This is a genomic window from Escherichia sp. E1130, from assembly GCF_005781065.1.
Lineage (GTDB): Bacteria > Pseudomonadota > Gammaproteobacteria > Enterobacterales > Enterobacteriaceae > Escherichia.
On sequence record NZ_VATL01000016.1, the window covers coordinates 226385 to 284055 of the forward strand.

The 57671-nt window shown below is 51.6% G+C and carries 56 protein-coding genes (2 of these 56 running past the window's edge); 35 read left to right on the forward strand and 21 right to left on the reverse strand.

What is annotated here, in order from left to right; all coding sequences use genetic code 11:
* The 4 genes from flgI to flgL all read left to right on the forward strand — a co-directional run.
* A protein-coding gene (gene flgI, locus FEK66_RS16565) for a flagellar basal body P-ring protein FlgI (RefSeq protein WP_130205525.1) crosses the window boundary here: on the forward strand, positions 1-975 show its 3' portion. Its footprint begins 123 nt before the window's first position; 975 of the gene's 1098 nt are visible here — the last part of the coding sequence; its start codon lies beyond the left edge, outside the window; its stop codon occupies positions 973-975.
* A complete protein-coding gene (flgJ, locus tag FEK66_RS16570; RefSeq protein WP_135493734.1) occupies positions 975-1916 on the forward strand; it encodes a flagellar assembly peptidoglycan hydrolase FlgJ in 942 nt (313 codons plus the stop codon). The genes flgI and flgJ overlap by 1 nt, the downstream gene beginning before the upstream one ends.
* Before the next feature lie 65 nt (positions 1917-1981).
* Positions 1982-3625, forward strand: coding sequence for a flagellar hook-associated protein FlgK (gene flgK / locus FEK66_RS16575; RefSeq protein ID WP_135493736.1), 1644 nt, complete (start codon positions 1982-1984; stop codon positions 3623-3625).
* Between the two features lie 11 nt (positions 3626-3636).
* Complete coding sequence (gene flgL, locus FEK66_RS16580) at positions 3637-4590, forward strand: flagellar hook-associated protein FlgL (RefSeq protein WP_130215892.1); 954 nt, start codon at positions 3637-3639, stop codon at positions 4588-4590.
* 98 nt (positions 4591-4688) lie between these two features.
* On the opposite strand, the gene FEK66_RS16585 is transcribed toward flgL, so the two are convergent.
* From FEK66_RS16585 to rne, 3 genes are all read right to left on the reverse strand, one after another.
* Positions 4689-5180: a GNAT family N-acetyltransferase gene (locus tag FEK66_RS16585; RefSeq protein ID WP_130205533.1), complete on the reverse strand. Its 492-nt coding sequence runs from the start codon at positions 5178-5180 to the stop codon at positions 4689-4691.
* Positions 5177-5470, reverse strand: coding sequence for a DUF1778 domain-containing protein (locus FEK66_RS16590; RefSeq protein WP_130205535.1), 294 nt, complete (start codon positions 5468-5470; stop codon positions 5177-5179). Before FEK66_RS16590 ends, FEK66_RS16585 begins: the two co-directional genes overlap by 4 nt.
* A 133-nt stretch (positions 5471-5603) precedes the next feature.
* Positions 5604-8789, reverse strand: a complete 3186-nt coding sequence (rne, locus tag FEK66_RS16595) for a ribonuclease E (RefSeq protein WP_135493738.1) — start codon at positions 8787-8789, stop codon at positions 5604-5606.
* A 572-nt stretch (positions 8790-9361) separates the two neighbouring features.
* Here rne and rluC point away from each other — a divergent pair.
* Complete coding sequence (gene rluC, locus FEK66_RS16600; RefSeq protein ID WP_024191859.1) at positions 9362-10321, forward strand: 23S rRNA pseudouridine(955/2504/2580) synthase RluC; 960 nt, start codon at positions 9362-9364, stop codon at positions 10319-10321.
* Positions 10322-10432: 111 nt separating this feature from the next.
* Here rluC and yceF read toward each other — a convergent pair whose 3' ends face one another.
* The gene (gene yceF, locus FEK66_RS16605; protein WP_064528833.1) at positions 10433-11017 is read right to left on the reverse strand and encodes a 7-methyl-GTP pyrophosphatase; all 585 of its coding nucleotides are present in this window, start codon (positions 11015-11017) and stop codon (positions 10433-10435) included.
* Between the two features lie 198 nt (positions 11018-11215).
* Between yceF and yceD the strand changes: the two genes are divergently transcribed.
* The 22 genes from yceD to FEK66_RS16715 all read left to right on the forward strand — a co-directional run bounded on the left by yceD (position 11216) and on the right by FEK66_RS16715 (position 30475).
* On the forward strand, positions 11216-11737 hold the full coding sequence (yceD, locus tag FEK66_RS16610; protein WP_001174481.1) for a 23S rRNA accumulation protein YceD: 522 nt from the start codon (positions 11216-11218) through the stop codon (positions 11735-11737).
* 51 nt (positions 11738-11788) lie between these two features.
* Positions 11789-11962 carry a 50S ribosomal protein L32 gene (gene rpmF, locus FEK66_RS16615; protein WP_000290727.1) on the forward strand — a complete coding sequence of 58 codons (174 nt, stop codon included), beginning with the start codon at positions 11789-11791 and terminating at the stop codon, positions 11960-11962.
* Positions 11963-12042: 80 nt separating this feature from the next.
* Positions 12043-13113, forward strand: coding sequence for a phosphate acyltransferase PlsX (gene plsX, locus FEK66_RS16620; protein WP_074399521.1), 1071 nt, complete (start codon positions 12043-12045; stop codon positions 13111-13113).
* Between the two features lie 67 nt (positions 13114-13180).
* Positions 13181-14134, forward strand: a complete 954-nt coding sequence (gene fabH / locus FEK66_RS16625) for a beta-ketoacyl-ACP synthase III (protein WP_130205541.1) — start codon at positions 13181-13183, stop codon at positions 14132-14134.
* A 15-nt stretch (positions 14135-14149) separates the two neighbouring features.
* Complete coding sequence (gene fabD, locus FEK66_RS16630; protein WP_130215900.1) at positions 14150-15079, forward strand: ACP S-malonyltransferase; 930 nt, start codon at positions 14150-14152, stop codon at positions 15077-15079.
* 12 nt (positions 15080-15091) lie between these two features.
* A complete protein-coding gene (fabG, locus tag FEK66_RS16635) occupies positions 15092-15826 on the forward strand; it encodes a 3-oxoacyl-ACP reductase FabG (RefSeq protein ID WP_001008542.1) in 735 nt (244 codons plus the stop codon).
* Positions 15827-16036: 210 nt separating this feature from the next.
* Positions 16037-16273: an acyl carrier protein gene (gene acpP, locus FEK66_RS16640; RefSeq protein ID WP_000103754.1), complete on the forward strand. Its 237-nt coding sequence runs from the start codon at positions 16037-16039 to the stop codon at positions 16271-16273.
* An 89-nt stretch (positions 16274-16362) separates the two neighbouring features.
* Positions 16363-17604: a beta-ketoacyl-ACP synthase II gene (gene fabF / locus FEK66_RS16645; protein WP_130205545.1), complete on the forward strand. Its 1242-nt coding sequence runs from the start codon at positions 16363-16365 to the stop codon at positions 17602-17604.
* 119 nt (positions 17605-17723) lie between these two features.
* On the forward strand, positions 17724-18533 hold the full coding sequence (gene pabC / locus FEK66_RS16650) for an aminodeoxychorismate lyase (RefSeq protein ID WP_130205547.1): 810 nt from the start codon (positions 17724-17726) through the stop codon (positions 18531-18533).
* 2 nt (positions 18534-18535) lie between these two features.
* Positions 18536-19558 (forward strand): cell division protein YceG, encoded by a 1023-nt coding sequence (yceG, locus tag FEK66_RS16655; protein WP_130205549.1) that lies wholly within the window; start codon positions 18536-18538, stop codon positions 19556-19558.
* Positions 19548-20189: a dTMP kinase gene (tmk, locus tag FEK66_RS16660; protein ID WP_135493740.1), complete on the forward strand. Its 642-nt coding sequence runs from the start codon at positions 19548-19550 to the stop codon at positions 20187-20189. The genes yceG and tmk overlap by 11 nt, the downstream gene beginning before the upstream one ends.
* A complete protein-coding gene (holB, locus tag FEK66_RS16665; protein ID WP_135493742.1) occupies positions 20186-21190 on the forward strand; it encodes a DNA polymerase III subunit delta' in 1005 nt (334 codons plus the stop codon). The genes tmk and holB overlap by 4 nt, the downstream gene beginning before the upstream one ends.
* Before the next feature lie 10 nt (positions 21191-21200).
* Positions 21201-21998: a metal-dependent hydrolase gene (locus FEK66_RS16670; protein ID WP_130205555.1), complete on the forward strand. Its 798-nt coding sequence runs from the start codon at positions 21201-21203 to the stop codon at positions 21996-21998.
* A 294-nt stretch (positions 21999-22292) separates the two neighbouring features.
* The gene (gene ptsG / locus FEK66_RS16675; protein ID WP_000475698.1) at positions 22293-23726 is read left to right on the forward strand and encodes a PTS glucose transporter subunit IIBC; all 1434 of its coding nucleotides are present in this window, start codon (positions 22293-22295) and stop codon (positions 23724-23726) included.
* 497 nt (positions 23727-24223) lie between these two features.
* Entirely contained in the window at positions 24224-24583 is a 360-nt protein-coding gene (hinT, locus tag FEK66_RS16680; protein ID WP_054445830.1) for a purine nucleoside phosphoramidase, read from the forward strand.
* 2 nt (positions 24584-24585) lie between these two features.
* Positions 24586-24963: a YcfL family protein gene (locus FEK66_RS16685; protein ID WP_130205557.1), complete on the forward strand. Its 378-nt coding sequence runs from the start codon at positions 24586-24588 to the stop codon at positions 24961-24963.
* Between the two features lie 13 nt (positions 24964-24976).
* On the forward strand, positions 24977-25618 hold the full coding sequence (lpoB, locus tag FEK66_RS16690) for a penicillin-binding protein activator LpoB (RefSeq protein WP_135493744.1): 642 nt from the start codon (positions 24977-24979) through the stop codon (positions 25616-25618).
* Positions 25599-26423, forward strand: a complete 825-nt coding sequence (gene thiK / locus FEK66_RS16695) for a thiamine kinase (RefSeq protein ID WP_135409840.1) — start codon at positions 25599-25601, stop codon at positions 26421-26423. The genes lpoB and thiK overlap by 20 nt, the downstream gene beginning before the upstream one ends.
* A gap of 10 nt (positions 26424-26433) precedes the next feature.
* Positions 26434-27459, forward strand: coding sequence for a beta-N-acetylhexosaminidase (nagZ, locus tag FEK66_RS16700; RefSeq protein WP_130205563.1), 1026 nt, complete (start codon positions 26434-26436; stop codon positions 27457-27459).
* A gap of 22 nt (positions 27460-27481) precedes the next feature.
* Positions 27482-28024 (forward strand): alpha/beta hydrolase YcfP, encoded by a 543-nt coding sequence (gene ycfP / locus FEK66_RS16705; protein WP_075331716.1) that lies wholly within the window; start codon positions 27482-27484, stop codon positions 28022-28024.
* A 397-nt stretch (positions 28025-28421) separates the two neighbouring features.
* The gene (ndh, locus tag FEK66_RS16710; RefSeq protein WP_064528597.1) at positions 28422-29726 is read left to right on the forward strand and encodes an NADH-quinone dehydrogenase; all 1305 of its coding nucleotides are present in this window, start codon (positions 28422-28424) and stop codon (positions 29724-29726) included.
* A gap of 209 nt (positions 29727-29935) precedes the next feature.
* A complete protein-coding gene (locus FEK66_RS16715) occupies positions 29936-30475 on the forward strand; it encodes a glycine zipper 2TM domain-containing protein (protein ID WP_064528599.1) in 540 nt (179 codons plus the stop codon).
* 61 nt (positions 30476-30536) lie between these two features.
* Here FEK66_RS16715 and comR read toward each other — a convergent pair whose 3' ends face one another.
* Entirely contained in the window at positions 30537-31169 is a 633-nt protein-coding gene (comR, locus tag FEK66_RS16720; protein WP_130205569.1) for a TetR family copper-responsive transcriptional repressor ComR, read from the reverse strand.
* A gap of 240 nt (positions 31170-31409) precedes the next feature.
* Between comR and bhsA the strand changes: the two genes are divergently transcribed.
* Positions 31410-31667, forward strand: a complete 258-nt coding sequence (gene bhsA, locus FEK66_RS16725) for a multiple stress resistance protein BhsA (RefSeq protein WP_000800147.1) — start codon at positions 31410-31412, stop codon at positions 31665-31667.
* Positions 31668-31748: 81 nt separating this feature from the next.
* On the opposite strand, the gene ldtC is transcribed toward bhsA, so the two are convergent.
* From ldtC to FEK66_RS16740, 3 genes are all read right to left on the reverse strand, one after another.
* A complete protein-coding gene (gene ldtC, locus FEK66_RS16730) occupies positions 31749-32711 on the reverse strand; it encodes a L,D-transpeptidase LdtC (RefSeq protein ID WP_165383267.1) in 963 nt (320 codons plus the stop codon).
* Positions 32712-32855: 144 nt separating this feature from the next.
* Positions 32856-36302 (reverse strand): transcription-repair coupling factor, encoded by a 3447-nt coding sequence (mfd, locus tag FEK66_RS16735; protein WP_131162240.1) that lies wholly within the window; start codon positions 36300-36302, stop codon positions 32856-32858.
* A gap of 127 nt (positions 36303-36429) precedes the next feature.
* Positions 36430-37500, reverse strand: coding sequence for an acyltransferase family protein (locus tag FEK66_RS16740; protein ID WP_135493746.1), 1071 nt, complete (start codon positions 37498-37500; stop codon positions 36430-36432).
* A 261-nt stretch (positions 37501-37761) separates the two neighbouring features.
* Between FEK66_RS16740 and lolC the strand changes: the two genes are divergently transcribed.
* From lolC to cobB, 5 genes are read left to right on the forward strand one after another with little or no spacing between them, the layout of a single operon-like run.
* Positions 37762-38961 carry a lipoprotein-releasing ABC transporter permease subunit LolC gene (lolC, locus tag FEK66_RS16745; protein WP_097123823.1) on the forward strand — a complete coding sequence of 400 codons (1200 nt, stop codon included), beginning with the start codon at positions 37762-37764 and terminating at the stop codon, positions 38959-38961.
* On the forward strand, positions 38954-39655 hold the full coding sequence (gene lolD, locus FEK66_RS16750) for a lipoprotein-releasing ABC transporter ATP-binding protein LolD (RefSeq protein WP_001033692.1): 702 nt from the start codon (positions 38954-38956) through the stop codon (positions 39653-39655). Before lolC ends, lolD begins: the two co-directional genes overlap by 8 nt.
* Positions 39655-40899, forward strand: coding sequence for a lipoprotein-releasing ABC transporter permease subunit LolE (lolE, locus tag FEK66_RS16755; RefSeq protein WP_042003467.1), 1245 nt, complete (start codon positions 39655-39657; stop codon positions 40897-40899). The genes lolD and lolE overlap by 1 nt, the downstream gene beginning before the upstream one ends.
* 28 nt (positions 40900-40927) lie before the next feature.
* Positions 40928-41839: an N-acetylglucosamine kinase gene (gene nagK, locus FEK66_RS16760; RefSeq protein ID WP_135493748.1), complete on the forward strand. Its 912-nt coding sequence runs from the start codon at positions 40928-40930 to the stop codon at positions 41837-41839.
* A gap of 15 nt (positions 41840-41854) precedes the next feature.
* Positions 41855-42676, forward strand: a complete 822-nt coding sequence (gene cobB / locus FEK66_RS16765) for a Sir2 family NAD+-dependent deacetylase (protein WP_096938882.1) — start codon at positions 41855-41857, stop codon at positions 42674-42676.
* Positions 42677-42917: 241 nt separating this feature from the next.
* On the opposite strand, the gene potD is transcribed toward cobB, so the two are convergent.
* From potD to potA, 4 genes are read right to left on the reverse strand one after another with little or no spacing between them, the layout of a single operon-like run.
* Positions 42918-43964 (reverse strand): spermidine/putrescine ABC transporter substrate-binding protein PotD, encoded by a 1047-nt coding sequence (gene potD / locus FEK66_RS16770; RefSeq protein WP_130205579.1) that lies wholly within the window; start codon positions 43962-43964, stop codon positions 42918-42920.
* Positions 43961-44755, reverse strand: coding sequence for a spermidine/putrescine ABC transporter permease PotC (gene potC / locus FEK66_RS16775; protein WP_000580316.1), 795 nt, complete (start codon positions 44753-44755; stop codon positions 43961-43963). The genes potD and potC overlap by 4 nt, the downstream gene beginning before the upstream one ends.
* The gene (gene potB, locus FEK66_RS16780) at positions 44752-45609 is read right to left on the reverse strand and encodes a spermidine/putrescine ABC transporter permease PotB (RefSeq protein ID WP_060773672.1); all 858 of its coding nucleotides are present in this window, start codon (positions 45607-45609) and stop codon (positions 44752-44754) included. Before potB ends, potC begins: the two co-directional genes overlap by 4 nt.
* Positions 45593-46729: a spermidine/putrescine ABC transporter ATP-binding protein PotA gene (potA, locus tag FEK66_RS16785; protein WP_130205581.1), complete on the reverse strand. Its 1137-nt coding sequence runs from the start codon at positions 46727-46729 to the stop codon at positions 45593-45595. Before potA ends, potB begins: the two co-directional genes overlap by 17 nt.
* Positions 46730-46978: 249 nt before the next feature.
* Between potA and pepT the strand changes: the two genes are divergently transcribed.
* Positions 46979-48205 carry a peptidase T gene (gene pepT / locus FEK66_RS16790; RefSeq protein WP_130205583.1) on the forward strand — a complete coding sequence of 409 codons (1227 nt, stop codon included), beginning with the start codon at positions 46979-46981 and terminating at the stop codon, positions 48203-48205.
* A 48-nt stretch (positions 48206-48253) separates the two neighbouring features.
* Here the strand turns inward: pepT and roxA are convergent, their stop codons facing one another.
* From roxA to rluE, 8 genes are all read right to left on the reverse strand, one after another.
* On the reverse strand, positions 48254-49375 hold the full coding sequence (gene roxA, locus FEK66_RS16795) for a [50S ribosomal protein L16]-arginine 3-hydroxylase (protein WP_130205585.1): 1122 nt from the start codon (positions 49373-49375) through the stop codon (positions 48254-48256).
* Positions 49376-49450: 75 nt separating this feature from the next.
* Positions 49451-50911 carry a two-component system sensor histidine kinase PhoQ gene (gene phoQ, locus FEK66_RS16800; protein ID WP_130259682.1) on the reverse strand — a complete coding sequence of 487 codons (1461 nt, stop codon included), beginning with the start codon at positions 50909-50911 and terminating at the stop codon, positions 49451-49453.
* On the reverse strand, positions 50911-51582 hold the full coding sequence (gene phoP / locus FEK66_RS16805; RefSeq protein WP_130205589.1) for a two-component system response regulator PhoP: 672 nt from the start codon (positions 51580-51582) through the stop codon (positions 50911-50913). Before phoP ends, phoQ begins: the two co-directional genes overlap by 1 nt.
* A 162-nt stretch (positions 51583-51744) precedes the next feature.
* Complete coding sequence (gene purB / locus FEK66_RS16810) at positions 51745-53115, reverse strand: adenylosuccinate lyase (RefSeq protein WP_135493750.1); 1371 nt, start codon at positions 53113-53115, stop codon at positions 51745-51747.
* Positions 53116-53118: 3 nt separating this feature from the next.
* Entirely contained in the window at positions 53119-53760 is a 642-nt protein-coding gene (gene hflD / locus FEK66_RS16815; protein WP_001297479.1) for a high frequency lysogenization protein HflD, read from the reverse strand.
* Positions 53761-53795: 35 nt separating this feature from the next.
* The gene (gene mnmA / locus FEK66_RS16820) at positions 53796-54902 is read right to left on the reverse strand and encodes a tRNA 2-thiouridine(34) synthase MnmA (protein WP_130222859.1); all 1107 of its coding nucleotides are present in this window, start codon (positions 54900-54902) and stop codon (positions 53796-53798) included.
* A gap of 53 nt (positions 54903-54955) precedes the next feature.
* The gene (gene nudJ, locus FEK66_RS16825) at positions 54956-55417 is read right to left on the reverse strand and encodes a phosphatase NudJ (protein WP_022296361.1); all 462 of its coding nucleotides are present in this window, start codon (positions 55415-55417) and stop codon (positions 54956-54958) included.
* 9 nt (positions 55418-55426) lie between these two features.
* Positions 55427-56080, reverse strand: coding sequence for a 23S rRNA pseudouridine(2457) synthase RluE (rluE, locus tag FEK66_RS16830; RefSeq protein ID WP_135493752.1), 654 nt, complete (start codon positions 56078-56080; stop codon positions 55427-55429).
* 171 nt (positions 56081-56251) lie between these two features.
* On the opposite strand from rluE, the gene icd reads away from it, so the two are divergent.
* Complete coding sequence (gene icd / locus FEK66_RS16835; RefSeq protein ID WP_000444487.1) at positions 56252-57502, forward strand: NADP-dependent isocitrate dehydrogenase; 1251 nt, start codon at positions 56252-56254, stop codon at positions 57500-57502.
* Between the two features lie 113 nt (positions 57503-57615).
* Here the strand turns inward: icd and FEK66_RS16840 are convergent, their stop codons facing one another.
* Positions 57616-57671: the 3' portion of a site-specific integrase gene (locus tag FEK66_RS16840; RefSeq protein ID WP_000741339.1), read on the reverse strand. 1087 nt of this gene lie beyond the right edge of the window; the window shows 56 of its 1143 coding nt (coding positions 1088-1143); the start codon falls outside the window, past its right edge; it ends in the stop codon at positions 57616-57618.

Here is a 57671-nt window from a genome sequence, read left to right on the forward strand (position 1 = left end):
GTTGTTGGCCTTGACGGTACGGGCGATCAGACGACCCAGACACCGTTTACCACTCAAACGCTTAATAACATGCTCTCACAGTTGGGAATTACCGTTCCGACTGGCACCAATATGCAGCTAAAAAACGTCGCTGCGGTAATGGTGACGGCGTCACTTCCGCCGTTCGGACGCCAGGGGCAAACCATCGATGTGGTGGTTTCTTCCATGGGCAATGCCAAAAGCTTGCGTGGCGGTACGTTGTTGATGACACCGCTTAAGGGCGTCGACAGCCAGGTTTATGCGCTGGCGCAGGGCAATATTCTGGTCGGTGGCGCGGGGGCATCAGCGGGAGGTAGCAGCGTTCAGGTTAACCAACTGAATGGCGGGCGGATCACCAACGGTGCGATTATTGAGCGCGAATTGCCCAGCCAATTCGGCACTGGCAATACCCTCAATTTGCAGCTAAATGACGAAGACTTCGCGATGGCGCAGCAGATCGCCGATACCATCAACCGCACCCGAGGATTCGGCAGTGCCACGGCGTTAGATGCCCGAACTATTCAGGTTCGCGTGCCGAGCGGTAATAGTTCCCAGGTGCGTTTCCTTGCCGATATCCAGAATATGCAGGTCAATGTCACCCCGCAGGACGCCAAAGTAGTGATTAACTCGCGCACCGGTTCGGTGGTGATGAATCGTGAAGTGACCCTCGACAGCTGCGCGGTGGCGCAGGGCAATCTCTCGGTTACGGTAAATCGTCAGGCCAATGTCAGCCAACCAGATACGCCGTTTGGTGGCGGGCAGACCGTGGTAACGCCACAAACACAGATCGACTTACGCCAGAGCGGCGGTTCGCTGCAAAGCGTGCGTTCCAGCGCCAGCCTCAATAACGTGGTGCGCGCGCTCAACGCCTTGGGAGCCACCCCGATGGATTTAATGTCCATACTGCAATCTATGCAAAGCGCGGGATGTCTGCGGGCAAAACTGGAAATCATCTGATGATTAGCGACAGCAAACTGCTGGCGAGCGCCGCCTGGGATGCACAATCACTTAACGATCTGAAAGCGAAAGCGGGCGAAGATCCAGCAGCAAATATTCGCCCGGTAGCTCGCCAGGTGGAAGGGATGTTTGTGCAGATGATGCTAAAAAGCATGCGTGAAGCCTTACCGAAAGATGGCCTGTTCAGCAGCGAGAATACCCGGCTCTACACCAGCATGTATGACCAGCAGATAGCCCAACAGATGACAGCAGGCAAAGGTCTGGGACTTGCGGAGATGATGGTAAAACAGATGACGCCAGAGCAGCCATTGCCAGCAGAAGAAATGCCTGCCGGACCGATGAAATTCCCACTTGAAACAGTGATGAGTTTTCAAAATAAAGCGCTCAAGCAGATGGTGCAAAAAGCTTTACCGCACAATTTTGATGCTTTGCTGCCTGGTGACAGCAAAGCGTTCCTTGCACAGCTCTCGCAGCCAGCTCAATTGGCAAGTCAGCAAAGCGGTGTGCCACATCACCTGATCCTCGCCCAGGCTGCGCTGGAATCCGGCTGGGGACAACGACAAATTCGTCGCGAAAATGGCGAGCCGAGTTACAACGTGTTTGGCGTAAAAGCGTCAGGTAACTGGAAAGGGCCAGTTACTGAAATCACTACCACCGAATATGAAAACGGCGAAGCGAAGAAAGTAAAGGCGAAGTTTCGTGTTTACAGTTCTTATTTCGAAGCATTGTCAGATTACGTTGGGCTGTTAACCCGTAATCCACGCTACGCCGCCGTGACTCGCGCTGCCAGCGCCGAGCAGGGGGCGCTGGCATTACAGGATGCAGGTTATGCCACCGATCCTGAGTATGCCCGCAAACTCACCAATATGATTCAGCAATTGAAATCGGTAAGCGACAAGGTGAGCAAAACCTACAGTATGAGTATCGATAATCTGTTCTGAATAATTCAAGTCCGGCGGGTGTCTGCCGATAATGCTCTGTAATTGAAGGCTTACAAGGAACCTCCATGTCCAGCTTGATTAATAACGCCATGAGCGGACTTAACGCTGCCCAGGCGGCGTTAAATACGGCGAGTAATAATATTTCCAGCTATAACGTTGCCGGATATACCCGACAAACCACCATTATGGCGCAGGCTAACAGTACGTTAGGTGCGGGCGGTTGGGGAGGCAATGGCGTTTATGTTTCTGGCGTGCAACGTGAATACGATGCGTTTATTACCAATCAGTTACGTGCGGCCCAGACCCAGAGTAGCGGCCTGACTTCCCGTTATGAGCAAATGTCGAAAATCGACAATATGCTCTCTGGCAGCACCACGTCGCTGGCAACGCAAATGCAGGACTTCTTTACCAGTTTGCAAACGCTGGTCAGTAACGCAGAAGATCCTGCTGCACGGCAGGCGCTGATTGGCAAGGCAGAAGGTCTGGTAAATCAGTTTAAAACCACTGACCAGTATCTGCGCGACCAGGACAAACAGGTCAATATCGCTATAGGTGCCAGCGTTGACCAGATCAATAATTATGCCAAACAAATCGCCAGCCTGAACGATCAGATCTCCCGTTTAACAGGTGTGGGAGCAGGGGCTTCACCCAACGATCTCCTTGATCAACGCGATCAACTGGTGAGTGAATTAAACCAGATCGTTGGTGTTGAGGTCAGTGTTCAGGATGGCGGTACTTACAATATCACCATGGCCAATGGGTATTCGCTGGTTCAAGGCAGTTCGGCACGTCAGCTTGCAGCTGTCCCGTCCAGTGCCGATCCTTCTCGTACGACAGTCGCTTATGTTGATGGGACGGCGGAAAATATCGAGATCCCGGAGAAATTGCTGAATACGGGGTCGCTGGGCGGCATTCTGACATTTCGTTCTCAGGATCTTGATCAGACGCGCAATACGCTCGGGCAACTGGCGCTGGCATTTGCCGAGGCTTTCAATGCCCAACATAACAAGGGGTATGATGCCAATGGTAAAGAAGGGGGGGATTTCTTTGCTATTGGTAAGCCCGCTGTTCTGGAAAATAGCAAAAACAAAGGTAGCTCCGCGATCGGTGCTACGGTGACCGATAGTTCCGCTGTGCTGGCGACAGATTACAAAATCACGTTCCAAGATAATCAGTGGCAGGTCACCCGTCTGGCAAGCAATACCACTTTTACGGTGGTGCCGGATGCCGACGGTAAAGTCTCATTTGATGGTCTGGAACTGACCTTCACCGGAACGCCAAAACCAAACGACAGCTTCACGTTGAAACCGGTAAGCGATGCCATCGTCAATATGGATGTACTAATCACTGACGAAGCGAAAATCGCCATGGCCAGCGACGAAACTGCCGGTGAAAGCGACAACCGCAATGGTCAGGCGCTGCTGGATTTGCAAACTAATGGCAAAACGGTCGGCGGGGGGAAATCCTTTAACGATGCCTATGCCTCGTTGGTTAGCGATATCGGGAATAAAACCGCTACGTTGAAAACCAGCAGCACTACTCAAAGTAATGTGGTGACGCAACTTTCTAATCAGCAGCAGTCTATCTCTGGCGTCAATCTCGACGAAGAGTACGGCAATCTGCAACGTTTTCAGCAGTATTATCTGGCCAATGCCCAGGTTCTGCAGACGGCGAATGCCATTTTTGATGCGCTGATTAACATTCGCTAAGGGGAGATAAGATGCGTTTCAGTACCCAGATGATGTACCAGCAAAATATGCGCGGTATCACCAATTCTCAGGCGGAATGGATGAAGTACGGCGAACAGATGTCGACGGGTAAGCGAGTCGTTAACCCTTCTGACGATCCCATTGCAGCATCACAAGCCGTGGTTCTCTCCCAGGCGCAGGCGCAAAACAGCCAGTACACACTGGCGCGGACTTTCGCGACCCAAAAGGTGTCGCTGGAAGAAAGCGTGCTTGGCCAGGTGACGACGGCAATCCAGAATGCCCAGGAAAAAATTGTTTATGCCAGCAACGGCACGTTAAGTGATGATGACCGGGCATCGTTGGCAACGGATATTCAGGGGATTCGCGACCAGTTGTTAAACCTGGCGAATACCACGGATGGGAACGGGCGTTACATTTTTGCCGGTTATAAAACAGAATCCGCGCCGTTTAGTGAGGCTGACGGTGATTATGTCGGCGGAACAGAGAGTATTAAGCAGCAGGTCGATGCCTCTCGCTCAATGGTGATAGGGCATACAGGTGACAAAATTTTCAACAGTATCACCAGCAACGCGGTAGCGGAACCTGACGGTAGCGATTCTGAAACTAACCTGTTTGCTATGCTGGATAGCGCCATCGCGGCGCTAAAAACGCCAGTTGCAGATAGCGAAGCGGATAAAGAAACCGCCGCAGCGGCATTGGATAAAACCAACCGTGGCCTGAAAAACTCACTGAATAATGTCCTGACCGTACGCGCGGAACTCGGCACGCAACTGAATGAACTGGAGTCGCTGGATTCATTAGGTAGCGATCGCGCTTTAGGGCAAACGCAGCAGATGAGCGATCTGGTTGATGTGGACTGGAATGCGACTATTTCATCTTACATCATGCAGCAAACGGCGTTGCAGGCGTCGTACAAAGCGTTTACAGATATGCAAGGATTGTCGCTTTTCCAGCTCAACAAATAAGCTCGTTTTTAAGCATATCTTGAAACTGGGTATGTTTTGTCTGCCTGCTCTGGGATCGCCGGGGCGGGCATTTTTTTGCTATGAGGCATAAAGAACTATTACAGACATGCCTGCAAATCAGCCAATGTTGCCATCAGTATCATAGAATCGACAGGTGACGGCTCAAAACCCACTCGCAGATAAAACTCGCGGGCCTGGTCTGATAACGCATGGACCAACATTCCGCGAATACCAATGACTTCAGCTGCCTGTAGTACTCGTAGACCGGCATCTCTGACCATCGCGCGACCGATACCCTGACCCTGTAATGATTTATCTATTGCCAAACGACCAAGTACTACAACAGGGATCGGTTCTGGCATATTACGGCGAAATCGTCCTGTTGCGACATGCATTTCGACGGCGCTTGAGGCAAGCGAATAATAAGCCAAAACGTTGCTATGAGTATCACAGCCAACAAATGTACGTGATGCACCTGCAAGCTGATTTTTTAGGGCCCTCTGCTTTAGCCAGTTATCCATCGTTTCTACCCCCGAGCAAAAAGAGGTGAATTGATGCTTTGCCTGGAGTGGTTCGGGGGCCTGAATCATTTTTTCTGTTCCCACGGCGCGGGTGTTTGCATGGTTTTGCGTAATGCAGAATTGGGCGCGGGTGGCTGATCCAGCCGATTCAAAAATAGCTGATAATCATCAGAATCCATCCTGAAAATTCGCTGCTCAATGAGCGCCTCTTCAGCTGCGGCTCTGGCGGCCTCAAGGACAAATTCGGTGCGATTTTTTCCTCGGGCTTTAGCGGCCCGGTCGATAAGATCGCGTTCTGCGGGTTTTATGCGCAGATTTAAAGATTCGCGCCTGGCTGGAATGTTGTTGGCGGCTGGCATAAAAAAATCCTTCAGCTTTATATGGATAATAATTATACAACATATGTAACGCTAATGTCATTACAGCAAAGGCACTGCCCCTGAAATAAAAAGCCCCGGCGGTTGCCAGGGCTTGATCACTTTGAGTTAAGTTTTACTCAACAGGTTGCGGACGCGCAGGGCCAGCAGATGCATGATGTGTTGCTGCATGACCACCTGCCGCACCTTTACCTTCAAAGGCAAAGCTTGGGCGCTGCCAGTCACTGTGACGCGGTGCTTCCGGAACATATTCCGGTGCCGGAGCGCGTGTCATCGGCGCAGTGGCGTGGTTATGTTCAACGATTGCCTCGGATACAACAGGAGATACCGTTTCAACCTCTGCTGCGACTTCAGCGACGACCGGGGCGGCAGGTTGAGCTACAACTTCAGGTTCGGCAACCACAACCTCGGCAGTTTCGGCAACTTCTTCAATGTCTGCCGTCTCTTCCTGCGGTTCAACTACCGGTTCTGCGTGCTCTGCAACGTCCTGCGCTACGGCAACATCGGCCTCGGCAATCACCTGAGGCTGTTCTGTTACCGCTGCGGCAATCACTTCAGGATGCGTTGTTTCAACAACTTCTGGTTGCGGTTCTGCAACCTGAACAGGTGTTTCTACAACTTCAGCCACCTCTTCAACAACCGGCGCAGCAACAACCGGTTCGACAGAGGCAGCAACAGGGACTTCTGTCACCATCGGCTGCACCTGCACTTCTTCCTGTTCGCGTTGCTCCTCAACCTGTACATCTTGCGGACGTACAACCGGATAACGGATCCATACTTTGCCAGAGGCCAGTTCCGGAGATGCGCACGCTACGGTTAACGGCATCGGTGACTGGGACGGATAACGCTCGTCACGATAGCGACGACGACGCTGACCACTCACGCGCAGGTGACGAGGCGAACGGCGAGAACGACGCGGCATGCCACCGTTGTCACGGTTATCGGCATTGTTCTCTTCTTGCTGTTCCGGCGCAGTTTGCGCTACGACTGGCAGCGGTACTTTCACCAGTTCAGTGCTCGGGGCTTGTGCTTCCTGAGTAACAGGCTCGGCAGCGACAGTTTCTTCAACCACCGGTGCGGCTACCACTTCTTCTGCAACGCTTTGTTCATAGCGCACTTTCTGATTCAGCTGACGTTGTTTACGACGCGGCTGAACCGGACGTACACGTTCTTCCTGTTCGGTTTCCTGAACAGATTGCTCTTCAACATTCAGCGCCTTCACTTCTTGTTGCGCCTGACGTTTATCATCGTTACGGCGGCGGCTACGCTCACGACGCGGCGCTTGCTGTTCGTCAGTGGTACGCGCTTTTTCCGTTACATCAGCCTGCTGACGGCTATCACGCGTCTCAGCCGTTTGCTGCTGCGCCTGGCGACGATTACGACGGTTTTCTTCGCGATTATCGCTACCCTCCGTACGTTCGCTACGCGTGTCGCGGCGTTCATTACGGTCACGGCGGTTGTTCTGACGAGGCTTACGGCGATCCTGTTGGCGTTCCGGTTTCGCTTCCTCTTTTGGTGCAGGTTGCTCGACCGATTTGGTTTCTTCACCGCCACTGAACAGCGATTTCAGTACACTGAAAAGGCGGCTCAACAGACCCGGTTGTGCCGGAGCTGCTGGCGTTGCTGGTGCCGCTTTAGGTGCCGGGGCTGCTGCAGGCGCTACAGGTTCAGCCGGAGCTGGCGCTGGTGGCACATCTGGCATAGCAAAGGTTGCCAGTGCAGGTTGTTCAGGACGCTTACGTTCCGCGAACTCTTCTTCAGACGGCAACGCCATCGCTTCTTCATGCAGTTTCGGCAGCATGTAGCTTAAGGTCGGCGTTTCTTCCCCTTTACGCACGCGCAGCACGTGGTAGTGCGGAGTTTCCATCTGATCGTTTGGTACAATCACACAGCGCACGCCGTCCTGACGAGTTTCAATGGCATTTACCGCAGAACGTTTTTCGTTCAGCAGGTAAGAAGCGATTGGTACAGGAACAATGGCGTGAACTTCCTGAGTGTTCTCTTTCAGCGCTTCTTCTTCAATCAGACGCAAAATAGAGAGTGACAGGGATTCATTGTCACGCACGGTGCCAGTACCAGAACAACGCGGACAAACGTGATGACTGGATTCACCCAGCGACGGGCTCAGGCGCTGACGGGACATCTCCAGAAGGCCGAAGCGAGAAATATGGCTGATTTGAATACGAGCACGGTCCTGACGCACCGCTTCGCGCAGACGGTTTTCTACCGCACGCTGGTGGCGTACAGGCGTCATGTCGATGAAGTCGATAACAATCAGACCACCGAGGTCACGCAGACGCAGCTGACGAGCAATTTCATCAGCAGCTTCCAGGTTGGTGTTAAACGCAGTTTCTTCGATATCGCCGCCGCGAGTTGCACGTGCGGAGTTGATGTCGATGGCGGTTAACGCTTCGGTGCTGTCGATAACAATAGAGCCACCAGACGGCAGACGGACTTCACGCTGGAAGGCGGACTCAATCTGCGATTCAATCTGGTAGTGGCTGAACAGCGGAATTTCACCGGTGTACAGTTTGATTTTGCTACTGAAGTCCGGGCGACCTAATGCAGCGATATGCTGACGTGCCAGTTCGAGCACTTTCGGATTATCGATAAGAATTTCGCCGATGTCCTGGCGCAAGTAATCGCGGAATGCGCGAACGATTACGTTGCTCTCCTGGTGAATCAGGAACGGAGCAGGGCGACTTTCAGCCGCTTTTTTGATGGCTTCCCAGTGCTTCAGACGGAAGCTTAAATCCCATTGCAGCGCCTCAGCAGATTTACCGACGCCTGCGGTGCGCACGATAAGCCCCATGCCTTCCGGCAGTTCCAGGCTTGCCAGTGCTTCTTTTAATTCGGTACGGTCGTCGCCTTCGATACGGCGAGAAATGCCACCCGCGCGCGGGTTGTTCGGCATCAGAACCAGATAGCTACCCGCCAGGCTGATAAAGGTAGTTAATGCCGCGCCTTTGTTGCCGCGCTCTTCTTTATCAATCTGAACAATAACTTCCTGGCCTTCACGCAACACATCTTTAATGTTGGGACGACCATGAGCACTATAGTTAGCTGGGAAATATTCGCGGGCAATTTCTTTAAGAGGGAGGAAACCGTGACGTTCAGCGCCGTAATCAACAAAAGCAGCTTCCAGACTCGGTTCAATGCGGGTGATTTTACCTTTGTAGATGTTAGCTTTTTTCTGCTCATGCCCCGGGCTTTCGATATCCAGGTCATACAGACGCTGCCCATCTACAAGGGCAACGCGCAACTCTTCCTGCTGAGTTGCGTTAATTAACATTCTTTTCATCGTAACTTACTCATTATTCTTACATTGACGACTAAGCTGCGGGCAAAGTAACGCCTTGCCGGGTGTGAACCGATGGCCTCGTGTCTAGTCGCGTCGCCAACCTCACGGTTATCGTCAGCTCAAAGAGGCGCAGAGTGTCGGTTGCCCGTTTTTCATGCGGAAAAACAGCGCAATTATCAGAGAAACAGACTGGGTATTACTCTCCAGAAATATTTCCATCTACCGGTAAGGACTGCAACCCGCAGCCCGCTAACTGCCTGAAAGATCAATACGTCTTACGCCATTGCTGCGTTGATGATCGGTCGGGCAAAATGGGTTATTCCGTAAAATTTCTTGTTTTAACAAGGTTGGACACGGAAACGTTCTCATTATTCCATTGCAAGCCTTGTTATAGCAAGATGACTTTTACCATTTATCACCCACTTACTCACAGTTTTTTCACTTCTTGCTGGCGATTGGTTTAATAACCACCAATTAGGTGATCACCCTGCGAAGTAATAAGGTGCAAAACTAAATATAAGCATAGAAAAATGAGTGGCGCGAATCCTGCTGGCTATTTAGAATCGCCCACCATGAAAACAGAGACTCCATCCGTAAAAATCGTTGCTATCACTGCTGACGAAGCAGGGCAACGTATCGATAATTTTTTGCGTACCCAACTGAAAGGCGTACCAAAAAGTATGATCTACCGTATTTTGCGTAAAGGTGAAGTACGGGTGAACAAAAAACGTATTAAACCTGAATATAAACTCGAAGCTGGCGACGAAGTGCGTATTCCGCCAGTTCGCGTTGCCGAACGGGAAGAAGATGCGGTGTCGCCACATCTGCAAAAAGTGGCGGCGCTGGCGGATGTCATCTTATATGAAGATGATCATATTCTGGTGCTGAATAAACCGTCCGGCACGGCGGTACATGGCGGCAGTGGTTTAAGTTTCGGCGTTATTGAAGGTTTGCGGGCGTTGCGCCCTGAAGCGCGGTTCCTCGAACTGGTGCATCGACTCGACAGGGACACTTCAGGCGTGCTGCTGGTGGCGAAAAAACGCTCGGCGTTACGTTCGCTGCATGAGCAGTTACGTGAAAAAGGCATGCAGAAAGATTACCTGGCGCTGGTGCGTGGTCAGTGGCAGTCACACGTGAAGAGTGTACAAGCGCCGTTGCTGAAGAATATTTTGCAAAGCGGTGAGCGTATTGTGCGTGTGAGCCAGGAAGGTAAACCATCCGAAACGCGTTTTAAAGTGGAGGAACGCTATGCGTTTGCCACTCTGGTGCGTTGTAGCCCGGTTACCGGACGTACTCATCAGATCCGAGTGCATACTCAGTATGCCGGTCATCCTATAGCGTTTGACGATCGTTACGGCGACCGTGAATTCGATAAACAACTGACTGAAGCGGGAACGGGGTTAAATCGCTTGTTCCTGCATGCGGCGGCGCTGAAGTTTACCCATCCGGGGACCGGTGAGGTGATGCGTATCGAAGCGCCAATGGATGATGGTTTGAAGCGTTGTTTGCAGAAACTGCGTAACACGCGTTAATGCGAGCATATAAACCTGCTAGTAGGCGGTTGGCCTGATAAGGCGTTTACGCCGCATCAGGCAGTCAGCACCAATTGCCGGATGCGGCGTAAACGCGTCCGGCCCATAAAATTATCCCATCAGCGGGTTTTGCCCTTCCCGGCGCAACATCTGACAGAGCGCGATAAGCGGCAAACCCACCAGCGTGTTAGGGTCACGCCCCTCTAAGCGCTCAAACAGCGTAATACCAAACCCTTCACTCTTAAAGCTGCCTGCGCAGTGCAGAGGATGCTCTTTACGCACGTAATTATCAATCTCCGCCTCGCTCAGGTGACGGAAATGGACGTCAAAAGGTTCAACTTCTGTTTGCAGATGCCCATTCGCCGAATTAAACAGCGCCAGCCCGGTATAGAAGGTGACAATATTGCCACTGGCTTTACGTAATTGCAGACGGGCATTTTCTTCCGTTAACGGTTTGCCAGTGATTTCACCGTCCAGTACACACACCTGATCAGAACCAATAATTAAATGATCCGGATAACGTGACGCCAGAGATTGCGCTTTTTCCTGCGCCAGTCGAAGCACCAACTGGCGCGGTGATTCATCGCTGCGCGGGGTTTCGTCGACCTCCGGCGCGGCACATTCGAAAGAGATTTGCAGTTTTTCCAGTAGGACGCGGCGCCAGGGCGATGTGGAGGCTAAAATAAGTTTAGGCATATTTTTTTCCATCAGATATAGCGTATTGATGATAGCCATTTTAAACTATGCGCTTCGTTTTGCAGGTTGATGTTCGTGGTCAGCACTGAACGAAAATAAAGCAGTAACCCGCAATGTGTGCGAATTATTGGCAAAAGGCAACCACAGGCTGCCTTTTTCTTTGACTCTATGACGTTACAAAGTTAATATGCGCGCCCTATGCAAAAGGTAAAATTACCCCTGACTCTCGATCCGGTTCGTACGGCTCAAAAACGCCTTGATTACCAGGGTATTTATACTCCTGATCAGGTTGAGCGCGTCGCCGAATCTGTGGTCAGTGTGGACAGTGATGTGGAATGCTCCATGTCGTTCGCTATCGATAACCAACGTCTCGCGGTATTAAACGGCGATGCGAAGGTGACGGTAACGCTCGAGTGTCAGCGTTGCGGGAAGCCGTTTACTCATCAGGTCTACACAACGTATTGTTTTAGTCCTGTGCGTTCAGACGAACAGGCTGAAGCACTGCCGGAAGCGTATGAACCGATTGAGGTTAACGAATTCGGTGAAATCGATCTGCTTGCAATGGTTGAAGATGAAATCATCCTCGCCTTGCCGGTAGTTCCGGTGCATGATTCTGAACACTGTGAAGTGTCCGAAGCGGACATGGTCTTTGGTGAACTGCCTGAAGAAGCGCAAAAGCCAAACCCATTTGCCGTATTAGCCAGCTTAAAGCGTAAGTAATTGGTGCTCCCCGTTGGATCGGGGATAAACCGTAATTGAGGAGTAAGGTCCATGGCCGTACAACAGAATAAACCAACCCGTTCCAAACGTGGCATGCGTCGTTCCCATGACGCGCTGACCGCAGTCACCAGCCTGTCTGTAGACAAAACTTCTGGTGAAAAACACCTGCGTCACCACATCACTGCCGACGGTTACTACCGCGGCCGCAAGGTCATCGCTAAGTAATCACGCGTCTGCGTGATGAAGCTTAGTGAGGATTTTCCCCAGGCAACTGGGGAAAGACCAAACCGGGCGGCGACGATACCTTGACACGTCTAACCCTGGCGTTAGATGTCATGGGAGGGGATTTCGGTCCTTCCGTGACAGTGCCTGCAGCTTTGCAGGCACTGAATTCTAATTCGCAACTCACTCTTCTTTTAGTCGGTAATCCCGACGCCATCACGCCATTACTTGCTAAAGCTGACTTTGAACAACGTTCGCGTCTGCAGATTATCCCTGCGCAGTCAGTTATCGCCAGTGATGCCCGGCCTTCGCAAGCTATTCGCGCCAGTCGTGGTAGCTCAATGCGCGTGGCGCTGGAGTTGGTTAAAGAAGGTAGAGCACAAGCCTGCGTCAGCGCTGGTAATACCGGAGCGTTGATGGGACTGGCAAAATTATTACTCAAGCCCCTTGAGGGGATTGAGCGTCCGGCGTTGGTGACGGTGCTGCCGCATCAACAAAAGGGCAAAACGGTGGTCCTTGATTTAGGGGCCAACGTCGATTGTGATAGTACAATGTTGGTGCAATTCGCCATTATGGGCTCTGTTTTGGCTGAAGAGGTGGTGGAAATTCCCAATCCTCGCGTGGCGTTGCTCAATATTGGTGAAGAAGAAGTGAAGGGTCTTGACAGCATTCAGGATGCCTCAGCTGTGCTGAAAACAATCCCTTCTATCAATTACATCGGCTATCTTGAAGCCAATGAGTTATTAACTGGCAAGACAGATGTGCTGGTCTGTGACGGCTTTACAGGAAATGTCACATTAAAGACGATGGAAGGTGTTGTCAGGATGTTCCTTTCTCTGCTGAAATCTCAGGGTGAAGGAAAAAAACGGTCGTGGTGGCTACTGTTATTAAAGCGTTGGCTACAAAAGAGCCTGACGAGGCGATTCAGTCACCTCAACCCCGACCAGTATAACGGCGCCTGTCTGTTAGGATTGCGCGGCACGGTGATAAAAAGTCATGGTGCGGCCAATCAGCGAGCTTTTGCGGTCGCGATTGAACAGGCAGTGCAGGCGGTGCAGCGACAAGTTCCTCAGCGAATTGCCGCTCGCCTGAAATCTGTATACCCAGCTGGTTTTGAGCTGCTGGACGATGGCAAAAGCGGAACTCTGCGGTAGCAGGGCGCTGCCAGCGAACTCGCAGTTTGCAAGTGACGGTATATAACCGAAAAGTGACTGAGCGTACATGTATACGAAGATTATTGGTACTGGCAGCTATCTGCCCGAACAAGTGCGGACAAACGCCGATCTGGAAAAAATGGTGGATACTTCTGACGAGTGGATTGTTACTCGTACCGGTATTCGCGAACGCCATATTGCTGCGCCAAACGAAACCGTTTCAACCATGGGTTTTGAAGCGGCAACGCGTGCAATTGAAATGGCAGGCATCGATAAAGACCAGATTGGCCTGATTGTTGTGGCAACGACTTCTGCCACCCACGCCTTCCCGAGCGCAGCATGTCAGATCCAAAGCATGCTGGGCATTAAAGGCTGCCCGGCGTTTGACGTTGCCGCAGCCTGCGCAGGTTTCACCTATGCATTGAGCGTGGCCGATCAATACGTGAAATCTGGCGCGGTGAAGTATGCTCTGGTCGTCGGTTCCGATGTACTGGCGCGCACCTGCGATCCCACAGATCGCGGGACCATTATCATTTTTGGCGATGGCGCGGGCGCTGCGGTGTTGGCTGCCTCTGAAGAGCCGGGAATCATATCTACCCATCTGCATGCCGACGGTAGTTATGGTGAATTGCTGACGCTGCCAAACGCCGACCGCGTGAATCCAGAGAATTCAATTCATCTGACCATGGCGGGCAACGAAGTCTTCAAGGTTGCGGTAACGGAGCTGGCGCACATCGTTGATGAGACGCTGGAAGCAAATAATCTTGACCGTTCCCAACTGGACTGGCTGGTTCCACATCAGGCGAACCTGCGTATTATCAGCGCAACGGCGAAAAAACTCGGCATGTCAATGGACAATGTCGTCGTGACGCTGGACCGCCATGGTAATACCTCTGCCGCTTCTGTACCGTGCGCGCTGGATGAAGCCGTACGCGACGGGCGTATTAAGCCGGGGCAGTTGGTTCTGCTTGAAGCCTTTGGCGGTGGATTCACCTGGGGCTCCGCGCTGGTTCGTTTCTAGGATAAGGATTTAAACATGACGCAATTTGCATTTGTGTTCCCTGGTCAGGGTTCTCAAACCGTTGGCATGCTGGCTGATATGGCGGCGAGTTATCCAATTGTCGAAGAAACCTTTGCTGAAGCTTCTGCTGCGCTGGGTTATGACCTGTGGGCGCTGACCCAGCAGGGGCCAGCTGAAGAACTGAATAAAACCTGGCAAACTCAGCCAGCACTGTTAACTGCCTCTGTTGCACTGTACCGTGTATGGCAGCAGCAGGGCGGTAAAGCACCGGCAATGATGGCCGGTCACAGCCTGGGTGAATACTCCGCGCTGGTTTGCGCTGGTGTGATTGATTTTGCTGATGCGGTACGTCTGGTTGAGATGCGCGGCAAGTTCATGCAAGAAGCCGTACCGGAAGGAACTGGCGCAATGGCGGCAATCATCGGTCTGGATGATGCGTCTATTGCGAAAGCTTGTGAAGATGCAGCAGAAGGTCAGGTCGTTTCTCCGGTAAACTTCAACTCTCCGGGCCAGGTGGTTATTGCTGGTCACAAAGAAGCGGTTGAACGTGCTGGCGCTGCCTGTAAAGCTGCGGGCGCGAAACGTGCGCTGCCGTTGCCGGTGAGCGTACCTTCTCACTGTGCGCTGATGAAACCCGCTGCCGACAAACTGGCGGTTGAATTAGCGAAAATCACCTTTAACGCGCCGACCGTTCCGGTTGTGAATAACGTTGATGTCAAATGCGAAACCAATGGCGATGCCATTCGTGATGCACTGGTACGTCAGTTGTATAACCCTGTTCAGTGGACGAAATCCGTTGAATACATGGCAGCGCAAGGCGTTGAGCATCTTTATGAAGTGGGACCGGGCAAAGTGCTTACTGGCCTGACGAAACGTATTGTCGACACCCTGACCGCCTCGGCGCTGAACGAACCTTCAGCGATGGCAGCGGCGCTCGAGCTTTAAAAGAGGAACAACATGAATTTTGAAGGAAAAATCGCACTGGTAACCGGTGCTAGCCGCGGGATTGGCCGTGCAATCGCTGAAACGCTCGCGGCTCGTGGCGCGAAAGTTATCGGTACTGCGACCAGTGAAAGCGGCGCTCAGGCGATCAGTGATTATTTAGGCGCCAACGGTAAAGGTCTGATGTTGAATGTGACCGACCCGGCATCTATCGAATCTGTTCTGGAAAAAATTCGCGCAGAATTTGGTGAAGTCGATATCCTGGTCAATAATGCCGGTATCACTCGTGATAACCTGTTAATGCGAATGAAAGATGATGAGTGGAACGATATTATCGAAACCAACCTTTCATCTGTTTTCCGTCTGTCAAAAGCGGTAATGCGCGCTATGATGAAAAAGCGTCATGGTCGTATTATCACTATCGGTTCTGTGGTTGGTACCATGGGAAATGGCGGTCAGGCCAACTACGCTGCGGCGAAAGCGGGTTTGATCGGCTTCAGTAAATCACTGGCGCGCGAAGTTGCGTCACGCGGTATTACTGTAAACGTTGTTGCTCCGGGCTTTATTGAAACGGACATGACACGTGCGCTGAGCGATGACCAGCGTGCGGGTATCCTGGCGCAGGTTCCTGCGGGTCGCCTCGGCGGCGCACAGGAAATCGCCAACGCGGTTGCATTCCTGGCATCCGACGAAGCAGCTTACATCACGGGTGAAACTTTGCATGTGAACGGCGGGATGTACATGGTCTGACCGCGATTTGCACAAAATGCTCATGTTGCGCGCAGTCTGCGTGGTTATGAGTAATAATAAGTGCAAAATGATTTGCGTTGTTGGGGGGTATGGCCTCAAAATAACGTAAAATCGTGGTAAGACCTGCCGGGATTTAGTTGCAAATTTTTCAACATTTTATACACTACGAAAACCATCGCGAAAGCGAGTTTTGATAGGAAATTTAAGAGTATGAGCACTATCGAAGAACGCGTTAAGAAAATTATCGGCGAACAGCTGGGCGTTAAGCAGGAAGAAGTTACCAACAATGCTTCTTTCGTTGAAGACCTGGGCGCGGATTCTCTTGACACCGTTGAGCTGGTAATGGCTCTGGAAGAAGAGTTTGATACTGAGATTCCGGACGAAGAAGCTGAGAAAATCACCACCGTTCAGGCTGCCATTGATTACATCAACGGCCACCAGGCGTAAGTGAACATCTCCAGGCGGTCGTTCGACCGCCTGAGTTTTTTCTTTTTTGTCCCACTAGAATCATTTTTTTCCCTCCCTGGAGGACAAACGTGTCTAAGCGTCGTGTAGTTGTGACCGGACTGGGCATGTTGTCTCCTGTCGGCAATACCGTAGAGTCTACCTGGAAAGCTCTGCTTGCCGGTCAGAGTGGCATCAGCCTAATCGACCATTTCGATACTAGCGCCTATGCAACGAAATTTGCTGGCTTAGTAAAGGATTTTAACTGTGAGGACATTATCTCGCGCAAAGAACAGCGCAAGATGGATGCCTTCATTCAATATGGAATTGTCGCTGGCGTTCAGGCCATGCAGGATTCTGGCCTTGAAATAACGGAAGAGAACGCAACCCGCATTGGTGCCGCAATTGGCTCCGGGATTGGCGGCCTCGGACTGATCGAAGAAAACCACACATCTCTGATGAACGGTGGTCCGCGTAAGATCAGCCCATTCTTCGTTCCGTCAACGATTGTGAACATGGTGGCAGGTCACCTGACTATCATGTATGGCCTGCGTGGCCCAAGCATCTCTATCGCGACCGCCTGTACTTCTGGCGTGCACAACATCGGTCAAGCTGCGCGTATTATCGCGTATGGCGATGCTGACGTGATGGTTGCAGGTGGCGCAGAGAAAGCCAGTACGCCGCTGGGCGTTGGTGGTTTTGGCGCGGCACGTGCATTATCTACCCGCAATGATAACCCGCAAGCGGCTAGCCGTCCGTGGGATAAAGAGCGTGATGGTTTCGTACTGGGCGATGGCGCCGGTATGCTGGTACTTGAAGAGTACGAACACGCGAAAAAACGCGGTGCGAAAATTTACGCTGAACTCGTTGGCTTTGGTATGAGCAGCGATGCCTACCATATGACGTCGCCGCCGGAAAACGGCGCAGGCGCAGCTCTGGCGATGGCAAATGCTCTGCGTGACGCAGGAATTGAGCCTGGCCAGATTGGCTACGTGAACGCGCACGGTACTTCTACGCCAGCTGGCGATAAAGCTGAAGCGCAGGCCGTGAAAACTATCTTCGGTGAAGCTGCAAGCCGTGTGCTGGTAAGCTCCACGAAATCCATGACCGGTCACCTGTTAGGTGCAGCAGGTGCAGTAGAGTCCATCTACTCCATCCTGGCGCTGCGCGATCAGGCTGTTCCGCCGACCATCAACCTGGATAACCCGGATGAAGGTTGCGATCTGGATTTTGTGCCGCATGAAGCGCGTCAGGTCAGCGGAATGGAATACACCCTGTGTAACTCCTTCGGCTTTGGTGGTACCAATGGTTCTTTGATCTTCAAAAAGATCTAAGTCGCCATTTTCCACCTACATAAAAGGTCCGCTTGCGGGCCTTTTTTCTTAGATTTTATTCAGACTTGTTCCGCAGTGAACATGCTGCCACACTTACAATCCTATTATAAGGAGCCGGTATGTTCTTAATTAACGGTCATAAACAGGATTCGCTGGCAGCAAACGATCGGGCCATACAGTTTGGCGATGGCTGTTTCACGACAGCCAGAATTATCGACGGTAAAGTCAGCTTATTATCCGCGCACATGACGCGACTACAGGAAGCCTGTCAGCGATTAATGATCGTTTGTGACTTCTGGACGCAGCTTGAGCACGAGATGGCGACTCTGGCGGCAGAGCAGCAAAATGGCGTGCTGAAAGTGGTGATCAGTCGTGGCAGTGGTGGGCGAGGTTACAGTACGTTAAACAGCGGACCGGCAACGCGCATGCTCTCAGTTATGGCTTACCCAACGCATTACGACCGCTTACGCAAAGAGGGAATGCTGCTGGCACTAAGCCCGGTACGCCTGGGACGCAATCCTCATCTTGCGGGAATTAAACATCTTAATCGTCTTGAGCAAGTGTTGATTCGCTCTCATCTTGAGCAGACAAACGCCGACGAGGCGCTGGTTCTTGACAGTGAAGGGTGGGTTACGGAATGCTGTGCAGCTAATTTGTTCTGGCGTAAAGGCAACGTGGTCTACACGCCGCGTCTGGATCAGGCTGGAGTTAACGGTATTATGCGACAATTCTGTATCCGTTTACTGGCACAATCCTCCTATCAGATTGCCGAAGTGCAAGCCTCGTTGGAAGACGTGATGCAGGCAGATGAAGTGATGGTTTGTAATGCGCTGATGCCAGTTATACCTGTGCGTGCCTGTGATGATGTCTTCTTTTCGTCAACAACGCTATATGAATATTTAGCCCCACTTTGTGAGCACCCGAATTAGTCATGAAAAAAGTGTTTTTGATTATCCTGTTATTGCTGATGGTACTGGGTATCGCCGCTGGTGTGGGCGTCTGGAAGGTTCACCATCTTGCCGACAGCAAATTACTTATTAAAGAAGAGACGATATTCACCCTGAAACCTGGAACCGGAAGAATGGCTCTCGGTGAACAATTGTATGCCGATAAAATCATCAATCGCCCCCGAGTCTTTCAGTGGTTGCTGCGTATTGAGCCGGACCTTTCCCATTTCAAAGCCGGGACTTATCGCTTTACGCCGCAGATGACCGTGCGCGAAATGCTGCAATTGCTGAAAAGCGGGAAAGAAGCGCAGTTTCCGCTACGCCTGGTAGAAGGGATGCGTCTGAGCGACTACCTCAAACAATTGCGTGAGGCACCCTATATCACGCACACGTTAAGCGACGATAAATACGCTACCGTGGCGCAGGCCCTGGAACTTGAAAATCCAGAGTGGATTGAAGGCTGGTTTTGGCCAGACACCTGGATGTATACCGCTAATACCACTGATGTCGCGTTACTCAAACGAGCGCACAAGAAAATGGTGAAAGCGGTCGATAGCGCCTGGGATGGACGAGCGGATGGTCTGCCGTATAAAGATAAAAACCAGTTGGTAACGATGGCGTCGATAATCGAAAAAGAAACCGCAGTTGCCAGCGAGCGCGATCAGGTTGCCTCAGTATTTATCAACCGTTTACGTATCGGCATGCGCCTGCAAACCGACCCGACGGTGATTTACGGGATGGGAGAGCGTTATAATGGCAAACTTTCTCGTGCAGATCTGGAAACGCCGACAGCGTATAACACCTACACCATTACTGGTCTGCCGCCAGGCGCGATTGCTACGCCGGGGGCGGATTCGCTGAAGGCTGCTGCGCATCCGGCGAAAACGCCGTATCTCTATTTTGTGGCCGATGGTAAAGGCGGTCACACGTTTAATACCAATCTTGCCAGTCATAACAAGTCTGTGCAGGATTACCTGAAAGTGCTTAAGGAAAAAAATGCGCAGTAAGTATATCGTCATTGAAGGGCTGGAAGGCGCAGGCAAAACCACCGCGCGAAACGTGGTGGTTGAGACGCTTGAGCAACTGGGGATCCGCGACATGGTTTTCACTCGAGAACCCGGCGGTACGCAGCTGGCGGAAAAATTAAGAAGCCTGGTGCTGGATATCAAATCGGTAGGCGATGAAGTCATTACCGATAAAGCCGAAGTACTGATGTTTTATGCCGCGCGCGTTCAGCTGGTGGAAACTGTCATCAAACCGGCGCTGGCGAAAGGCACCTGGGTGATTGGCGATCGGCACGATCTCTCCACTCAGGCGTATCAGGGCGGCGGTCGTGGGATTGACCAGCATATGCTGGCAACGCTGCGTGATACTGTTCTGGGGGATTTTCGCCCTGACTTGACGCTTTATCTTGATGTGACCCCAGAAGTGGGGCTAAAACGCGCCCGTGCGCGTGGCGAACTGGATCGCATTGAGCAAGAGTCATTCGATTTCTTTAATCGTACTCGCGCTCGCTATCTTGAACTGGCGGCACAGGATAAAAGCATTTACACCATTGATGCCACTCAGCCACTGGAATCAGTGATGGAGGCGATTCGCACCACCGTGACTCACTGGGTTAAGGAACATAACGCATGAGATGGTATCCGTGGTTAAGACCCGATTTCGAGAAACTGGTAGCCAGCTATCAGGCCGGAAGGGGTCACCATGCGCTACTCATTCAGGCGTTATCTGGCATGGGCGATGACGCCTTAATCTACGCTTTAAGCCGTTACCTCCTGTGCCAACAACCAGAAGGGCATAAAAGCTGCGGCCACTGTCGTGGATGTCAGTTGATGCAGGCGGGAACGCATCCCGACTATTACACCCTTGCTCCCGAAAAAGGGAAGAACGCGCTGGGTATTGATGCGGTGCGTGAAGTCACCGAAAAACTGAATGAGCACGCGCGTTTAGGCGGTGCTAAGGTTGTCTGGATAACCGATGCCGCCTTGCTGACCGACGCTGCGGCGAACGCTTTGCTAAAAACACTGGAAGAGCCGCCGGCAGAAACCTGGTTTTTCCTTGCTACCCGGGAGCTTGAACGTTTACTGGCGACATTACGTAGTCGTTGTCGGCTACATTACCTCGCACCACCGCCAGAACAGTACGCCGTGACCTGGCTTTCACGTGAAGTGACAATGTCACAGGACGCGTTACTTGCCGCACTGCGCTTAAGCGCCGGTTCGCCAGGCGCGGCGTTGGCGTTGTTTCAGGGAGATACCTGGCAGGCCCGCGAAACACTTTGCCAGGCGTTGGCTCACAGTGTGCAATCTGGCGACTGGTATTCCCTGTTGCCCACACTTAATCATGAACAAGCTCCGGCGCGTCTGCACTGGCTGGCAACCCTGATGATGGACGCGCTCAAGCGCAAGTATGGCGCTTCGCAGGTTACCAATGTTGATGTGCCGGGCGTTGTTGCTGCGCTGGCAAACCAGCTTTCTCCCGCGCGCCTGCAGGCTATACTGGGGGATGTTTGTCACACTCGTGAGCAGTTAATTTCTGTCACTGGCGTAAACCGCGAGCTTCTCATCACCGATCTTTTACTGCGTATTGAGCATTACCTGCAACCGGGCGTTGTGCTACCGGTTCCTCATCTTTAAGAGAGACATCATGTTTTTAGTCGACTCACACTGCCATCTCGATGGTCTGGATTATGAATCTTTGCATAAGGACGTGGATGACGTTCTGGCGAAAGCCGCTGCGCGCGATGTGAAATTTTGTCTGGCGGTCGCCACGACATTACCGGGTTATCTGCATATGCGGGATCTGGTAGGCGAACGAGACAACGTCGTATTTTCTTGCGGCGTGCATCCGCTCAACCAGAACGATCCCTATGATGTGGAAGATTTGCGCCGCCTGGCGGCGGAAGAGGGCGTTGTTGCTCTCGGGGAAACCGGGCTGGATTATTATTACACGCCGGAAACTAAAGTGCGTCAGCAAGAGTCTTTCATCCACCATATCCAGATTGGTCGTGAACTGAACAAGCCGGTTATTGTCCATACGCGTGACGCCCGCGCCGATACGCTGGCAATTCTGCGCGAAGAAAAGGTGACGGATTGCGGTGGCGTACTACACTGTTTTACAGAGGACAGAGAAACGGCAGGCAAATTACTGGATCTTGGATTTTACATCTCCTTCTCCGGCATTGTGACTTTCCGTAATGCAGAACAACTACGTGATGCCGCGCGTTATGTGCCGCTCGACCGGTTACTGGTCGAAACTGACGCGCCTTATCTGGCACCTGTGCCGCATCGAGGAAAAGAGAATCAACCTGCAATGGTTCGTGATGTTGCTGAATACATGGCTGTGTTGAAAGGTGTTGCCGTTGAAGAGCTGGCGCAGGTAACCACCGATAACTTCGCCCGCCTGTTTCACATCGACGCTTCCCGCCTTCAATCCATCCGTTAAATGAATTTATTTTAAGGCTCGTAATTAATTACTAAAACGAGTAAAGTTCACCGCCGCAAATTGGGCGGTGAATAACCATGTTTGATGCATTATGGCATTTATTTTGTCAATACGTGCAACTTCGCTAAAGGTCCGAAGTTGAAACGTGATAGCCGTCAAACAAATCGATAATGAATTATTTTACTCTGTGTAATAAATAAAGGGCGCTTAGACGCCCTGTACACGGCAAGGTTCTCCCCCCCTTGCCACGCGTGAGAACGTTAAAAGCACCCATACTCAGGAGCACTCTCAATTATGTTTAAGAATGCATTTGCTAACCTGCAAAAGGTCGGTAAATCGCTGATGCTGCCGGTATCCGTACTGCCTATCGCAGGTATTCTGCTTGGCGTCGGTTCCGCGAATTTCAGCTGGCTGCCCGCCGTTGTATCGCATGTTATGGCAGAAGCGGGCGGTTCCGTTTTTGCAAACATGCCACTGATTTTTGCAATTGGTGTCGCCCTCGGCTTTACCAATAACGATGGCGTATCCGCTCTGGCCGCAGTTGTTGCCTACGGCATCATGGTAAAAACCATGGCCGTGGTTGCGCCGCTGGTACTGCATTTACCTGCTGAAGAAATTGCCGCTAAACACCTGGCGGATACGGGCGTACTCGGGGGGATCATCTCCGGTGCGATTGCAGCGTACATGTTTAACCGTTTCTACCGTATTAAGCTGCCTGAGTATCTTGGCTTCTTTGCCGGTAAACGCTTTGTGCCGATCATTTCTGGCCTGGCTGCCATCTTTACTGGCGTTGTGCTGTCCTTTATTTGGCCGCCAATTGGTTCCGCCATTCAGACCTTCTCCCAGTGGGCTGCTTACCAGAACCCGGTAGTTGCGTTTGGCATCTACGGCTTCATCGAACGCTGCCTGGTACCGTTTGGTCTGCACCACATCTGGAACGTACCTTTCCAGATGCAGATTGGTGAATACACCAACGCCGCAGGTCAGGTATTCCACGGTGACATTCCGCGTTATATGGCGGGTGACCCGACTGCGGGTAAACTGTCTGGCGGCTTCCTGTTCAAAATGTACGGTCTGCCGGCTGCCGCGATTGCTATCTGGCACTCTGCTAAACCAGAAAACCGCGCTAAAGTGGGCGGTATCATGATCTCCGCGGCGTTGACCTCGTTCCTGACCGGTATTACCGAGCCAATCGAGTTCTCCTTCATGTTCGTTGCGCCGATCCTGTACATCATCCACGCGATTCTGGCAGGTCTGGCATTCCCGATCTGTATCCTGCTGGGTATGCGCGATGGTACATCGTTCTCGCACGGTCTGATCGACTTCATCGTCCTGTCTGGTAACAGCAGCAAGCTGTGGCTGTTCCCGATTGTCGGTATCGGTTATGCGATTGTTTACTACACCATCTTCCGCGTGCTGATTAAAGCTCTGGATCTGAAAACCCCGGGCCGTGAAGACGCAACTGAAGATGCGAAAGCTACCGGCACCAGCGAAATGGCACCGGCTCTGGTTGCTGCATTTGGTGGTAAAGAAAACATCACTAACCTTGACGCATGTATTACCCGTCTGCGTGTTAGCGTCGCTGATGTGTCCAAAGTGGATCAGGCTGGCCTGAAGAAACTGGGCGCAGCGGGCGTAGTGGTTGCTGGTTCCGGTGTTCAGGCGATTTTCGGTACGAAATCCGATAACCTGAAAACCGAAATGGATGAGTACATCCGCAACAACTAATCCGTAAGACGTTGGGGAGACTGAGGCAGCCGAATGGCTGCCTTTTTTACAGCCGCTAATCAGACCGGTCATCATTAAATTGCGTGTTGCGCCGGGACGATAGTTCCTTTCACGTTGATATCGTAGGTTTTGTCGAGCAGATTATTTCCAGCAATGAGACGTTTGGGGTTGCCTGATAACAGGCGAACAGTTCCACCTGCGCATAGCAATTTTGCCCGGCAGTGGAAGGAAACTGTCAAAGCAATGCTGGTGGTAGCAGGAAGGGCCTGGTAGCCTATATCCCTGTTATTATCTAAACCAAAGAGAAAAGGTGTTTTCGGCCCATTCATAGGCAAAAATGGGAATAATGGCGATGTATACGGCAGTAAAACGATTTTTTGCTTATAAATCGTGGCTTAAGGTTGAAAGAGCAGGTTTAACTCGACCATACTCTATACTCGCAGTGTGGCGCGGCGTAGCATGGCGCAACGCATGGCAATTTGAAAAAGGAAAATGTCGTGGCAGAAGAAACTATTTTCAGCAAAATTATTCGTCGTGAGATCCCCTCCGATATCGTCTACCAGGATGAGCTGGTAACGGCGTTTCGCGATATTTCGCCGCAAGCGCCAACGCATATTCTGATCATTCCAAATATCCTTATCCCTACCGTGAACGACGTGTCAGCTGAGCATGAGCAGGCGCTGGGACGCATGATAACCGTAGCGGCAAAAATTGCTGAGCAAGAAGGTATTGCCGAAGATGGCTATCGTTTGATCATGAATACCAACCGTCATGGCGGACAAGAGGTCTATCACATTCATATGCACCTGCTGGGTGGCCGTCCGTTGGGACCAATGCTGGCGCATAAAGGCCTGTAACGATGAGAAAAGGATGCTTTGGACTGGCGTCTTTGGCGTTGCTATTGCTGGTCGGTTGTCGTTCACATCCGGAAATCCCGGTGAATGATGAACAGTCACTGGTGATGGAGTCATCTTTGCTGGCAGCGGGCATTAGCGCAGAAAAGCCCGTTCTTTCAACGTCTGATATTCAGCCTTCAGCATCCTCGACGCTTTATAACGAAAGGCAAGAACCCGTTACCGTTCATTATCGTTTTTACTGGTATGACGCCAGGGGGCTTGAGATGCACCCTCTGGAAACGCCGCGCAGCGTCACCATTCCCGCACGTTCAGCGGTGACTCTGTACGGCAGCGCCAATTTTCTTGGAGCGCACAAAGTCAGACTTTATCTTTATTTGTAAGGGGTGAATCTTGATGACAAAAATGAGTCGCTACGCCTTAATCACCGCGCTGGCGATGTTTCTTGCCGGGTGTGTGGGGCCACGTGAACCCGCACCGGTAGAAGAGGTAAAACCTGCGCCGGAGCAACCGGCTGAGCCGCAACAGCCAGTACCCACAGTGCCATCAGTGCCGACGATCCCGGAGCAGCCAGGGCCAATTGAGCACGAAGACCAAACCGCACCGCCTGTGCCGCATATTCGTCATTATGACTGGAATGGCGCAATGCAGCCGATGGTCGGTAAGATGCTTGGGGCCGATGGCGTGACCGCAGGCAGCGTCTTGCTGGTTGATAGCGTCAATAACCGCACCAATGGTTCTTTGAATACCGGGGAAGCGACAGAAACGCTGCGCAATGCACTGGCTAATAACGGTAAATTTACCCTCGTTTCCGCCCAGCAGCTTTCGATGGCCAAGCAGCAGTTAGGTTTGTCGCCGCAGGATAGCTTAGGCACTCGTAGTAAAGCCATTGGTATTGCTCGCAACGTGGGGGCTCATTACGTGCTGTACTCCAGCGCCTCTGGCAACGTTAACGCTCCGACCCTGCAAATGCAGTTGATGCTGGTGCAGACGGGCGAAATTATCTGGTCAGGTAAAGGTGCCGTTCAGCAACAATAATCCCATCACGCGCGACGAGTTATTGTCGCGCTATTTCCCGCAGTATCACCCCGTCGCGACGTTTAACAGTGGACTTAGCGGCGGGAGTTTTCTCATTGAACATCAGGATCAGCGTTTTGTTGTGCGTCAGACTCACGATCCTGATGCGCCGCAGTCCGTGTTTCTGCGCCAGTACCGGGCGTTATCAAGATTACCGGCATACCTTGCACCGAAGCCACGTCTCTATCTCCGTGGCTGGATGGCGGTCGACTATTTGCCCGGCGAGGTAAAAACGCAATTGCCGGATACCGACGAACTGGCAGGCTTGCTGTATTATCTGCATCAACAACCGCGTTTTGGCTGGCGAATAACCCTGCTGCCGTTACTGGAACGGTACTGGCAGCGAAGCGATCCGGCGCGGCGAACAGCGGGATGGTTGCGACTGTTAAAACGTCTGCGTAAAGCGCGCGAACCACAACCGTTACGATTAAGTCCGTTGCATATGGATGTTCATGCAGGGAACTTAGTCTATACCTCGTCAGGGCTAAAACTCATTGACTGGGAGTATGCCGGTGATGGCGATATCGCTCTGGAACTGGCGGCGGTGTGGGTGGAAAATAGTGAGCAGCACCGGCAATTAGTTAATGACTATGCCGTGCGGGCAAATATTAATCCGGCGCATTTGTGGCATCAGGTCAGGCGCTGGTTTCCCTGGTTACTGATGCTGAAAGCAGGGTGGTTTGAGTACCGCTGGCAACAAACCGGCGATCAACAATTTATCAGGCTGGCCAATGACACCTGGCGGCAGCTATCAATAAAACAATAAGGAGAGCAGTGTGGGTCCAGTAATGTTGGATGTTGAAGGTTATGAACTGGACGCGGAAGAGCGCGAAATACTTGCGCATCCGCTGGTGGGAGGGCTGATTCTCTTTACACGTAACTATCATGATCCAGCACAGTTGCGCGAACTGGTACGCCAGATCCGCGCAGCTTCACGCAATCACCTGGTGGTGGCGGTGGATCAGGAAGGTGGACGTGTGCAGCGTTTTCGTGACGGTTTTACCCGCTTACCGGCAGCGCAATCATTCGCTGCGCTGTTAGGAATGGAAGAGGGGGGCAAACTGGCGCAAGAGGCAGGTTGGCTGATGGCCAGCGAAATGATCGCTATGGATATTGATATCAGCTTTGCGCCAGTGCTGGACGTAGGACATATCAGCGCGGCGATTGGTGAACGTTCTTATCATGCCGACCCAGAAAAAGCCCTGGCAATCGCCAGTCGGTTTATTGATGGGATGCATGAAGCCGGAATGAAAACCACCGGTAAACATTTTCCTGGTCACGGTGCCGTAACTGCAGATTCACACAAAGAGACGCCGTGCGACCCACGCCCGCAAGCGGAAATTCGTGCCAAAGATATGTCGGTTTTCAGTACGTTAATTTGCGAAAATAAACTCGATGCCATTATGCCCGCGCATGTGATCTACAGCGATGTTGATCCGCGTCCGGCGAGCGGTTCTCCCCACTGGCTGAAAACTGTTTTACGTCAGGAGCTGGGGTTTGACGGCGTGATTTTCTCTGACGATTTATCGATGGAAGGTGCCGCGATTATGGGCAGTTATGCCGAGCGTGGACAGGCATCACTGGATGCAGGTTGCGATATGATCCTGGTCTGCAATAATCGTAAAGGGGCCGTCAGCGTGTTAGATAATCTGTCACCGATCAAGGCAGAACGTGTTACACGTTTGTATCATAAAGGTTCATTTTCGCGACAGGAACTGATGGACTCGGCTCGCTGGAAAGAGATCAGCGCCCGTCTGAATCAGTTACATGAACGCTGGCAGGAAGAGAAGGCAGGTCATTAACCCTGGCTTATGTGAGGAAGCGATGATTATCTATTTGCACGGTTTTGACTCTAACAGTCCGGGTAACCACGAGAAAGTCTTACAATTGCAGTTTATTGACCCGGATGTACGGCTAATAAGCTACAGTACGCGGCATCCGAAACATGATATGCAGCATTTGCTCAAAGAAGTGGACAAAATGCTGCAACTGAACGTCGACGAGCGCCCGCTCATTTGTGGTGTTGGTCTGGGCGGTTATTGGGCAGAGCGGATTGGTTTTCTCTGTGATATTCGCCAGGTGATCTTCAATCCCAATTTGTTCCCTTATGAGAACATGGAAGGGAAGATTGATCGCCCGGAAGAGTATGCCGATATTGCCACCAAGTGTGTGACCAACTTCCGTGAGAAGAATCGCGATCGTTGCCTGGTGATTTTGTCGCGTCACGATGAAGCGCTTAACAGTCAGCGGACATCTGAAGAGTTGCATCATTATTACGAGATTGTCTGGGACGAAGAGCAGACACACAAATTCAAAAATATCTCTCCGCATTTGCAGCGCATTAAAGCATTCAAAACCCTCGGTTAATTGGCATCGTCGCATCAGGTAACCTGGCCGGTACCTGATGCGGCCCCGGATTCTGTAGGTCGGATAAGGCGTTCACGCCGCATCCGACACTGGCAATGTGCCTGATGCGACGCCGTTCGCGTCTTATCAGGCCTACCAAACGCCCTCCATATACGCATCACTCTCCTGAATTAGCTCGAATAATAAACAATAAACTCTGTTTTTTGATCTCAACAGGTAAAGCCGCCTATCTTTTCAGCAACAAAACTTGATTAACATCAATTTTGGTATGACCAATGCACCATTCATGTTATTCTCAATAGCGAAGAACATTTTCATTGCTGTAACCTGTTGTTAATTAAGAGCTATGTTAATAACCATTAGTTAACAATTGGTTAATAAATTTAAGGGGGTCACGTTGACTACGCCATTGAAAAAAATTGTGATTGTCGGCGGCGGTGCTGGTGGGCTGGAAATGGCAACACAGCTTGGAGATAAGCTGGGGCGCAAGAAAAAAGCCAAAATTACGTTGGTCGATCGTAACCACAGCCACCTGTGGAAACCGTTGCTGCACGAAGTGGCGACCGGATCGCTCGATGAAGGCGTTGATGCGCTGAGCTATCTGGCCCATGCGCGTAATCATGGTTTCCAGTTTCAGCTGGGATCTGTGGTTGATATCGATCGTGAAGCGAAAACAATCACCATTGCTGAACTGCGCGACGAAAAAGGTGAATTGTTAGTTCCAGAGCGGAAAATTGCTTACGACACGCTGGTGATGGCGCTGGGTAGCACCTCTAACGATTTCAACACGCCGGGCGTAAAAGAGAACTGCATTTTCCTTGATAACCCGCATCAGGCACGTCGTTTCCATCAGGAGATGCTGAATCTGTTCCTGAAGTTTTCTGCTAACCTGGGCGCCAATGGCAAAGTGAATATTGCGATTGTTGGCGGCGGCGCGACCGGCGTAGAGCTCTCTGCCGAATTGCACAATGCCGTGAAACAACTGCACAGTTACGGTTACAAAGGGCTGACCAACGAAGCCCTGAACGTTACTCTGGTGGAAGCGGGAGAGCGAATTTTGCCAGCGTTACCGCCGCGTATCTCTGCTGCGGCTCACAATGAGTTAACGAAACTGGGCGTTCGCGTGCTGACGCAAACTATGGTTACCAGTGCCGATGAAGGCGGTTTGCACACTAAAGATGGTGAATATATTCAGGCCGATCTGATGGTGTGGGCTGCCGGGATAAAAGCACCAGATTTCCTGAAAGATATTGGTGGTCTTGAAACCAACCGTATCAACCAACTGGTGGTGGAACCGACGCTGCAAACCACGCGCGATCCAGACATTTACGCTATTGGTGACTGTGCGTCATGCCCGCGTCCGGAAGGGGGCTTTGTACCGCCGCGTGCTCAGGCCGCACATCAGATGGCGACCTGCGCAATGAACAACATTCTGGCGCAGATGAACGGTAAACCGCTGAAAAATTATCAGTATAAGGATCACGGTTCGTTGGTATCGCTGTCCAACTTCTCCACCGTCGGTAGCCTGATGGGTAACCTGACGCGCGGTTCAATGATGATTGAAGGACGAATTGCGCGCTTTGTGTACATCTCGCTATACCGAATGCATCAGATTGCGCTGCATGGCTACTTTAAAACCGGATTAATGATGCTGGTGGGCAGTATCAACCGCGTTATCCGTCCGCGTTTGAAGTTGCATTAATCGGCGTACACTGGCGGATGTGGCGTAAACGCCTCATCCGCCCTTGAGGAACAGTGCGATCGGTAGCCGCGTCGTATCAGGTATCCTTTCAGACTTCTCTGAATCCTTCAGCTTTTCCTGCTATTCCCACGCTTTTCATCTTCTGTCTGATAGCTGCTTTCCCCCTTCGCTTGCATGATTGTCATAACTGCAAAGAAGGAGGTGTTCCCGTGAATAAATCAATGTTGGCGGGTATCGGGATTGGTGTAGCGGCTGCGCTTGGCGTAGCGGCAGTGGCCAGTCTGAACGTGTTTGAACGTGGCCCGCAATACGCTCAGGTTGTTTCTGCAACCCCAATCAAGGAAACGGTTAAAACACCGCGCCAGGAGTGCCGCAATGTCACGGTGACCCATCGCCGACCGGTACAGGATGAAAACCGCATTGCTGGTTCGGTCCTCGGGGCCGTCGCTGGCGGGGTGATAGGGCATCAGTTTGGTGGTGGTCGCGGTAAAGATGTCGCCACTGTTGTGGGGGCGCTGGGCGGTGGATATGCCGGTAACCAGATCCAGGGCTCTCTCCAGGAAAGCGATACTTACACTACTACGCAGCAGCGTTGTAAAACGGTGTATGACAAGTCAGAAAAAATGCTCGGTTATGATGTGACCTATAAGATTGGCGATCAGCAGGGCAAAATTCGGATGAACAGCGATCCGGGTACGCAAATCCCATTAGATAACAATGGGCAACTGGTTCTGAATAACAAAGTATAACAAGGCTGTACTCTGCAATTTAGCCCCTCATTCGCTCAGGCTGAGGGGCTTTTTTTGCGTCTTACTTCACCAGTTCAGGCCATAAACGCAGCGTTGTCCGGGCAATCAGCATCAGTTTTTCCAGCGATGCGCCTTCACGGGCGCTTATCGACATCCCCTGAATAATACAATTAAGAAATTCCGCAAGATGCGTTACGTCACAGTGGGCGGGAATTTCCCCGCGTGCCTGGCGTTGACTTAAAAACTGCTGCAAGGTGCGTTCTTGCATTGCGTGACGTGATTTCACCGTATGAGCAATATCGCCCGAATCCGCTGAAAGCGTGGTGCAGTTGTTAATCATAAAGCAACCCGCGGGGGTGTCTTTGCTGGTAAAGCAGCTGGCGACGGCAGCGAAATAGTCCGCCAGTGCAGACTCCACGCTTTTTTCTTCACAAAACAACTGCGCTTCATGCTTAGCGGCAAAGCGATCGATATAACGGTCGAGTACGGCGCGAAATAACCCCTCTTTGTTGGTAAATTCCGCGTAGAGCGTTGGCGCTTTGGCTCCGGTCGCTTCAACGAGGTCCGCAAGGGAAGTCGCTTCATAACCGTGCTGCCAGAACAATTTCATGGCCTTATCAAGCGCGGCGTCCCTGTCGAACACTTTTGGGCGGCCACGGCTTTTTTTTACACAATGTGTTGAGTCTGTTGCCATGATGCCATTGTACCTGGTGGCTGTGAATGAATGGTTATTATAAAAATAATCACCTCCCTTCACCAGTCCAGAAAATAGAAAAATAAAAACTCTCTATTTAACTGAAATTTAAAGTTTTTTAATTTAATTAATGATTGTTATAAAAAACTTCTTGTATGTGATCAAGATCACATCTATCATTTAGTTATCGATCGTTAAGTAATTTCTTGCGACGCCATTCACCTGCATAAGGCCACTATTATGAAAAACGTAAAAACCCTCATCGCTGCGGCGATTTTAAGTTCCATGTCATTTGCCAGCTTTGCTGCTGTCGAAGTTCAGGCAACACCAGAAGGCCAACAAAAAGTGGGTACAATTAGTGCTAACGCGGGGACAAATCTGGGATCGCTGGAAGAACAGCTGGCACAAAAAGCGGATGAGATGGGCGCAAAATCTTTCCGTATTACTTCAGTAACCGGTCCGAATACCCTCCACGGAACGGCAGTCATTTATAAATAAGCATTAACCCTCATTAATGCCCGCTATTGCTGCTTTTTTCCCCGCGACATACTGTGCCGCGGGGATTTTTTTATCCGGGAGTTACAGCGATTGTGGGCTCAGTTGATGGCGGCGCACATCTACCGGCATCCCGGAACGGACATCCATCACATGCTGCATCACTTCAGCATCAGTTTGTGCTGCATCTTTAAATGATTGCATTGCGCTATTCAGCGTAATCGGCAATAGCTGCGGATCGTCATCAATCTTCTCTGACAGCGGCTGATGCACTTCAACCAGACGCGCACCGTTTGGTTCGGCAGAGACTTTTATCGGCGTGTTGATGATATTCACTTTGGTGCCTGGGGTGACCTGGCTAAAGAGTGTTTTGATATCGTCATCACGCAGACGAATACAGCCAGAACTTACCCGCATGCCAATACCGAAATCGGCGTTCGTACCGTGAAGCAAATAAACGCCGCCATAGGCCGCCAGACGAATCGCATGATGGCCCATTGGGTTATCTGGTCCAGCAGGAACTACCGCAGGCAACTCAATTCCCTGTGCTTTATAACGGGCGCGGATGTTTGCGGTTGGCGTCCAGGTTGGGTTTGCACGTTTGTCAGAAACGGTGGTCACCATTGTCGGTGTCAGCGTGTCACCACCTAACTGACCAATACCTATTGGATACACGGTTACCGAATTTTTACCCGGCGGGTAGTAATAGAGACGCAGCTCCGCAATGTTGATCACAATGCCTTCGCGCGGCGCGTCTGGTAGTAGAGTTTGCAACGGAATCGTTAACACGCTACCCGCGCGTGGCACGTAAGGATCAACGCCGGGGTTAGCCTGTAACAGAGCGAGAAAGCCGACGTTATATTTTTTGGCGATGGCTTCCAGCGAACCACCGTCATTTTCCACCACATGAAATTTATTTTCGCCAACCAGACGACTGCCCGCTGGCGGGAGCGGCCAGGTGTTGGCTTTTGCCGGTAGCGTCAGCGCCACGGCAGCGGCGAACGTAAAAAACGTTAGCCAGCGAGAAAAACGCGTTTTGATCATCACCAAAAGTCCATAATAAATATAAGGTTATTGTAATAAAAAGATAAGCCTGAATTATGGATGGTGACAGTGTCGGATAGTGCAGGGAAGTGCAAAGAATTTGTAAATGTTACAGATGGGGGCGCAGAAACGCCCCCGATATCACCATTAAGCGATCGCGTTCTCTTCCAGTTCACGCATAAACTGGCGAACCCATTCGATACGCGTTTTCCGCTCGCTCAAATCCTGAATAAACTTCAGGCGCGTCGGGCCATCAAGGCGATAATGCTGCGGCTGTTTTTGCAGCAAACCAATCAGCCAGGCTGGATTCACGTGATTCTTCTCGGCAAATTCGATCACGCCGCCTTTCTCATTACCTTCCAACTTCCTGATCCCCAGTTTCTGCGCTTGCTGACGCAGACGGGCAATATCCAGCAGGGTACGCGCCGGATCCGGCAGCAGGCCGAAGCGATCGATAAGCTCGACTTTGATCTCTTCCAGTTCGTTTTCCGTTTTGGCGCTGGCAATACGTTTATAGAACGACAAACGCGTATTCACGTCAGGGATGAAATCATCTGGCAATAGCGACGGCATCCGCAGCTCGACTTCTGTTTGCTGGCTGGTGAGATCTTCCAGCGACGGCTCGCGTCCGGCTTTCAGTGCATCGACGGCGTTTTCCAGCAACTCCATATACAGCGAGAAACCGATGGTTTCCATCGAGCCGCTCTGTTCTTCGCCAAGCAATTCACCCGCGCCGCGGATCTCCAGATCGTGCGTTGCCAGCGCAAAGCCTGCCCCGAGATCTTCCAGCGAGGCAATCGCTTCAAGACGTTTTTGCGCATCGGTAGTCATCGCTTTCGGATGCGGCGTCAGCAGCCATGCATATGCCTGATGATGCGAACGTCCGACGCGACCGCGCAACTGGTGCAGCTGCGCCAGACCGAAGTGATCCGCGCGTTCAATGATAATGGTGTTGGCGGTAGGGATGTCGATTCCGGTTTCGATAATGGTGGTACAAACCAGCACGTTGAAACGTTGATGATGGAAATCATTCATCACCCGTTCCAGTTCGCGCTCACGCATCTGCCCGTGACCGATGGCAATCCGCGCTTCTGGCACCAGTTCCGCCAGCCGCTCGGCGGCTTTCTGGATGTTTTCCACATCATTGTAGAGATAATAAACCTGCCCCCCGCGCAAAATTTCACGCAGAATCGCCTCCCGAACCACCAGACTGTCATACTCGCGGACAAACGTTTTAACAGCCAGACGACGGGCGGGTGGCGTGGCGATAATCGACAGGTCACGCATTCCGCTCATCGCCATATTCAGCGTACGTGGGATTGGCGTAGCGGTAAGCGTCAGAATATCCACGTTCGCCCGCATCGCTTTAATGCGCTCTTTATGACGCACCCCGAAGCGGTGTTCTTCATCGACAATCAGCAAGCCTAAATCTTTAAACTTGACGTCATTTTGCAGCAGTTTGTGCGTACCGATCAGAATATCGATTTTCCCTTCCGCCACTTCCGCAAGGATTTGCGTCTGCTCTTTGGCGCTGCGGAAACGGGAGATCATTTCGATGCGTACCGGCCAGTTGGCGAAACGGTCGCGGAAGTTGTCGTAATGCTGTTGCGCGAGAAGGGTGGTTGGCACCAACACCGCCACCTGCTTGTGATTCTCTACCGCCAGGAAAGCGGCGCGCATCGCGACTTCTGTTTTACCAAAGCCAACATCGCCGCACACCAGACGATCCATTGCCAGCGGCTGACACATGTCGCTAAGCACAGCATTAATGGCTTGCGCCTGATCCGGCGTGGTTTCAAACGGGAAGCTATCGCAGAACAATTGATATTGCTCACGATCGTGCTTAAACGCGAAGCCCTCTTTGGCGGCGCGTTGCGCGTAGATATCCAGCAATTCCGCCGCCACATCACGCACTTTTTCCGCCGCTTTCTGCCGCGCGCGTGACCATGCATCGCCGCCAAGTTTATGCAGCGGGGCGTTTTCTTCCGCGCCACCCGCGTAACGGCTAATCAGATGCAGTGACGACACCGGAACATACAGTTTGGCATCGTTGGCATAGGTGAGCATCAAATACTCGCCAGTAATGCCGCCAGCTTCCAGCGTGGTCATTCCGGCATAGCGCCCGACGCCGTGCTCCAGATGCACCACTGGCTGACCAATATGCAATTCCGCAAGGTTGCGGATCAGTGTATCGGGGTTGATGGCACGGCGAGAATCCTGACGACGGCGGGCAACGCGTTCACCGAGCAGATCGCTTTCGCAGATCAGCGCCAGATTACGCACCGTATCGACAAAACCATGTTCGGCAGCGCCAATCATCAAATAACGCCCACGGTCGCTGGCTTCATCAAGACGCATAATGCGTTGCGGGGCAATTTTAATTCGCGCGAGCAGTTCACCCAGCGCTTCACGGCGACCTTCACTTTCTACCGAGAACACCACCGGACCGTCGAAAGACTCGAGGAACTTACGCAGCGCATCCAGCGGCGCTTTTTGTTGCGCCTGAACGGCCAGGTCTGGCAGCTTCTCGAAGCCTAAATTGGCATTCGCTGCTTTTGTCGGTAAATGTTCAGCTTTTAGCTGCACGCGGGGCCAGTTTTTCAGCTCTGAAAAGAGCTCGTCCACCCGCAGCCAGAGCGATTGTGGCGGTAACAGCGGTCGCATTGGATCGACGCCACGGCTTTCAAAACGCGCCAGCGTGTCAGCCTGGAAACGTTCGGCACTGTTTTCCAGATCGCCAGTATTCACCAGCAATGTATTGGCAGGGAAATAACTGAACAGTGGCGGCAGCGGTTCGCTGAAGAATAGCGGCTGCCAGTACTCGATCCCGGCAGGCAATGTGCCTTTACTCACTTGCTGGTAAATATGTTCCGGATCGCGCTTCACTTCGAAGGTATCGCGCCACTGGCTGCGGAACAGTTCAATTGCCGCTTTATCGGTCGGGAATTCGTGTGCGGGCAGCAGGTTGATGGCTTCAACTTCTTCCAGCGTGCGCTGGCTATCGACGTCAAATACACGCAGGCTGTCGATTTCATCATCAAAGAAATCAAGACGATAAGGTAGCTCGCTGCCCATCGGGAAGAGATCCAACAACGCGCCGCGCGTGGCGTATTCGCCGTGCTCCATCACCTGATCAACATGGCGATAACCTGCGCTGTCCAGTTGGGTTCGTAATGCATCTCGTGACAGGCGCTGACCTTTTTTCATCACCAGCGCATGACCGTGGAGAAAACTGTGCGGGCAAACGCGCTGCATAAGCGTATTCACCGGAACAATCAGTACGCCACGCTGCATCGTCGGTAGCTGGTAAAGGGTGGAAAGGCGCGAGGAGATAATGTCCTGATGAGGCGAAAAACTGTCGTAAGGGAGTGTTTCCCAGTCCGCCAGATTCATCACCATCTGATCGGTAAACTGGCTGATTTCATCATGCAAACGCAGAGCATTTTGCATATCTGGTGCAATGAGTACCACCGGACCGGCGTGACGTTCGGCAATTTCCGCCACCAGCGTCGCGCAGGCAGCGCCAGTTAACTCGCCCAGCAGACGCTGCTCACCCGCTTTGACGGGCAGCGTATAACGATATTGTTCAGGCATAACGGTTGTCAGAGTCTCGTTAGGATATGCCCCAACATATGGGGGCCTATCTCTGATAAGCAATGCTGTTCATTATCCGTAATCGAGATGGTTTAGCAAATTGAATCGCCCCGGCTGGGGCGATGGCTTAACGAGAGTAACTGGTGGCAGGCAGAGAAGGCGGGGAGAACAACAGGTCGCTGAATGCGCGTTGTGAAAATTTTCGCACCAGTAATCCAGCAACAGTACAAATCAACAAACTGACAAAAGGATAAACCAGCAGGAGCGTTAGTTCGAGTTGCGGCGACCAGCGGGCTGCATTCATTTGCGGAATCAGACTTAAGCTGAATATCTCTACCAGAATGCGATGGGTGGTGTAGATGGCAATGGTGTTAGAACCAATCACATTCAGTAGGCTGGAGGAACGCATACCGAAACGCTGCTCGTACTGATAAAACAGTTTCATGATCACTACAATCGATACCAGCGACAACAGCAGCGAGATATTAAACAACCAGGCAGCAACCGCCAGAACGGCCAGCAAAGAAGCCATCAGCAGATGGCGGCGCAACGGCACCTCTTTAACACAGGTCATTAATGTTGCGCCAAACCATGTACCAAGGCTGTAATAAGGCAAATTGCGGATCACACTGTTCATTCCCCACCATGGCGTGGGAACGAAATTAACCGCCACACTCATCAGCACAAACAGAACGAATAACGGCAGTGCCAGGCGGTTAAAAATTTTACATATCACGAAATAGACAATTAAAGCATACAGATACCACAAGCTGGTGCTGGCGGTGATCATCCCGTGCAGGAATTCGCCGGTGGAATCGGCATAAGCAGCATTGGAGGCATTACTTAAATCGCGCTCAGGCGCCAGCCACGGGTTCAGCGCACTTAACGCCAGCCACTGCACCACGCCCCAAAGCGCCAACACCCAGAAGATGTTCCAGATGCGTTTATCGAGACAATTTCCCCAGGGTACGCTGTCGATATAGCGGCGAATCAAGTAGCCGGAAATAAAGAAAAAAACCGGCATACGAAAGGGCGCAAGGTAAAGATTGAAATAGATCCAGCATTTGCTCAGGACTTCCGATAACGGATGCTGGAAAGTGGTCAGATGCGGATAAAAGGTAATGACCGAGTGATAAATTACCACCAGACAAATACATAACCCTTTGATCTGGTTAATCCATAGCTCTTTTTGTTTCATCAGGACAACACGCTCTTTTTATTTAACATGCTGTTAATCCTGCGGGGCGAGTCGCGTGGTGTAATGCGTATCTGTCTGTATTTGGTTATTTTTCAGATAAAGATCAGGCCACAAGGCCGATGAGAAAATGAGGCCCTTTAGCCGATTGATTTGCTGGTACTTTTCAGATTAGCCCTGACGATCACTTACAGTTCAGACGTTTACCCATCTTGCTTTCGCTTATATACTCGTGTCTTTGCTAACAGCAACCAGACGGATTTCATGTACCAACCTGTCGCTCTATTTATTGGCCTGCGTTACATGCGTGGGCGTGCAGCGGATCGCTTCGGTCGTTTCGTCTCCTGGCTTTCTACCATCGGCATTACCCTCGGGGTGATGGCGCTGGTCACAGTATTGTCAGTGATGAACGGCTTTGAGCGCGAGCTGCAAAACAACATCCTTGGCCTGATGCCACAGGCAATTCTCTCTTCTGAGCATGGCTCTCTTAACCCGCAGCAACTCCCGGAAACGGCAGTCAAACTGGACGGCGTTAATCGCGTCGCACCTATCACTACCGGTGATGTGGTACTGCAAAGCGCGCGCAGCGTGGCGGTCGGGGTGATGCTGGGTATCGACCCGGCGCAAAAAGATCCACTAACGCCGTATCTGGTCAATGTGAAACAAACTGACCTCGAGTCGGGGAAATATAATGTCATCCTCGGTGAACAGCTGGCCTCACAGTTGGGCGTTAATCGCGGTGATCAAATTCGCGTGATGGTGCCATCTGCCAGCCAGTTCACGCCAATGGGGCGTATTCCAAGTCAGCGCCTGTTCAATGTGATCGGCACTTTCGCCGCCAACAGTGAAGTCGATGGCTATGAAATGCTGGTGAACATTGAGGATGCCTCGCGTCTGATGCGTTATCCGGCAGGCAATATTACCGGCTGGCGTTTGTGGCTGGATGAGCCGCTGAAAGTGGATTCTTTAAGCCAGCAAAAACTGCCAGAAGGCAGCAAATGGCAGGACTGGCGTGACCGTAAAGGCGAGCTGTTCCAGGCCGTACGCATGGAAAAAAATATGATGGGCTTGCTGCTGAGCCTGATTGTCGCCGTTGCGGCGTTTAACATTATTACCTCGCTGGGGCTAATGGTGATGGAGAAGCAGGGCGAAGTAGCGATCCTGCAAACGCAAGGCTTAACTCCGCGACAAATCATGATGGTCTTTATGGTGCAAGGGGCCAGCGCCGGGATTATCGGTGCAATCCTCGGAGCAGCGCTTGGCGCACTGCTTGCCAGCCAGTTGAATAATCTGATGCCGATAATCGGCGTCCTGCTTGATGGCGCAGCGCTGCCGGTGGCTATCGAACCTTTACAGGTCATTGTTATTGCGCTGGTGGCGATGGCTATCGCGCTGTTGTCTACGCTTTACCCTTCCTGGCGCGCTGCCGCCACTCAACCCGCTGAGGCTTTACGTTATGAATAAGATCCTGTTGCAATGCGACAACCTGTGCAAACGCTATCAGGAAGGCAGTGTGCAAACCGATGTGCTGCACAATGTCAGTTTCAGCGTGGGCGAAGGTGAAATGATGGCGATCGTCGGTAGCTCTGGTTCTGGTAAAAGTACCTTGCTGCACCTGTTAGGCGGGCTGGATACGCCAACCTCCGGCGATGTGATTTTTAATGGGCAGCCAATGAGCAAACTGTCGTCGGCGGCGAAAGCGGAACTGCGCAACCAGAAGCTGGGCTTTATTTATCAGTTTCACCACTTGCTGCCAGATTTTACCGCCCTGGAAAACGTGGCTATGCCGCTGCTGATTGGCAAGAAAAAGCCCGCTGAAATCAACAGCCGCGCGCTGGATATGTTAAAAGCGGTGGGGCTGGAGCATCGTGCGAATCACCGCCCGTCAGAGCTTTCCGGCGGTGAGCGCCAGCGTGTGGCGATTGCCCGTGCGCTGGTCAATAACCCGCGCCTGGTGCTGGCGGATGAACCTACCGGTAACCTTGACGCGCGTAACGCAGACAGCATCTTCCAGTTGCTTGGGGAGTTGAATCGCTTGCAGGGCACCGCCTTCCTGGTGGTCACTCACGACCTGCAACTGGCGAAACGCATGAGCCGCCAACTGGAGATGCGTGATGGTCGTCTGACGGCGGAACTAAGCCTGATGGGGGCGGAGTAATGGCGATGCCTTTATCGTTATTAATTGGCCTGCGTTTTAGTCGCGGACGGCGGCGCGGCGGCATGGTGTCGCTGATCTCCGTCATTTCTACCATTGGCATTGCACTTGGCGTGGCGGTATTGATCGTCGGCTTAAGCGCGATGAATGGCTTTGAACGCGAACTGAACAACCGCATTCTTGCTGTGGTACCGCACGGTGAAATTGAGGCGGTAGATCAGCCGTGGACTAACTGGCAGGAAGCACTGGATAAAGTGCAGAAAGTGCCGGGTATTGCCGCCGCTGCGCCGTATATCAATTTCACCGGGCTGGTGGAGAGTGGCGCGAATCTGCGCGCTCTGCAGGTTAAAGGCGTTGATCCGCAACAGGAACAGCGTCTGAGCGCGCTGCCATCATTTGTCCAGGGCGATGCCTGGAACAATTTTAAAGCGGGCGAACAGCAAATTATCATCGGCAAAGGCGTGGCGGATGCGCTGAAAGTGAAGCAGGGCGATTGGGTGTCGATTATGATCCCAAACTCGAATCCCGAGCATAAGCTGATGCAGCCGAAACGTGTGCGTTTGCACGTTGCGGGTATTTTGCAGTTGAGTGGCCAACTCGATCACAGTTTTGCCATGATCCCGCTGGCGGATGCCCAACAATATCTTGATATGGGTTCCAGTGTGTCAGGCATTGCCCTTAAAATGACGGATGTTTTTAACGCTAACAAACTGGTACGTGACGCGGGTGAAGTAACCAACAGCTACGTTTATATTAAAAGCTGGATTGGTACTTACGGCTATATGTATCGCGATATCCAGATGATCCGCGCCATTATGTATCTGGCGATGGTACTGGTGATTGGCGTGGCCTGTTTCAACATCGTCTCCACGTTAGTGATGGCGGTGAAAGATAAGAGTGGCGATATCGCAGTATTAAGAACGCTGGGGGCGAAAGACGGTTTAATTCGCGCCATCTTTGTCTGGTATGGATTGCTGGCAGGTCTGTTCGGCAGCCTCTGTGGTGTGATTATCGGCGTAGTGGTTTCACTGCAACTTACCCCGATTATTGAGTGGATTGAAAAGCTGATTGGTCATCAGTTCCTCTCCAGCGATATCTATTTTATTGACTTCCTGCCATCGGAATTGCACTGGCTGGACGTCTTCTACGTACTGGTCACAGCATTGTTGCTGAGTCTTTTGGCAAGTTGGTATCCGGCGCGACGCGCCAGTAATATTGACCCTGCGCGAGTCCTTAGCGGCCAGTAAAGGCAGTACATTAAAACAAGGAGCGGCAATGTATTACGGGTTTGATATTGGTGGAACGAAAATTGCGCTAGGCGTGTTTGATAGCGGTCGGCAGTTGCAGTGGGAAAAGCGGGTGCCGACACCGCGTGACAGCTATAACGCATTTTTAGATGCAGTGTGCGAACTGGTGGCTGAAGCCGATCAGCGTTTTGGCTGTAAAGGTTCTGTCGGCATCGGTATTCCGGGAATGCCGGAAACAGAAGATGGCACGCTGTATGCCGCCAATGTCCCCGCCGCCAGTGGTAAACCGCTGCGTGCCGATCTGAGCGCCCGCCTTGAACGCGATGTGCGCCTTAATAACGACGCCAACTGCTTTGCCCTTTCTGAAGCCTGGGACGATGAATTTACCCAATATCCACTGGTGATGGGACTGATCCTGGGGACTGGCGTTGGCGGTGGACTGGTATTCAACGGTAAACCGGTAACGGGTAAAAGCTATATTACGGGTGAATTTGGGCATATGCGCCTTCCCGTCGATGCATTAACCATGATGGGGCTGGATTTCCCGTTACGTCGCTGCGGCTGTGGTCAGCACGGTTGCATTGAAAATTATCTGTCTGGTCGCGGTTTTGCGTGGCTGTATCAACACTATTATCATCAACCGTTGCAGGCTCCCGAAATTATTGCGCTTTATGAGCAAGGCGATGAGCAGGCAAGGGCGCACGTTGAGCGTTATCTGGATTTATTAGCGGTTTGTCTGGGAAATATCCTGACCATTGTTGACCCTGATTTGCTGGTCATTGGCGGTGGCTTATCGAATTTCCCGGCAATCACAACACAACTGGCGGACAGGCTGCCTCGTCATCTCTTACCTGTAGCTCGTGTTCCGCGCATTGAACGCGCGCGTCACGGGGATGCAGGAGGAATGCGTGGTGCGGCCTTCCTACATCTAACCGATTAATCAACAGAGGTTGCTATGTTGTCGCGTCGGGGTCATCGGTTAAGTCGTTTTCGTAAAAATAAACGCCGCCTGCACGAGCGTTTGCGTCAGCGTATTTTTTTCAGAGATAAAGTGGTGCCGGAAGCAATGGAAAAACCAAGAGTACTCGTACTGACAGGGGCAGGAATTTCTGCGGAATCAGGTATTCGTACCTTTCGCGCAGCAGATGGCCTGTGGGAAGAACATCGGGTTGAAGATGTGGCTACACCGGAAGGTTTTGATCGCGATCCTGAACTGGTGCAAGCGTTTTATAACGCCCGTCGCCGTCAACTACAGCAGCCAGAAATTCAGCCTAACGCTGCGCATCTTGCTCTGGCTAAACTGCAAGACGCCCTCGGCGATCGCTTTTTGCTGGTGACGCAGAATATCGATAATCTGCATGAACGCGCAGGTAATACCAATGTGATTCATATGCATGGGGAATTGCTGAAAGTACGTTGTTCGCAAAGCGGTCAGGTTCTCGACTGGACCGGAGACGTCACGCCAGAAGACAAATGTCATTGCTGCCAGTTCCCGGCTCCGCTGCGCCCACACGTAGTGTGGTTTGGCGAAATGCCACTCGGCATGGATGAAATTTATATGGCGTTGTCGATGGCCGACATTTTCATTGCTATTGGCACATCCGGGCATGTTTATCCGGCGGCTGGGTTTGTTCACGAAGCGAAGCTGCATGGCGCGCATACGGTTGAACTCAATCTCGAACCGAGTCAGGTCGGTAATGAATTTGCCGAGAAATATTACGGCCCGGCAAGCCAGGTGGTACCAGAGTTTGTTGAGAAGTTGCTGAAGGGATTATAAATCAGGAGTAATTGGCTGATGCGCTACGCTTATCAGGCCTACGAGCGGACCACAATTAATTGAATTTGTGGGGTTTGTAGGCCGGATAAGGCGTTCTCACCGCATTCGGCACAATACACGCGCACTTTTCCGGCCTCTTTTCCTTTAACTCGTCTATAGCAGCGATACATTATTCCTGACTCATTAGTCACTTCCTTGCTAAATAAAAAACGGGCGGTAATACCACCGCCCGCTTGCTGAATTAACGTCCTGCTTTCAGCTTCTGATAATACTCTTCATAAATGCTGCTGGCTGGGCCAACGTCACTCTGCCATTCGCCATTTTTAATGGTTTCAGCATCCGGGTAGAGCGTCTTGTCGTTCGCTATTTCCGGACTTAACAGTTTGCGCGCGGCGAGGTTTGGCGTTGGATAACCGATAGTTTCGGCAACCTGTTTTGCCACATCCGGGCGCAGCAGGAAGTTGATCAGTTTCAGCGCGCCTTCTTTGTTTTTGGCATTTGCCGGAATCGCCAGGCTGTCCATCCAGAAAATGCCGCCTTCTTTCGGCCACACCACGTCAATTGGCGTACCCGCCTGGCGAGCAACGAAAGCAGAGCCGTTCCAGATCATGCCGAGGTTAACTTCGCCTTCCATGTACGGGTTTGCCGGGTTATCGGAGTTAAACGCCGCGACGTTTGGCATCAGTTTTTTCAGCTCGTTATACGCAGCTTCAATCTCTTTCGGATCGGTGGTGTTACCGGAGTAGCCCAGCTTACGCAGCGCCATCTGGAACACTTCACGGGCATCGTCGGTCAGCAGCAGGCTGCCTTTGTACTCAGGCTTCCACAGATCGGCCCAGCTGGTGACAGATTTCGGATCCACCGCATCACCGTTAACGCCAATCGCCGTCGCACCCCAGATATACGGAATGGAGTAGTCGTTATTCGGATCAAACGGCTTGTTGAGCATCTCTGGATCGAGGTTGCCAAAGTTTGTTAACTTCGACTTGTCGATCTTCTGGATCATCCCTTCTTTACGCATTTTATCAACGTAATAGGTTGAAGGAACCACCAGGTCATAGGCACCGTCTTTGTACGTTTTCAGCTTGGCGTACATGGTTTCGTTCGACTCGTAAGTCGAATAGATAACCTTAATACCGGTTTCTTTGGTGAACTGTTCAAGCAGTCCAGGCGGCACGTACTCGGTCCAGTTGTAGAAATACAGTGTGTTGTTGTCATCAGCGTGAGCGGCGCTCATGCCCAGTGCCAGAGCACCCGCCGCGAGCAGGTGGCGTGACCATTTTTTCATTTAACGTCCCCTGTGTTACCTTTCGTTTTATCACGAGCAATAAGCTGGCTGGCAATAACCATCACCAGCGACAGCACCAGTAATATGGTTGCCAGCGCGTTAACTTCCGGCGATACGCCGACTTTGACCATCGAATAAATTTTTAACGGCAGAATTTCATAGCTTGGGCCGGTGACGAACGAAGAAACTACCACATCGTCCATCGACAGGGTAAAGCTTAACACCCAGCCCGCCGCCACCGCTGGCATTGCCAGTGGCAGGATGATTTTCCGCAGAATGGTAAATTCACTGGCACCGAGATCTTTCGCCGCTTCCAGCATTCGCACGTCAAAACCTTTCAGGCGCGAATACACCGTCACCACCACAAACGGTAGGCAGAAGGTGATATGCGAGAACAGCAGCGACCAGAAGCCAAGCTGAATACCCAGCAGCATAAACAGCACCAGCAGAGAAATTGCCATCACGATATCTGGCGACATCATCACCACAAACAGCATTCCGCTAACGAACGGCTTACCGCGAAAGCGATAGCGGTACAGCGCAACGGCCGTCAGTGAACCGATAAGCGTGGCAAACGTCGCCGAAAACACCGCCATCGTCAGTGAATGCTGCGCTGCCTGTAACAGACTGTCGTTGTTCATCAGCAGGCTATACCATTTGGTGGTAAAACCCTGCCAGTTGATGCCAAAGCGCGAGCTGTTGAAGGAGTTCACAATCAAAATAATGATTGGGATATACAGGTACGCGTAGATAGCGGTCATAAAACCGCCGCGAAGCAGTCGACCGATCATTCGAGTTCCACCTTCTTATTCAGCAAACGAGAAGCGCGCCAGTAAACCAGCAACATCAGGCCCATTACGATAGTCAGCGTAATGCTGGTAGCTGCACCAAACGGCCAGTCACGAATATTAAGGAACTGGACCTTGATGACGTTACCGATCAGCAGGTTTTTCGCACCGCCCATCAGGTCGGACACATAGAACAGGCCCATCGCTGGCAGCATCACCAGCAGACATCCGGCAATAATCCCCGGCATCGTCAGTGGAATAATGATGCGGATAAAAGTCTGCAACTTGCTGGCACCGAGATCGCGCGCCGCCTCCAGCAACGGCTTATCCAGTTTTTCGATACTGGAGTACAGCGGCATCACCATAAACGGCAGCAGAATGTAAACCAGACCGATAATCACCGCACTGGGCGTGAACATGATACGAATTGGTGTGTCGATAACGCCCAGCCAGAGCAAAAACTCGTTGAGATAGCCTTTGGTGCTGAGGAAAATTTTCAGCCCGTAGATGCGAATCAATGAGTTGGTCCAGAAGGGAACAATCAGCAGAAAAAGTAGCAGCGGACGCACCTTGTGCGGCAGCTTCGCCAGAAACCAGGCAAACGGATAGCCCAGAACCAGGCAGGCGAGGGTGGCGATCAGCGCCATATTCAGCGAGTGCAATAGCACTTCAAAATAGAGCGGATCGAGCAGACGTGCGTAGTTTTCCAGCGTAAAGACCATTTTGACGAAACTGGCGTCGTCGCGGGTCAAAAAGCTGGTGCCAATGATCATCAGGTTGGGCAGAAAGACAAACAACACAAGCCAACCGACAATAGTGACAATCACTACATTCTGGAACTTACTTGTGTTCTTCATCAGCCAGTACGACCTCCCAGCTTTCTACCCAATTAATGGCCATTTTTTGGTCGAGAGAGTGGTCAAAGTCAGGATCGTCTTCATTGAAGAATTCGCTGACCATCACCATCTTGCCATTTTCCAGTTCAACAACCGACTCCAGCGTCATGCCTTTGTAGTTACGCTCGCGAACGTAACCAATCAGCCCTTCAGCATGGTTGTCGTCGTTAATCTCTTCAACACGTAAGTCTTCCGGGCGCAGCAGAACATGCAGTTTTTGCCCCGGTTCAACGGCGAAGTTAACGTAGATATTACACTCGCGACCTTCAACGTTAGCCCGCACGCGCTGCTCGTCGAGACGTTCGATGACAGTGGCGTTGAACATATTGATTTCGCCAATGAATCCGGCAACAAATAAATTCTTCGGCTCTTCGTAAATTTCGCGCGGCGTACCATCTTGCTCAATACGACCCTCGCGCATCACCACAATCCTGTCTGACATGGTGAGTGCTTCTTCCTGATCGTGAGTGACAAAGACGAAGGTAATGCCAAGCTTACGCTGTAACGCTTTCAGCTCGTTCTGCATTTGCTTGCGCAGTTTGTAATCCAGCGCCGAGAGCGACTCATCAAGCAGCAGCAGGCGAGGCTTGTTAACCACCGCGCGGGCAATGGCGACGCGTTGCTGTTGACCGCCTGAGAGTTGATGCGGTTTGCGTTGAGCGAAGCTTTCCAGTTGCACCATCCGCAAAGCTTCCATCACGCGAGGCGTAATTTCAGCAGCAGGGGTTTTTTGCATACGCAAACCAAAGGCCACATTTTCGAATACGGTCATGTGGGGGAATAGCGCGTAGCTTTGGAAAACGGTGTTCACATAGCGGTTTTCCGCCGGAACGTGGGTGATGTCCTCGTTATCCAGCATGATGCGTCCAGAATCAACAGTTTCCAGACCCGCAATCAGGCGAAGAACGGTTGTTTTACCGCAGCCAGAAGGGCCAAGCAGCGTGAGGAACTCGCCATTGTTGATAGTCAGATCCAGCTGGGGAATGACCTCTTTACCATCAAAGCATTTGCGAATTCCCGCCAATTGCACCAGCGGTGAAAGCGAACTCGGTTGTTTATTCAATTTTTTACTCTGTCCCATGTAAACGCAACGGATGGCTTACCGAAGCGGGGTTTGTGGTTAACCACCTTGGTGACTCTTAAAGAGGGCCGTAATTCTACGGCAAACTACTTGGATCGCCAATCCTTGTTGTGAATTACTGGCTTAGCTTTATATTCATTAAGGTAATGTTGATAAATATTCCCGATTGCAGGGGTAAAAGTGACCTGACGCAATATTTGTCTTTTCCTGCTTCTTAATAATGTTGTCACGAAAAGTGAGGGTGACTACATGGATAAACTACTTGAGCGTTTTTTGAACTACGTGTCTCTCGATACCCAATCAAAAGCGGGGGTGAGACAAGTTCCCAGCACGGAAGGCCAGTGGAAATTATTGCATCTGCTGAAAGATCAGCTGGAAGAAATGGGTCTTATCAATGTGACCTTAAGTGAGAAAGGAACGTTGATGGCGACGCTACCGGCTAACGTTCCTGGCGATATTCCGGCGATTGGCTTTATTTCTCATGTGGATACCTCACCGGATTGCAGCGGTAAAAATGTGAATCCGCAGATTGTTGAAAACTATCGTGGCGGCGACATTGCGTTGGGCGTCGGCGACGAAGTCCTGTCACCGGTCATGTTCCCGGTACTGCATCAACTGCTGGGACAGACGCTGATCACCACTGACGGTAAAACATTGTTGGGTGCTGACGACAAAGCAGGTATTGCAGAAATCATGACCGCGCTGGCGGTATTGCAGCAGAAAAATATTCCGCATGGCGATATTCGTGTTGCCTTTACGCCAGATGAAGAAGTGGGCAAAGGGGCGAAACATTTTGATGTTGAAGCCTTTGATGCCCGCTGGGCTTACACCGTAGATGGTGGTGGCGTAGGTGAACTGGAGTTTGAAAACTTCAACGCTGCTTCGGTGAATATCAAAATCGTCGGCAACAATGTTCACCCAGGTACGGCAAAAGGTGTGATGGTGAATGCGCTGTCGCTGGCGGCACGCATTCATGCGGAAGTACCGGCAGATGAAAGCCCGGAAGCCACGGAAGGTTATGAAGGCTTCTATCACCTGACAAGCATGAAAGGCACTGTTGAGCGCGCCGATATGCACTACATCATCCGTGATTTCGACCGTAAACAGTTTGAAGCGCGTAAACGTAAAATGATGGAAATTGCCAAGAAAGTGGGCAAAGGGTTACACCCGGATTGCTACATTGAACTGGTGATTGAAGACAGTTACTACAACATGCGCGAGAAAGTCGTTGAGCATCCGCATATTCTTGATATTGCCCAGCAGGCGATGCGCGATTGCGATATTGAACCAGACCTGAAACCGATCCGTGGTGGTACTGACGGTGCGCAGTTGTCGTTTATGGGATTACCGTGTCCAAATCTGTTTACCGGCGGTTATAACTATCATGGTAAACATGAGTTTGTCACTCTGGAAGGAATGGAAAAAGCGGTGCAAGTGATTGTGCGTATTGCCGAGTTAACGGCGAAACGGAAGTAAGCGAAATTGGATGCGGCATATGATGCCGCATCCGGCTTCAATTCAAATTTACCCTTCGAAGAACCAATACCCGCTATTGACCAGCGCCGCGAGCATCGCGAGGAATGAGGGATCTTCCAGTGCGTCGCCAAAATTCTCGGCGGTCAGTGCAATGTTGCTGGCGAGTGCCTCCAGCGCCGGACGGTGCGGGGAATCAATTTTCTCACCATTAGCATAAACATCGTCGCCAATGCGCAAGACGCGCAGACCACCCAGACGCACCAGTACATCACCTTGTTTCAGCGCGTCGTAGATTTCATCCGGTTGATACGGTGGCTCTGGCGGAGCGATATCCAGTTCATGACGTGACTGCGAAATAAACTCGCCAAACCACTGCTTAAAGTGTTCTGGCTGGTTGATCAACTCAAGCATCATCTCACGCAGTTTATCCATCTCCTGCGGCAGAACGTCTGCCGGATGATCGCGAGGAGGGACATCCGGATCGCTGTAGTAATTACCGCCCAGCTCACGTTGCAGCACGTAATCGGCAAATCCGCTGATCAGTTCCCGCGTATTCGGCGCACGAAAACCAACGGAATAGTTCATCGCATTTTCCAGCGCGTAGCCTTCGTGCGGGAACCCTGGCGGAATATAAAGAATATCGCCTGGCTCCAGCTCTTCATCAATAATCGCTTCAAACGGATCAACCTGTAACAGATCCGGGTGAGGGCAGTGCTGCCTCATGTGCAGTTTTTCACCTACCCGCCAGCGACGGCGACCTGTACCCTGAATAATAAATACATCGTACTGATCGAGATGCGGACCGACGCCGCCGCCAGGCACGGAAAACGAGATCATCAGATCGTCAATGCGCCAGTCCGGTAATTCACGGAACGGACGCATCAGCGCGGCGGCCGGTTCATGCCAGTGATCAACCGCCTGGACCAGCAATGACCAGTTGGTTTCACCCAGATGGTCGTAGCTTTCGAATGGCCCGTGACTGACCTGCCATTTGCCATCCTGATGACTGACCAGCCGACTGTCGACTTCACTTTCCATCGCCAGGCCCGCCAGCTCGTCGGGAGAAATAGGGTCAATAAAATTATTAAAGCCGCGTTTTAACACCACGGGACGTTTCTGCCAGTGGCGTTCAAGAAAATCGGGCCAATTAAGGGTGAGTTGGTATTCCATGTTAAGCGTCCATAGGCGGGTATCTGCAACCGATTATAACGGATGCATACTGTAATGCGCGAACAAAGGACATATTTATTCATCTTTCGACAAGGAATGCTGGCGACCAAAAATCACCTCCATTCGCGCACCGCCGAGCATGCTCTCTCCGGCGATGATTCTTCCGTCGTACTGTTCAGTAATTTCACGAGCGACCGCCAGCCCCACGCCTTGCCCGGGGCGTAAGGTATCAACACGCTGACCACGGTCGAAAATCACCTCACGCTTGCTTTGCGGGATCCCCGGTCCATCATCTTCGACCACGATGTAGAGATGTTTGTCAGTTTGCCTTGCGGAGATTTCGACAAATTCGAGACAATACTTACAGGCGTTATCCAGTACATTGCCCATTACCTCAACAAAATCGTTCTGCTCACCGACAAAGCTAATTTCTGGCGAGATATCGAGGGAAATATTGACGCCTTTACGCTGATAAACTTTATTCAGTGCCGATGTGAGATTGTCCAACAACGGGGCCACTGGATGTAGTTCGCGGCTAAGTAATGTCCCTCCACGCATACTGGCTCGGTGTAGGTAGTAACCAATTTGTTGCGAGATACGGCTAATTTGTTCCAGCATCACCGGTTCCGCCTCACTGACGTTCATCTTTTCACTTCGCAAAGAACGTAGCGTACTTTGTAGCACCGCCAGAGGCGTTTTCAGGCTGTGAGTCAGGTCAGTGAGCGTTGTGCGGTATTTGTCGTAACGCTCACGCTCGCTTTTTAAAAGTCGGTTCAGGTTACCCACCAGGCTGGTCAGTTCTCTCGTTGTTGTAGGGTTGAGCAGTTCACGGTGGTGTTCTTCCAGTTCGCGGACTTCTCGCGCCAGGGCTTCAATAGGGCGTAAGCTCCACCAGGCGGCGATCCACAGTAACGGGATCACTAACAACAGGTTGGCCAGGAGTACATAGAGAAACCAGCTCCATACCGTATAGGAACTTTTAAGCTCTACGGGAATGGTATCGACCACCACAATGGTGAGTTTTGGCATTCGCGCCGTTGCCGGATAGACATTAACGGCTACCGAGTGGGTCATTTCTGCATCGTCGTCGTCTTCCCGAACTTCCTGCAACTGCTGCTGAATAGAGAGATCGTTACTCAGTAGCAGGCTGGTATCGTTCACGTCAGCCTCTATTTCGTGAAAACCATTGGATTTCAGCCAGTCAGGCTGGATCATTTTCATCAGCCAGGGAACGTCACGCTGCGCCCACAATAGTTTGCCGTTCTCGTCATAAATCAGAGACATCGTGGGACTTTGCTTGTCGATATTTTCCGGCAGTTCAACGTGTAGCTTATTGTTTTCCCATTTCGCCAGTGTATAGAATAAATTGCTCTCGCCGCGTAACAGACGAAACGTCGTTTTATCGAAACTAACGCTATAACCGATCAGGGCAACCATACCGTAGGAAAGTGAAAGCACTAGTACTACCGCGGCCGTCGCCAACAGAAAACGTACCCGCAGCGAGAGCGGGAAAAAAACACGCAGTAATTTTTTCATCAGCGCAATTCGAAAAGATAACCCTGGCCGCGAACGGTGGTAATCACCTCGTGCGGGTATTGCGCCTGAATTTTTTTGCGCAGTCTGCCCATCAGAACATCAATGGTATGACTTTCCCGCAGTTCGGCATCCGGGTAGAGCTGTAGCATCAATGAATCTTTACTGACCACTTTGCCGTTGTTACGGATCAAGGTTTCCATAATGGTGTATTCAAATGCGGTCAGTTTGATGACTTCGTCACTAATGGATAATTCGCGACGGGAGAGATCAACCTGAAACGGCGGCAGCGAAATAACCTGTGAAGCCAGGCCGCTATTACGCCGCATTAATGCCTGCATTCGTGCCATCACCTCTTCAATATGAAAGGGTTTAGTCACGTAATCATCAGCACCGGCGCTTAATACTTCAACTTTGTCCTGCCAGCTTTCACGGGCGGTTAAAACCAGAATTGGCAGTGAAACATCATTACTACGCCAGCGACGGATCAGCGACAAACCATCTTCGTCAGGCAAACCGAGATCGACAATCGCAATATCCGGTAAATGTTCGTTGAGATAATAATCGGCTTCTTTGGCATCTTCTGCGTCATCGACCTGATGACCCGCGTCCTGAATCTGAACTTTAAGATGGTGACGTAACAACGCATTGTCTTCGACAACCAGTACGCGCATTTTTATTTCTCCCTGTCTTAATTATAAAAATAGTGTAACGCGATTATGTGGTTGTGGGGGTAAACATTAAATAAACCAGTGGGGAAGGGAGGTGTAAATAGAAAAGCGGATTATCTTAATAAACAGGCCGGACGGCATCACCATCCGGCACTGATACGAGGCTTATTTCAGCTCATCAACCATAGTGATGGCACGGCCAATATAGTTAGCCGGCGTCATCGCTTTCAGGCGTGCTTTTTCTTCTTCCGGCAACGCCAGACCATCGATAAATTGCTTCATGCCTTCGGCGTCAACGCGTTTACCGCGAGTCAGCTCTTTCAGCTTCTCGTATGGCTTCTCAATCCCGTAACGGCGCATTACCGTCTGGATCGGTTCTGCCAACACTTCCCAGTTGTGATCCAGTTCATCCAGTAGATGATCACGGTTCACTTCCAGTTTGCTCACACCTTTCAGGGTGGACTGGTAAGCAATCAGCGCATAACCGATACCCACGCCGAGGTTACGCAGCACGGTGGAGTCGGTCAGGTCACGCTGCCAGCGGGAAACCGGCAGTTTGCTTGCCAGGTGCTGCAATACCGCGTTGGAAAGCCCCAGATTGCCTTCGGAGTTTTCGAAGTCGATCGGGTTAACTTTATGCGGCATGGTGGAAGAACCAATCTCACCAGCAATGGTTTTTTGTTTGAAGTGGTTAAGGGCGATATAACCCCAGACGTCACGGTCGAAGTCGATCAGAATGGTGTTAAAGCGCGCAACGCAATCAAACAGCTCGGCGATGTAGTCGTGCGGTTCGATTTGGGTAGTGTACGGGTTCCACTGAATACCCAGCGAGGTGACGAACTCTTCGCTGAACTGATGCCAGTCAACTTCCGGGTAAGCGGCGATGTGGGCGTTATAGTTACCGACCGCGCCGTTGATTTTGCCGAGGATCTCCACCTGGTTAAGCTGGCGGTACTGGCGCTCCATGCGGTAGGCAACGTTTGCCATCTCTTTACCGATGGTTGACGGCGTGGCTGGCTGACCGTGGGTACGGGACAGCAGCGGGATATCGCGATACTGAACGGCGAGATCTTTAATGCCGTCAATCAGTTGACGCCAGTACGGCAGGATCACTTCATCACGCGCGGTTTTCAGCATTAATGCGTGGGAGAGGTTATTGATATCTTCCGAAGTACAGGCAAAGTGGATGAATTCAGAAACCGCGTGCAGTTCCGGGATCTCCGCCACTTTTTCTTTCAGGAAATACTCAACCGCTTTAACGTCGTGGTTAGTGGTACGCTCGATGGTTTTGATTCGCGACGCATCTTCTTCACTGAAATTAGCGACGATTGCATCAAGGTAACCGATTGCGTCGGCAGCAAAAGCAGGAACTTCCTTGATCGCTGTGTGCGCGGCCAGTTTTTGCAGCCAACGTACTTCGACTTGTACACGGAATTTCAGCAAACCGTATTCGCTGAAAATCCCGCGCAGCGCGCTGACTTTATCGCCGTAGCGTCCATCGACAGGGGAAACGGCGGTCAGTGAGGATAATTCCATAGATCACAACTCCGGGGTTAAATGAGCAAGAATTTGTTTTGCCTGAGTGGTCAGGCGATTACGAGAAAACATCAGTTGCAGACGTCCGCCGCCAACCTGGTGCCAGAGCACGGCGGCGCGAATGCCTGCCAGCAGGGTTGCGCGAACTTTCGCCTGCACCTGTGGGCTTTGCAGTACGGCAGGGGAGCCGGTGACCTGAATGCGCGGGCCAAGCGGGCTTATCACATCAACATAGATGGCGGCCATCGCGCTCATCAGCGTTTCGGACTGTAAATCGAAGTGTTCGAGTTGGCGTTGCAGGCCGTTGATCCGGTTGCCCAGAGTGTCGAGCGCACCTTTCGCTGAGGAGAGTTTGCGCTCAAGCACCATCAGGCTGAGTGTGTAGCGGGTTAACTCAGCGTTTAAGCCCTGGCGACTGCTGGCATTGAGCACGCCGAGCAGGGTTTCCAGCCCGACGCGCAGGTTGGCTTCGCTACCGCCAAAAACCGCCAGCGTCGAGCTGGGGTTCATATCAATAATACTGTTGAGTGAGACGTGTAGCGCATCGGCATCACAATGCCCCTGGTGAGCGAGTTGTTGCACCAGGCGTGCCGACTGACAAATACCGGCCAGGGCGAGGGTGATGTCATAGTAATTCTTTGCCACGTTCACTGCTTCCTTGTTGTAATTAAAGACAATAATCAGACCGGCAGCGGCAGACGCTGCTCAATGATACCGCCACCGAGGCACACTTCACCGTTATAGAAGACGGCAGACTGGCCCGGCGTCACGGCGGCAACTGGCTCATCGAAAATCACTTCAATGCGATCGTCGTCCAGCGCCTTGACGGTGCACGGAATGTCGGTCTGGCGATAGCGGGTTTTTACCGTGCAACGCATAGTGCCGGTGAACGGTTCGCGATCGACCCAGTGTAGCTGCTGGGCAATCAGACCGACAGACATCAGACGCGGGTGTTCATGGCCCTGCGCAACAATCAGAATGTTGTTTTCGACGTCTTTATCGACCACATACCACGGTTCTTCGGTGCCTTCTTTAGTGCCACCGATACCCAGACCTTTACGCTGACCGAGGGTGTGATACATCAGCCCCTGGTGCTCACCAATTTCATCGCCATCGACGGTAATGATTTTGCCCGGTTGCGCCGGGAGATAACGGCCCAGGAACTCGCGGAATTTACGTTCGCCAATGAAGCAAATGCCGGTAGAGTCTTTTTTCTTCGCAGTGACCAAACCGAGATCTTCAGCAATCTTACGCACCTGCGGTTTTTCCAGTTCGCCGACCGGGAACAGGCTTTGCGCAATCTGCTCATGGCCGAGCGTATAAAGGAAGTAGCTCTGGTCTTTATTGCTGTCCAGACCACGCAGCAGGCGGCTCTTGCCATCGACATCAGCCCGACGCACGTAATGACCGGTAGCGATATAATCGGCACCTAAATCTTCGGCGGCAAATTCGAGGAAGGCTTTAAATTTGATCTCTTTGTTGCACAGAATATCCGGATTCGGCGTGCGACCGGCTTTATATTCAGCAAGGAACAGTTCGAAGACGTTGTCCCAGTACTCGGCAGCAAAGTTAACGGTGTGCAGTTCAATGCCGAGCTTATCGCAGACCGCCTGGGCATCAGCCAGATCCGCTGCCGCTGTGCAATATTCCTCACCGTCGTCTTCTTCCCAGTTCTTCATAAACAGGCCTTCGACCTGATATCCCTGTTGTTGCAACAGCCAGGCAGAAACGGAGGAATCGACACCGCCGGACATGCCGACGATCACTTTTTTTGCGGTTTCAGACATTGGATTACTCACGACATTGAACTTCAAGGCGGCGTATTCTATCACGCAGCCTTTTAGATGACACCCTTTGTAAAAGGCCAGTTAAAATCGCCAATCATCTCCAGCGGATAGCGTTGCCCGCTTTGATAACAACGAATACTTTCTGCCACCAGCGGCGAACGAAGATTTGACGCCTGTAAAATTTCTTCGGCGCTGACCCAACGGCAGCAGTCGATATCGCTGTCATGAGGCTGGGTCGGGCATATTTGCTCAAGTTCAATGGCAAACAGGAAACGCAAAAACGGCGTTTTATCTGGCGCAATCCACTGATGCATGCGGATAAAGTGTTGCGGTCGCGCGCTGATGCCGGTTTCTTCCCACAGCTCACGCGCAGCCGCTTCTACTAGCGTCTCATCCGCCTCCAGATGTCCCGCCGGTTGGTTCCATAACGCTTTACCGTTAATCGTCTCTTCAACAACTAAAAATTTGCCCTCTGCATGTACCACGCAGGCGACGGTAACGTGCGGTTTAAACATTGTGCATCCTTATTCTGTTGCTTCTCGCCATTCGCCGTTAGCGAGATTATCCAGTGTGTAATTGCCCATGGCATAACGAATCAGTCGCAGCGTAGGGAAACCGACATGGGCGGTCATGCGGCGCACCTGGCGATTACGTCCTTCATATAAAGTAATCTTCAGCCAGCTGGTGGGAATACTTTTACGTTCACGAATTGGCGGATTACGTGGCCATAACCACTCTGGTTCTTCAACCAGCTCCACGCCTGCGGGCAGGGTAGGACCATCATTTAAGGGTACGCCATTGCGTAAGGCTTCAAGAGCGTCTTGTGTGGGAATGCCTTCCACCTGCACATAATAGATTTTCCCGGTGCGTTTGCCCGGCTGAGTTAAACGAGCCTGTAGTGCACCATTATTGGTCAGCACCAATAACCCTTCGCTATCTCTGTCGAGACGACCCGCCGCATAAACACCCTGAACCGGGATGAATTCTTTTAATGTTTTGCGCCCAGCTTCATCGGTGAACTGTGGCAGGACATCGTAAGGTTTATTAAACAGGATCACACGCGTGGGCTGGTTTTCTGGTTTGCGTTTGTTAGTGCGTTGCGAGCTGAATCGCTTAACCTGGTGATTTCTAAAAGAAGTTTTTTGCATGGTATTTTCAGAGATTATGAATTGCCGCATTATAGCCTAATAACGCGCATCTTTCATGACGGCAAACAATAGGGTAGTATTGACAAGCCAATTACAAATCATTAACAAAAAATTGCTCTAAAGCATCCGTATCGCAGGACGCAAACGCATATGCAACGTGGTGGCAGACGAGCAAACCAGTAGCGCTCGAAGGAGAGGTGAATGGAAAGTAAAGTAGTTGTTCCGGCACAAGGCAAGAAGATCACCCTGCAAAACGGCAAACTCAACGTTCCTGAAAATCCGATTATCCCTTACATTGAAGGTGATGGAATCGGTGTAGATGTAACCCCAGCCATGCTGAAAGTGGTCGACGCTGCAGTCGAGAAAGCCTATAAAGGCGAGCGTAAAATCTCCTGGATGGAAATTTACACCGGTGAAAAATCCACACAGGTTTATGGTCAGGATGTGTGGCTGCCTGCTGAAACCCTTGATCTGATTCGTGAATATCGCGTTGCTATTAAAGGCCCGCTGACCACTCCGGTTGGGGGCGGTATTCGCTCTCTGAACGTTGCCCTGCGCCAGGAACTGGATCTCTACATCTGCCTGCGTCCGGTACGTTACTATCAGGGCACCCCAAGCCCGGTTAAACACCCTGAACTGACCGATATGGTTATCTTCCGTGAAAACTCGGAAGACATTTATGCAGGTATCGAATGGAAAGCAGACTCTGCCGACGCTGAGAAAGTAATTAAATTCCTGCGTGAAGAGATGGGCGTGAAGAAAATTCGCTTCCCGGAACACTGCGGTATCGGTATTAAGCCATGTTCTGAAGAAGGAACCAAACGTCTGGTTCGTGCCGCGATCGAATACGCAATTGCTAACGATCGTGACTCTGTGACCCTGGTGCACAAAGGCAACATCATGAAGTTCACCGAAGGCGCGTTTAAAGACTGGGGCTACCAGTTGGCGCGTGAAGAGTTTGGCGGTGAACTGATTGACGGCGGCCCGTGGCTGAAAGTTAAAAACCCGAATACCGGCAAAGAGATCGTCATTAAAGACGTGATTGCTGATGCATTCCTGCAACAGATCCTGCTGCGTCCGGCTGAATATGATGTTATCGCCTGTATGAACCTGAACGGTGACTACATTTCTGACGCCCTGGCAGCGCAGGTTGGCGGTATCGGTATTGCCCCTGGCGCAAACATCGGTGACGAATGCGCCCTGTTTGAAGCCACCCACGGTACTGCGCCGAAATATGCCGGTCAGGACAAAGTAAACCCAGGCTCTATTATTCTCTCCGCGGAGATGATGCTGCGCCATATGGGCTGGACTGAAGCGGCTGACCTGATTGTTAAAGGTATGGAAGGCGCAATCAACGCGAAGACCGTAACCTATGACTTCGAACGTCTGATGGAAGGCGCTAAACTGTTGAAATGTTCAGAGTTTGGTGACGCGATCATCAAGAACATGTAATCTCTACATGTGTTAAATATTGAAACGGGCGTGTTATACGCCCGTTGTTTTATGATGATGTAAAATCTTCCCCAAAACTTTCCCCAAAACCCTTCCCCAAAACTGGCTATTTTCTATGCTGTTTTGATATCTACGATAACCCAGTCTTTACCACGATCATCATTGTATC

What these genes read in the sequence shown, in the direction of transcription:
- potB (WP_060773672.1), bottom strand. Translation starts at nt 45,609, where the DNA reads ATGAAGAACACAAGTAAGTTCCAGAATGTAGTGATTGTCACTATTGTC.
- flgK (WP_135493736.1), top strand. Translation starts at nt 1,982, where the DNA reads ATGTCCAGCTTGATTAATAACGCCATGAGCGGACTTAACGCTGCCCAG.
- purB (WP_135493750.1), bottom strand. Translation starts at nt 53,115, where the DNA reads ATGGAATTATCCTCACTGACCGCCGTTTCCCCTGTCGATGGACGCTAC.
- phoQ (WP_130259682.1), bottom strand. Translation starts at nt 50,911, where the DNA reads ATGAAAAAATTACTGCGTGTTTTTTTCCCGCTCTCGCTGCGGGTACGT.
- nudJ (WP_022296361.1), bottom strand. Translation starts at nt 55,417, where the DNA reads ATGTTTAAACCGCACGTTACCGTCGCCTGCGTGGTACATGCAGAGGGC.
- roxA (WP_130205585.1), bottom strand. Translation starts at nt 49,375, where the DNA reads ATGGAATACCAACTCACCCTTAATTGGCCCGATTTTCTTGAACGCCAC.
- fabH (WP_130205541.1), top strand. Translation starts at nt 13,181, where the DNA reads ATGTATACGAAGATTATTGGTACTGGCAGCTATCTGCCCGAACAAGTG.
- lolC (WP_097123823.1), top strand. Translation starts at nt 37,762, where the DNA reads ATGTACCAACCTGTCGCTCTATTTATTGGCCTGCGTTACATGCGTGGG.
- FEK66_RS16740 (WP_135493746.1), bottom strand. Translation starts at nt 37,500, where the DNA reads ATGAAACAAAAAGAGCTATGGATTAACCAGATCAAAGGGTTATGTATT.
- bhsA (WP_000800147.1), top strand. Translation starts at nt 31,410, where the DNA reads ATGAAAAACGTAAAAACCCTCATCGCTGCGGCGATTTTAAGTTCCATG.
- mfd (WP_131162240.1), bottom strand. Translation starts at nt 36,302, where the DNA reads ATGCCTGAACAATATCGTTATACGCTGCCCGTCAAAGCGGGTGAGCAG.
- flgJ (WP_135493734.1), top strand. Translation starts at nt 975, where the DNA reads ATGATTAGCGACAGCAAACTGCTGGCGAGCGCCGCCTGGGATGCACAA.
- flgL (WP_130215892.1), top strand. Translation starts at nt 3,637, where the DNA reads ATGCGTTTCAGTACCCAGATGATGTACCAGCAAAATATGCGCGGTATC.
- FEK66_RS16585 (WP_130205533.1), bottom strand. Translation starts at nt 5,180, where the DNA reads ATGATTCAGGCCCCCGAACCACTCCAGGCAAAGCATCAATTCACCTCT.
- phoP (WP_130205589.1), bottom strand. Translation starts at nt 51,582, where the DNA reads ATGCGCGTACTGGTTGTCGAAGACAATGCGTTGTTACGTCACCATCTT.
- icd (WP_000444487.1), top strand. Translation starts at nt 56,252, where the DNA reads ATGGAAAGTAAAGTAGTTGTTCCGGCACAAGGCAAGAAGATCACCCTG.
- pepT (WP_130205583.1), top strand. Translation starts at nt 46,979, where the DNA reads ATGGATAAACTACTTGAGCGTTTTTTGAACTACGTGTCTCTCGATACC.
- fabD (WP_130215900.1), top strand. Translation starts at nt 14,150, where the DNA reads ATGACGCAATTTGCATTTGTGTTCCCTGGTCAGGGTTCTCAAACCGTT.
- FEK66_RS16590 (WP_130205535.1), bottom strand. Translation starts at nt 5,470, where the DNA reads ATGCCAGCCGCCAACAACATTCCAGCCAGGCGCGAATCTTTAAATCTG.
- lpoB (WP_135493744.1), top strand. Translation starts at nt 24,977, where the DNA reads ATGACAAAAATGAGTCGCTACGCCTTAATCACCGCGCTGGCGATGTTT.
- FEK66_RS16685 (WP_130205557.1), top strand. Translation starts at nt 24,586, where the DNA reads ATGAGAAAAGGATGCTTTGGACTGGCGTCTTTGGCGTTGCTATTGCTG.
- rne (WP_135493738.1), bottom strand. Translation starts at nt 8,789, where the DNA reads ATGAAAAGAATGTTAATTAACGCAACTCAGCAGGAAGAGTTGCGCGTT.
- yceG (WP_130205549.1), top strand. Translation starts at nt 18,536, where the DNA reads ATGAAAAAAGTGTTTTTGATTATCCTGTTATTGCTGATGGTACTGGGT.
- lolE (WP_042003467.1), top strand. Translation starts at nt 39,655, where the DNA reads ATGGCGATGCCTTTATCGTTATTAATTGGCCTGCGTTTTAGTCGCGGA.
- yceD (WP_001174481.1), top strand. Translation starts at nt 11,216, where the DNA reads ATGCAAAAGGTAAAATTACCCCTGACTCTCGATCCGGTTCGTACGGCT.
- acpP (WP_000103754.1), top strand. Translation starts at nt 16,037, where the DNA reads ATGAGCACTATCGAAGAACGCGTTAAGAAAATTATCGGCGAACAGCTG.
- holB (WP_135493742.1), top strand. Translation starts at nt 20,186, where the DNA reads ATGAGATGGTATCCGTGGTTAAGACCCGATTTCGAGAAACTGGTAGCC.
- tmk (WP_135493740.1), top strand. Translation starts at nt 19,548, where the DNA reads ATGCGCAGTAAGTATATCGTCATTGAAGGGCTGGAAGGCGCAGGCAAA.
- potC (WP_000580316.1), bottom strand. Translation starts at nt 44,755, where the DNA reads ATGATCGGTCGACTGCTTCGCGGCGGTTTTATGACCGCTATCTACGCG.
- ptsG (WP_000475698.1), top strand. Translation starts at nt 22,293, where the DNA reads ATGTTTAAGAATGCATTTGCTAACCTGCAAAAGGTCGGTAAATCGCTG.
- lolD (WP_001033692.1), top strand. Translation starts at nt 38,954, where the DNA reads ATGAATAAGATCCTGTTGCAATGCGACAACCTGTGCAAACGCTATCAG.
- rpmF (WP_000290727.1), top strand. Translation starts at nt 11,789, where the DNA reads ATGGCCGTACAACAGAATAAACCAACCCGTTCCAAACGTGGCATGCGT.
- rluC (WP_024191859.1), top strand. Translation starts at nt 9,362, where the DNA reads ATGAAAACAGAGACTCCATCCGTAAAAATCGTTGCTATCACTGCTGAC.
- mnmA (WP_130222859.1), bottom strand. Translation starts at nt 54,902, where the DNA reads ATGTCTGAAACCGCAAAAAAAGTGATCGTCGGCATGTCCGGCGGTGTC.
- rluE (WP_135493752.1), bottom strand. Translation starts at nt 56,080, where the DNA reads ATGCGGCAATTCATAATCTCTGAAAATACCATGCAAAAAACTTCTTTT.
- yceF (WP_064528833.1), bottom strand. Translation starts at nt 11,017, where the DNA reads ATGCCTAAACTTATTTTAGCCTCCACATCGCCCTGGCGCCGCGTCCTA.
- pabC (WP_130205547.1), top strand. Translation starts at nt 17,724, where the DNA reads ATGTTCTTAATTAACGGTCATAAACAGGATTCGCTGGCAGCAAACGAT.
- nagK (WP_135493748.1), top strand. Translation starts at nt 40,928, where the DNA reads ATGTATTACGGGTTTGATATTGGTGGAACGAAAATTGCGCTAGGCGTG.
- potD (WP_130205579.1), bottom strand. Translation starts at nt 43,964, where the DNA reads ATGAAAAAATGGTCACGCCACCTGCTCGCGGCGGGTGCTCTGGCACTG.
- fabG (WP_001008542.1), top strand. Translation starts at nt 15,092, where the DNA reads ATGAATTTTGAAGGAAAAATCGCACTGGTAACCGGTGCTAGCCGCGGG.
- potA (WP_130205581.1), bottom strand. Translation starts at nt 46,729, where the DNA reads ATGGGACAGAGTAAAAAATTGAATAAACAACCGAGTTCGCTTTCACCG.
- ycfP (WP_075331716.1), top strand. Translation starts at nt 27,482, where the DNA reads ATGATTATCTATTTGCACGGTTTTGACTCTAACAGTCCGGGTAACCAC.
- FEK66_RS16670 (WP_130205555.1), top strand. Translation starts at nt 21,201, where the DNA reads ATGTTTTTAGTCGACTCACACTGCCATCTCGATGGTCTGGATTATGAA.
- cobB (WP_096938882.1), top strand. Translation starts at nt 41,855, where the DNA reads ATGTTGTCGCGTCGGGGTCATCGGTTAAGTCGTTTTCGTAAAAATAAA.
- comR (WP_130205569.1), bottom strand. Translation starts at nt 31,169, where the DNA reads ATGGCAACAGACTCAACACATTGTGTAAAAAAAAGCCGTGGCCGCCCA.